Genomic DNA, 53,414 nt, shown 5'->3' on the forward strand with positions numbered 1-53,414 from the left:
CCGACGTGTACCGGCGGGTGAGGGCATCGAGCATGTCGCGCTCGGTGACCTTCGCCCCGGTCACGACTGCATCCAAGCGTCAGGGTTCGCCACAGGCTGTTCAGTCGCTCGAGCCGGCAGCGGTTCGTCGTCCCACCGACCGTGGCTCAGCCACGTTGAGGGGTGAGGGATGAACTGCTTCTCCGGAAGGTTCGGATCCGATGCGAACCGCTGTGCACCAGCGATGATGTCGGCGGGATCGGTCTTCTTCGACGCGGCAGCGAACGCCTTCCGCGCAGCCTCCTTGCCGACCTTCCTCGGGTAGGCCATGTAGAACTCCGCGAACGACCCAGCACCGGTCGAATCCGCCGGAATATCCAGATCGAACATGTCTGGTGATTCATGGTGATTCTTACTGGTGATTACCCCCGCACTGTGCGGTGTGAGATCCGTGCCATTTGCGGTGTGAGGTGCCAGTGGTTGCGGTGTGAGATTCTTAGGCCGCATATTGCGGTGTGAGGATCCGACCCGCAACCGGTAGCGGTCTGAGGTGCGGTATCCGTCGTCCCGGCGCCGGGCCTGTCGCTCGATGTATCCGTCCTCCTCGAGCGACTTCAGCGCCCGCTGCACGGTGTCGACCGATGCGCCTATCATCCGCGCGAGACGCTCCTGACCGGGGAAGCAGGAGAACTCCTCGTCCGCCATGTCAGCGAGCGCGATCAACGTGAACTTCCTCGTCGTCGGGAGGTCGAGCTCCCATGCCCAGTGCGTCGCTTTGTACGCCATCAGTCCTTCACCTCCTCTTCGTCGAAATCTCCGCGCTTGATGCGCGCTATCAGGCCGTCGTAGATCGCCCCGTGCACCGCGTTCTCTGTCTGTGCCCGCTGGCCCAGCCAGGTGAGCAGGGCGACCTTGTCGACGCTCATCAGGCCCACCGCTTCCGGTTGAGCTCGGCCGACCATCGGGCCCACTCGTCGCCGTAGACGAACTCCATGAACTCCGCCACCTTTGCGGCCGACACCTCGTACCGCTCGCCGTCCGGGGTCAGCCGCCACCACGACAGCTCGGGGGTGTAGAAGACGGGCACCTTGTCGGCGCCGTACCGTGCCGGCACCCATCGGCGCACCTTCCACCCCGAGAACAGCGCCTGCGTCTGCAGGTCAGCTTCCGCGCGGGCGTTGCAGCTCGAGCAGAGCATCAGTCCTTCGGTGACGAGCGGCGGGATCTTCGACCCGCCCTGCCCGACCGCGGCCCGGTGCTGGAACTCGAGCGGACCGCGCGCACCGCAGGCCACACAGCGGTCGTTGTCACGATCCAATGTGAGGAGCCGCACCGAGGCGGTCGGGGCAGTCATGCGCGCACCTCGGCCCCGAGGATGTCCCGGATGCGCAGGATTCGACCGGCAGCTGCCACACCGAAGTCCATTGGCTCGACGACGATCTCCTCGATGAGGGCCAGCTGCTCCTCGAGCTTTACCGCGAGCTCCCGAGCACGGTCACGCTCACCGAGTGCGACCTCGAGCGCTTCGGATTTCGCCGCGAGCTCGGTCGGGACCGTGACGCGATGTCCGAGCGAGCACTCGTAGATCTCACCGTTACGGTCGAGGCCGACGAGTCCCAGGAGCAGCCCGCAATCCTCGCAGCGTCGGGCGTTCATGCGCTCTCTCCCTGCGTCTTGGGAGCGAGTTCGTACCAGGTCTTCGAGATCAGATTCACGACGACAGGGTCGGCGTGAGCCGCCTTCGCTTCGACGCCGAGGGCACCGACGGCGGCCTGGTCGATCTTCGCCGCGTCGGCGAGTTCGGTGAGCCAGTCTCGACCGGACTCGTCCTTCAAAGCGGCCGGCGGCGGGGTGTCGATCGGAAGAACCTCGTGCGGTGCACGCTTCCCCCTCGCGACGGTCAGCTTCACACTGAGGGTGTCCCCGATGTGGGACATGTGCGAGATCTGGATCCCGCCGACCTCTTCGCCGCCGAACTTGATCTTCGGGTTGCGGAACAGGGTCAGCTTTCGGCCGGCGTAGGCGTCGGTCTCTGCGCCCCACGCGGTCACCAGCACGCGCCTCATCGACTTCGACGGCTTGTACGGGCGTCCGTTGCCGAACTCCTCCGTGAAGACGCTCACGGGCTGCTCAGGGGTTCCCTTTCGCACCTCGACGATCGTGACAGTGACAGGCCCCGCGATGAGGTCGTCGGCGTTGAGCTGGTCCGACTTCGGGACGATGCTCTCTGTGAGATTCATTCGATCATTCCTTCGTTGAACATCAGCCACGTGGGCGGCTGGATCGGATCGGGGTCGAGGTCGTAGCCGGGCCACACGCCGGACGCGGTGCACTCGGCGTAGGTCTCGAGGGCTTCCTTCACGCGGTCGCGGCCGATCTCGGCGTACTCAGCCGCGAGCGGATACACACCGACCAGGTGCGGGGGCGCGGTCTCGACGACGATGAACTTCATCCGCCCGGAGAAGTCACCAGTCGCGAGGCCCAGCGCGTGCAGGTACCACTCCTGCTGCACGTGGTAGCCGTAGTTGGCTGCGGTCCGGGAGAAGTCCTCCGGGTGCGCCGACTTCGACGTGGTCTTCAGGTCGACCGTCCATGGCTCGGACTGGGCCGCGTTGGGCAGGTAGTCGAAGCGGGCCCGCATCCGGACGCCCGTGGCCGGGTCGGTGACGAACACAGAAGCCTCCGCGTCGCCCTGCTGCTCGAGCATCGCCCGCGCCCTGGGATGATCGAGGATCGCCTCCGCCATCGCGTCGACCTTCGCCATGTCGTCGGGGCTGATCGGCGCCAGACCGACCGCACGCTGCTTCGCAGCCCACTCGACGGTTTCGGCTCTCGTCGACACGTTGCCCGACTTCGTCAGATGCTCAGCCGGGTAGGCGATCACACCGGTGCCGACTCCGAGGACTTTCGCGTGAGCGACGTGCCCGACATCGAAGGCCTTCTTCCCGGGCTGCGGGTGCTCGACGTAGTGGCGGTACACGGCCGGGGCGAGGAGCAGCTTCCGGGCGCCCGTGGATGACAGCTCGGGGCCACCGTGGTAGACCTCGTCGGGCATGTCGAGGACGATGCCGTCGCGGCCGCTCATGACCACACCTCGTCGACGACGTACTCGCGGGAGTCGCCGGCGCCGAACAGGCTTCGCTCCCCGAACTCGTGGTTCATGCGGTCGGCTTCCGCTTCCGCGGCCACCTCGCTGTCGAACGTCTCGTGCACCGTCGACGTCTGCAACCCGTCACGGTCCTCGACGAGCTCGACGACGTTGTATTCGACGGTCAGCCCCGACGCCTGAGGGTCGGGTGCAAGCGTCGGGGCCGCGCTCATACGTGCACCCGGCGACCGTTGTCGTCGCGCTCGATCACGTTGCGGAACGTGGGCTTGCCGTAGATGGGCTCGAGCGGCGTCCTGATCCCGTCAGCACCATGCCGCGGCTTCTTGTCGCCGACGATCGGTCGTGACGCCAGGAGACGCTCACGGAGCACCGGGAACACCTCACGGGCGCCCGGCTGAAGGTGCGCCGAGCGGAGGCGAGCCTCGTGCTGCTGTCGGGTTGTCAGCTTGCTCATTCGTCGTCACCCCCGTCGAAGTCGAGTTCGGTCTCGCCCGAACGCACCTGGTAGGCCGACACGAGCAGCTCGCGCGCCTCCTCGGCCGCATCACCCGTCAGGACCTCGACGTGCTGCAGACCGGCCGTCGCCGTCCAGTCGCCGCCATCGTTCTTCCCGATCGCGTGACGCTTCACAAGCGCCACCACGACCACGGGCTCCGGCTCGATCTCGGGGCGCGTCCACTCGCCCTCGAGGTCCTGCAGCGCATCCTTGTTCTCGTCGGGCTTCTTCGACGTGTACTTCACGGTCATCGGCTCTTCCTCTCGAATCCGCGGGTGATCTTCTTCGTCTCGTTGCGGAACCCGAGCAGGCTCACGACGAAGACGGCGACGAAGAGCACCACCCCGATGCCGGCGAGGACCACGAGTCCCCAGATCACGAACCAGATGATGTCGAGCACTTGCTGTTCCATCACTTCTCTCTCTTCTCTCTCGTCGGCCACGGCACCTTGCTCATGGCCTCGTTCTGCCCTGCATGCGTGGGCCCCTCGATCGGGAACCCCGCCCACCACGCACCCGCGGCCGCCATGGCCAGCGCGTCCGCCTGGTTGTCGTCCGAGACCCGCGCCTCGGGAAATCTCTCGCGCATCCGCGCCTTCACCTGCGGCTTCTTCGCCGCCCCCGAACCGGTCGCGAGCATCGCCCGGTGCGAGTTGTTCACGACCACGACCACGCAGCCGCGCCGCTTCATGAGGTCGTAGATCCGACCCCACAGCCACGCCCGCTCGATGACCTTCCCCGCGGTCGCTTCACCCCGAGGCACGAACATCTCCTCGATCAGCACCAGCGACTCCGGCGGCGTGAACACGGCCACCGGACCGGCGATCTCACGGACCCGGGACCAGTTGCCCTCCCACCCCTCACGGGACGGGGACGCGACAGCCTTCGTCTCGACCTCGCCGGTCACGCTGATGCGTGCCAGGCCGGTGCCGCTCAGCGACGGGTCGATGCCGACCACGTCACGGAAGCCGAACCCGGCACCCGGGGCGATCTCACGGAACGCATCCTCGATGCTCACGAACGGCCGCCGATCGGGATGAACCGAATGAACTTGCTCGACAGCCGGGGCGTGCTGCACTGCTTACAGACCGACGTCTGCCCGCCCGCCTGCTTCACTCCGAGGTGCTCGGCCAGCGTGTCCTTATGCACCTGGCAGACCATCGACACGACAACCGAGCAGCACATCATCTGGATCGCGAAGTTCGCAGGGCGCTTGCACGTGCCGTTCACGAGCGTGCAGACCGGGTGGAAGTCGAGCCCGGCGAGGACCGTCTCGCCTTCGAGGGCGCTCACCGTCGCACCCCCGTTTTTGCCTCGAGCACGAACAGTGCCACGCCGGATGCGGCCATCACGACCGCGAAGACGAGGAGCAGACCGTTGACGCCGAACGCGAAGGACAGGAAGACGATCACCACCGCCGACCCGATGAATATCCCGATGAGGGTGTCCCTCAAAGCCAGCGCCTTCATGACGCCACCGCGCGGAGACGGAGCTGCGGGTGGGCCGGGACCAGCGGCTGGCCGGTCCAGATCGTGGCGAGCGACTCGAAGTCGCAGTACACGACGCCGGCCTGGATCTGCGACACGATCGTGTGGGCGAGCCGGAACCCGTCCTGACCGGGCCCGCAGGGGATGACTCGGCGGGAACCGTACCGGCCGACGACGATCTGTCCGCCGTACCGGAACACCTTGAAACGGTGCATCGATCTCTCTTCTCTCTTCGATGGGGATGCCGCGCCCGCCCGGGTGGGTGTACCGGTGGGGGATGCGAACGCGGCAGTTCGTGGGGGGTCAGGCCGACTGCTTGACCGGGACCTGCTGGGCCTTCATGTAGTCGTCGACCTCGGCTTCCGAGTACCGGATCAGCCGGCCGATGCGTGAGTAGGGGAGGTTGACGCGCTTCCCGCGCCAGTCCTGGAGGGTGCCGACCGGGATGCCGGTGAGCTCGGAGCACTGCTGCTCGGTGAGCCACTTCGTCGCGGTCATGCCGCCTTCCCCTTCCGGGGGGCGTTCTCGGCGATGGCGCTGGCGGCGATGCGAGCCACGTGACCGATCCACGCGTCGCTCGGCTCGGTGACGCCGTTCTCTACACGAGAGAGGTACGACTCCGAGACGCCCGCACGATCCGCCAGCTCCCTTGCTGTGATCCCGGCCCGGTCCCGCAGGACCCTGATGACCTGTCCGGGTGATTCTGTGCTCTGCATAGGAAAGACATTAGGCACTCTTTCCGGTGTTAAGCAAGTTAAGTTCGGAAAGACATTCGAGATTCAGCCTCGGTATTGCCTATTCAGCGGAAATACCCATACGATAACTACCCGTGACCAATGACACTGACCGGAAATTCCCGGAACTCACATCTCAGGCGATCAAGGCCGCGACACAGCAAGAGCGTTTGTCGTACGGGCCACTGGTGAAGCAGCTGCGCACGCAGCAGGGGCTTCGCCAGATCGAACTCGCCGAGGCTGCCGGGACGACCGAGCGCACGGTCCGCAACATCGAGGGCGGCTCGACTGCGGGTCAGGCCGCGATGCTCATCAAGATCTTCCGGGCGCTGAACGTCGAGCTCGAGCACCGCGACTACGCGGCAGACGTGCAGAGCTACCTCGCCATGGTCGCGCCGCTGATCGAGCAGATCGAGCCGGCGAACAGACTCCGGGTCATGACCCGCGTGATCGGGCTTCTGAGCGACGCGGTCGCCGAGGGTGCCGTGCCCACTGTCGGGGGTGCCGCTGATACTGATGCCACGCCGCAGGAGATCACCGAGAAGGCACGCGAGGCATGGGCCCGCGGAGAGGGCCGCCGGGCTGCGAAGCGTCGAACGAAGAAGGACACCGAGGAGGAGTGATGTTGCAGCTGGTGGGGGAGGCTATGCGGCTGGGGGTCCGCATCCACGTCGCACATCTCGATCAGATCGAGGAGGGCCTGCTCGGGTTCTACGACCACGACGAGAACACGATCTACGTCGACATGAACCTGACTCGGGCCGAGCGGAACGAGGTCGTCGCGCACGAGCTCGGGCACGCCCAGTTCTGCCACACCTGCGACAGCGAGGTCGGGGAGCGGCAGGCGAACCGGTACGCGGCCGGCCTGCTCGTCGACCCGGCCGAGTACGCACGCGCCGAGGCGATGTCGACCGACGTCGCGTTCATCGCTGAGGAGCTCGACGTGACCCCGCAGATCGTCGTCGACTACCGGCGGTATTGCCTCGAGCGGATCGGTGTCACGACGTACGCGTCGCCTCACATGGGCTCCGGGCAGTGGTCGGCGCGGTACGCGAATGCCTAGGCCGCCGATGCCCCTCGAGACGTGGGGGAAGATTCGCCGCACGGTCGTCGGCGGGAAGCCGACGGCGGTCACCTACTACCGGAACTCGACCGGGAAGCGGCTCGTGATGCAGCGCTCTGGGAAGTCGCACGCGCAGGCCGAGCGGGCCCTCCTCGAAGCGCTCCGAGCGGCCCTGTCCGAGGATCCGTCGGAGGCGCTGCTGTCGCCTACGTCGACGGTCGCCGAGCTCGCGCACGTGTGGCTCGAGGAGCGGAAGCTGAAGGGCACCACGGCGGGCACGATCAACACCTACCGGAACTCGATCCGCGCCCACATCGAGCCGGGCCTCGGCAGTCTCCGCATCCGGGAGGCGACGACCCCGCGGCTCGATAAGTTCATCCGCGGCCTCATGCGCTCGAACGCGACCGCGCGCACCGCCCGCACCGTGCTCATGCAGATGTTCGCCCTCGCCGTCCGCCACGGCGCCGTCCAGACGAACCCGGCCGCCGGCGTCATCGCGGTCACGGCGACGAAGAAGCTCGTGAAGGTCGTCGGCGCGGACGAGCTGCGCCTCATGCGCGACCTGTTCCGCGAGTACGACAAGCACCACGTCTCCGAGCTCTACGAGATCGCCCAGGTCCTCACCGCGACCGGCGCCCGCATCGGCGAGGAGCTCGCCCTCGACTGGGACACCGACACCGACCTCGACAAGGGGCGCGTGTTCGTGAACAGCACCCTCATCACCGACGGGGGCCTCGTCCGCCAGGACCACCCGAAGAGCTTCGCCGGCCACCGCGGCCTCACCTTGCCGCGCACGGTCCACACGATGCTGCTCGAGCGACGCGTGCACGCCGAGTACGAGATGGTCTTCCCCTCGTCGACGGGAACGTACCGGTGGCCGGCGAACGTGCGCCGGCAGTGGCGGGATGCGCTGAAGGGCACACCGCTCGCCGGGAAGACGCCGCGCGACTACCGGAAGGCCGTCGCGACGCACCTCGACCGGAAGCTCGGTGTGAAGGCTGCAGCAGCCCAGCTGGGGCACGGCACGGAGGACATCACGATCGAGTACTACATCGAGAAGCAGGAGACGATCTCGGACTTCTCGGAAGTCATCGAGACCCTGTTTGAAAGTAGCGAGTAAATAGCGGATCCGGCCGTTCGGCTGACTCTCCGGTTAACGCAAAAACGGCCCAGATCCGCAGACCTGGGCCGTTCGAGTGGTGCACCCCCTGGGACTTGAACCCAGAACCCACTGATTAAGAGTCAGTTGCTCTGCCGATTGAGCTAGAGGTGCGCGGCTCTTGGCGAGCCAGTCGTCAACATTAGCATGCCTTTTCAGGGTGCGCGAACCGGGTCGACGACGTCCCCCGGATCGCCGTTCTTGGTCAGGCGGACGGTCGCCACGACTGTGATCACGGCACCCAGCGCGGTGAAGCAGAAGGCGATCAGGGCGCCCCATTCGACCAGGCTCGCGGCGGGCCCGTGCTCGTCGACATCGCCGGTCTCGCTGATCTGCACGAGGGCGATCGCGCCGCCCACGAGGAGGTCGAGCACGAACAGGGCGGCGCCGATCAGGTAGGCGAGTCGGAGCAGCAGCACGAGGCGGGCCGTTCTAGCGTTCACGGCTCAACGATACGGGTACGCATGCCGCTGGGGGAGCCACTACGTATCGCTTCCTCGGCCACTACGTAACCCGGGGTCGGAGCCCGGATTCGGGTCGAAAAAGTGAGTAGAACCTACTCAAGGCCCGGCATCCGGTGAGAGCGGATGCGGCGCCGGACCGCAGTCGCCGACGACCCACCCGCCTGTCGGCGCCGAGAGAAAGCACCCGCAGCGCATGACAACCCGCAGAAACGCACCCGTCCTCCCCGGCGGTCAACGGCTCCACGGCCGCGACCGGCAGTTCAAGCAAGCGCTGGCCTGCCTCGCCCGACGCGAGGCGCGAGCGCTCGTCGTCGTCACAGGCCGCCCCGGCGTGGGCCGGACGGCCTTCGCGGAGGCCCTGGCAGCCGCCCTGGAGCCCGAACGGCGGGTCCACCTCATCCGTGGACGCGCCGATCTCACCGGCGTGCCGTTGGGCGCGCTGGCGCCCGCCCTCGCCGTCCTGCCGGTCCAGGATGCCGCCGGTTCCGCGATCGTCGAGTTCCACCGGTCGGTGAACGACCCCGACGTGGTCCTCCTCGTCGACGACGCCCACCTCCTCGACTCGGCGAGCCTCTGCGTGCTCGAGCAGGTCATCGACGGGGGCGTGGCCTCCGTGGTCCTCACCCGCACGACCGGCTCGGAGAGCACCGGCCCGCTCGGGTCGTCCGGCCGGGCGCCCAGCGCGCTGATCGAACTCACGGCCCTGTCGGCATCGGATGCGCACACCCTCGTGAAAGACCGGCTCGGCCCCAGCGTCGGCCCGGTTGCCGCCGAGGAGATGGTCCGTCTCTCGGCGGGCAGCACCCGCACCCTCTCCGAACTCGTCGACGCCGCCGTCGGCGCGTCGGACCTCTGCGACGACTCGGCCTCCTGGCGCGAGCGCTGGCCGTACCTGTCGAACGGCGTGATCGCTTCCCTCCCGGCCGATCCGCTCGACACCGATCCGCTCGTCGTCGACCTGCTCGCGGTGCTCGCGGTCGCGGGCGACCTGCCGGTCGAGCAGGGGGGCACCTCGGGCGTCTCCGAGCGCGGCACGCAGCGCGCCGAGGCCCTGGGGTTCGTGACCACGCGGCAGCACGACGGGCGCATCTGGGTGTCCCTCGCGCATCCGCTCTACGCCGCCGTGGTGCTCTCGACGGTCTCGGGCCTCTGGCGCGCGAGCTTCTGCGCCGCGGGTGCCGACATGCTCGACGGCTACCCGGCCCACCGGGTTCGCCGGGCCCTGCTGCAGCTGGCCGCGGGTCAGCCCGTGCCGCCCGCGCTCCTGGTCGACCTCGCCCGGCGTGAGCTGAGCGAGCAGCGCTACACGACGGCGATCCGCCTCGGCGAGCACGCCGTCGCCGGCGGAGGCGCCGACCCGACTCTCCGCTCGGCGGGGGAGTACGTGCAAGCGCAGGCGCTCTCGCAGGTGGGCCGGATCCGAGAGGCCTCGGAGCACTTCGACGCGGCCTGGCGCGCGGCGGCGGTGGCCGAGACCGGGGGCGACCTCGACGAGGGCTTCCTCGCCTCGCTCGCGCAGGCCGAGGGCAATCATCTCGCCTTCCGGATGCTGCGGCCCGACCTCGCGCTCGCCCGGGTCGAGCCGGTGCTCCGACGGCTCACCGATCCGGTGCACCGCTCCCTGGTCGAGTCCGACCTCGTCAAGTGGCGGCTGATGGCGGGCCAGGGCATCACGACCGACCTCGAGGCGCTCTCGGTGCTGGGCCCGGTCGAGACGCCCGGTGACCTCAACCTGCTCATCATGACCGCGACGCTGCACACGATGGGCGGCAACCTGTCGCTCGCCGGGGAGGCCGTCGAGCGCGGGCTCGCGGAGTGCGACCGGTTCCGCGACGTGCTGCCGAACGCCCGCGACCTCCTGCAGCTCTCCGAGGTGCTCGTGCTCTCGTTCACCGGCCGGTTCGCCGAGGCCCGCGCCGCGGCGCGCGCCAACCTCGCCCGGGCCGAGGAGGCCAACCCGAGCGCCCGCGGCGTCTGGCGCTTCGCCCTCGCGATGATCGAGCTGCACACCGGCTCGCCGGCACGCGCCTGGAAGCTGATCTCCGAGGGCCGACGCGACCTGGTCTGGCGCGACATCGCCGGGCTCCTGCCCACGGCGGATGCGCTCTCCGCGGCGATCGCGGCCCGCACCGGGCGCTTCGCGATCGCCCGCAGCTGGCTCGACCAGCTCACCCCCGCCGAGGTGCGCGATCCGAAGGTCGAGCTCTACGCCTCGCTCGCCCGCGCCTGGGTCTCGGCCTCCACCGGGCGGCCCGGGTTCGCGATCCGCAGTCTCGGGCCGGCGCTGCACAAGGCCGCCGACGGCGGGCAGCGGTATCTCGCGGCGCTCGTCGCCTACGAGGCCATCCGGATCGAGCCGGTCGTCGGCGCGACCGTCATGCTGCCGCACCTGATCGCGGCCCGAAGTGCGTTCCCGCTCTGCGAGTCCCACGCCCACGCGATCATCGCCCGCGGCGACGTGCTGCCGATCGCCAAGCAGCTGGCCGAGGCCGGGCTCCTCGGGCCGGCGATCGATGCGGCGCGCTGGGCGGCCGACACCGCCGGGACGGATCTCGCCCGCGCCTCGCTCGCGCACCGGCTCGCCGACTCGTGGACGGTGCGCACCGGGGTCGCGATGTCCCACCGGCGCCGCCAGTCGCATCCGCGGGTCACCCCGCTGACCGACCGGGAGTGGCAGCTCGCCTCGGGCGCCGCCTCGCACCGCACGAGCGCCGAGCTCGCCGCCGAGTTCGGCATCTCGGTTCGGACGGTCGACAACCACCTGGCCCGGATCTACAAGAAGCTCGGGATCGCGGGGCGGCGCGAGCTGAGTGCAGAGCTCAGCGAACTCCAGCTCGACGGGCCGTACGAGGGCTACCCGGCTCAGCAGAACCGGTAGCGGCGAGAACGAGTAGAAACTACTCATCACGCTGGTGGGGCGGGATGCCGGAGACTTACCGTGGCGCACAGCCGGGTCATCCGGTACGCGCTCTCGTGTTGCACAGCGCTTGGTTCACTTGTCAGTCCCAGGCCGCCCGAGGGCGTTCGGTGATCCACGACCAGAGGTGGCCTTCGGGTGGTCGCCTCTGGTCGTCCCGGCCAGCCGCCTGCGGTCGTCCCGGCCAGCCGCCACGGGTCGTCCCGGCCCGTCGCCTCTGGTCGTCCCGGCCAGTCGTGTGCGGCGATCTTCGAGCGCACTACTGTGAAGAACATGACGCAACGGGTCGACACTCTTCTCATCTTCGGCGCGAGCGGAGACCTCACCGCACGCCTCCTCCTACCGGGGCTCGCCCAGCTCCTCACCTCCCAGCCAGAGCGCCGCCTCGAGCTGATCGGGGCGGGTGGAACCGAGTGGACCGACGAGGAGTGGCGTTCGGTCGTCACCACCTCGTTCGCCGAGGTCAAGGCCGACGGAGCCGCGGTCGAGAAGCTCGTCGCGAGCACCCGTTACGTGAACGCCGACGTCACCGATCCCGCCGAGCTGCAGAAACTGCTCGGCATGGCGAAGGGCACGCCGGCGATCTACTTCGCCCTGCCGCCGGCCGTCGCCGCGAAGGTCGTCGTGGCCCTGCAGTCGGTCGACTACCCGTCCGGGCTCACGCTCGCCCTCGAGAAGCCGTTCGGCATGGATGTCGCCAGCGCCGAGGCCCTGAACGGCGAGCTCGCGAAACTCGTCCCCGAGAACCAGGTGCACCGCGTCGACCACTTCCTCGGCCGATCGACCGTCTTCAACTTCCTGGGTCTGCGCTTCGCCAACAGCATCTTCGAACCGCTCTGGAACGGCGAGCACATCTCGCGCGTCGACATCGTCTACGACGAGCAGCTCGGACTCGAGGGCCGGGCCGGCTACTACGACAAGGCCGGTGCGCTGGTCGACATGATCCAGAGCCACCTGCTGCAGGTCATGGCCGTGCTCGCCATGGAGCCGCCCGCGACCCTCGGGCAGAACGACCTGCGCGACGGCAAGGAGCTCGTGCTGCGCGCGACCCACCTCTGGGGCGACGACCCGAAGACCGCGAGCCGCCGCGCCCGCTACACGGCCGGCACGATCGACGGCCGCGAGCTGCCGAGCTACTCCGACGAGCAGGGTGTCGACCCCGAGCGCGAGACCGAGACGCTCGCCGAGGTCACCCTCGAGATCGCCAACTGGCGCTGGAAGGGCGTGCCGTTCACGCTGCGCTCGGGCAAGGCGCTCGGCACCCGGCGCCGCGAGAGCGTCGTGACCTTCACGCCCGCCCGGCAGGTGCCGGTGGGCCTGACCGGAGCGAACACGCCGTCCGTGCTCCGCATCTTCCTCGCGCCGGACGCGATGTCGCTCGAGATCGACATCAACGGCCCCGGCGACCCCTACGAGCTGGAGCGGGTGAGCCTGGACGCGACCTTCGGCGACGGCCAGCTGCTGGCGTACCGCGAGGTTCTCGCGGGCATCCTCGACGGCGACCCGACGCTCAGTGTGCGCGGCGACTCCGCGGTCGAGGGCTGGCGCATCCTGGCCCCCGTGATCGAGGCGTGGAAGGCCGGAGACGTGCCGCTGGACGAGTACCCCGCGGGCAGCGAGGGCCCCGAGGGCTGGGCTCCGATCGGCTGAGCCGGGCACGGGGGTATAACGCCAGGCCGGACTCAGCGTCAGCCGAGACCTAGTTCGCGACGGTCCAGTCGGCCTCGGCGGCCTTCTTCGCCGATGCCTCGGCCACCTCGCGGTGGTGGGCGACAAGCGAACGAAGCGCCTCGTCCTCGAGCGGATCGGAGGCCACGGCCGCCGGGCGGGGCGCGAAGGGCTTGCCGAGGGGCGAGGCGAAGCGCTCGACGGGTGCGAGCTCGGCGCGAGCGGCGACCGGGGCGAGCGAGGCCCGCTGCGGCAGCGGCGCGACCGAGGAGCGACCCATCGATGCGGAGGGGATCGAAGCGGGTGACACCGAGGCCACAGCCGGCGCCGCCTGCCCGAGGTTCTCGCGCACCGTGATGCCGTGCTCGGCGAGGTTCGCGACGATGTCGCGGGCCACCGAACGGGCGAGAGCCGTGTGGAAGATGTCGTCGGTGTCGGACACCTTGCGACGGGTGATCGCGAACGATCCGAGGGGCCCGAAGTTCTCCATCAGGGTCTGGTTGACGAGCTCGTAGAGACGTTCAGCGCTCACCGTGCTCTCCCGTTGAGCCTTCGCGCGTCGTCTCCAGCCGATCATCGCAACGTCCTTCCGGTCACCCTCGTGAGAACAGTGTGCGGGCTGGGCATTCCCGGGGCCCAATCGACACGCCGGAGCGCGCCCTCCAATGGGCTGATTAGGCTGGAAATTCGTCACCCGCGGCTCCATCCGCCTCCGCGACCTCCCGGAAAGGCACCTCATGCTCATCGAACGCAGCTGGATCGCCTTCGCGATCGCCGGCGTCTCGGCCCTCGTGATCGCCCTCGCCCTCACCGCGATCATCGCCCTCGTGTTCCGCCTGGCCGCCCGTCGGCAGGGCTGGGCGAAGTCCCTCATCCGCCGTGCGCGCATCCCGTTCCGGCTGTTCCTGCTCGTGGTGCTGCTCTGGATCGCGACCGATCTCACGATCCCGTTCGGCGAGGGTCAGCCGGTGATCGACCAGCTGTTCCTGATCGCGACGATCGCGCTCGGTGCGTGGCTGGTCTGCGCGCTCGCCCTGGTGCTGGAAGACGGGGCGCTCAACCGTTACACGATCGACCGGCCCGACAACCGGATCGCCCGGCGCGTGCGCACCCAGGTGCTGATCCTCCGCCGGCTCGCGATGGTGATCGTCATCGTGCTCGCGGTCGGCGCCATCCTGCTCACCTTCCCCGGCGCCCAGGCCGTGGGCACGAGCGTGCTCGCCTCGGCGGGCGTGGTGTCGATCGTCGCCGGTCTCGCGGCGCAGTCGACGCTCTCCAACGTCTTCGCGGGGATGCAGATCGCGTTCAGCGACGCCGTCCGCGTCGACGACGTGGTGATCGTCGAGGGGGAGTGGGGGCGGATCGAGGAGATCACCCTCACCTACGTGGTCGTGCACATCTGGGACGACCGGCGGATGGTGCTGCCGAGCACCTACTTCACCTCAAAGCCGTTCCAGAACTGGACGAGGCGCACCTCCGAGCTCCTCGGCTCGGTCGAGTTCGACCTCGACTGGCGGGTCACCCCCGCCGAGATGCGGGTCGAGCTCGACCGTATCCTCGCGCGGACCGACCTCTGGGACCGGAGGGTCTCGGTGCTGCAGGTGACGGATGCGACCGGCGGCTACGTGCGCATCCGCATCCTGGTCACGGCGATCGATGCGCCGACCCTGTTCGACCTGCGCTGCTACGTGCGCGAGGAGATGATCGCGTGGCTCTACCGCACGAGCCCGCAGTCGATCCCTCGCACGCGCGTCGACATGATCGAGCCGGAGGCGGACATCTCGCACCGTGCCACGGCCGGCGACCCGGACTCGGGCGGCCTCTTCCACGGCGACCGGGGCGCGGAGGGGCGGGCCAGCCTGTTCACCGGGCCCATCCAGGCCGGCGGCTACATCGACGACGAGCCCGAGGAGCGCCAGGGGGGCCGCTAGCGCGGAGCCTGCTCAGTCGTCGCCGAGCTCGCGCGCATCCTCGTCCTGCTGCAGCACGCTGCCGATGGCGAGGGCCACCGTGATGCCCCAGCTCACCCACATCAGGATGAGGCGCCAGTCGCGGGGGCCCCTCCGGGTGGTCTGGATCACGCCGAAGGCGCCGATGACCGAGCTGATGATGCTGGTGTTGAGGATGTACTTGCGCACGTCGTTCCCGTCTCTTCACGTCGTTGGGTCCAAAGCTACCCCGGGCCACGCGCAGGTGCCGCTGGTAGTTTGAGGAGTCATGCCCTCATCAGACAGTTCCTCCGCACCGCTCGCCGGCGAGTTCGACTTCGTGGTCGTCTCGAACCGGCTGCCCGTCGACCGGATCACGGACGAGAACGGGGAGCCCTCGTTCCGCACCTCGCCGGGGGGTCTGGTCACCGCGCTCGAGCCCGTCATGCGCGAGGCGGACGGCGCCTGGATCGGCTGGACGGGATCGGCCGACGACCACGCCGAGCCGTTCGAGCACGACGGCATCCACCTCCTCCCGGTCGCCCTGTCGGACACCGACATCGAGCTCTACTACGAGGGCTTCTCGAACGACACCCTCTGGCCGCTCTACCACGACGTGATCGCGCCCCCGGCGTACCACCGCGAATGGTGGGAGCGGTACGTGATCGTCAACCAGCGCTTCGCCGACCGCGCCGCCGAGGCCACGGCCGAGGGCGGCACCGTGTGGGTGCAGGACTACCAGCTGCAGCTCGTGCCGAAGATGCTGCGCGAGAAGCGGCCCGACCTCACGATCGGCTTCTTCAACCACATTCCGTTCCCGGCATACGGCATCTACTCGCAGCTGCCCTGGCGCACCCAGATCATCCAGGGCCTCCTCGGCGCCGACGTGATCGGCTTCCAGCGCACCGCCGACGCGGGCAACTTCTCGCGGGCCGTCCGCCGCCTCCTCGGCTACCAGGCCAAGGGCACCGTGATCGACGTGCCCGTCGAGGCGGAGTCGGATGTCGCGAGCGCGAAGCACCGCATCTCGAGCGTCGGCCGCGCCGGCGGTGACAAGCTCGTCCGAACCGTCGTGGCCAAGGCCTTCCCGATCTCGATCGACGCGGCCCGCTACGAGGAGCTCGCGCGGCGCCCCGACATCCAGGCCCGGGCGAAGGAGATCCGCGACGGTCTCGGCAACCCCAAGGTCGTGATGCTCGGCGTCGACCGGCTCGACTACACCAAGGGCATCGGTCACCGCCTCAAGGCCTTCGGCGAACTGCTCGCCGACAAGACCATCGAGGTCGAGGACGTGACGCTCGTGCAGGTCGCGAGCCCCAGCCGCGAGCGTGTGCAGACCTACCAGACGCTGCGCGACGAGATCGAGCTCACCGTGGGGCGCATCAACGGCGACTACTCCACGATCAGCCACACGGCGATCAGCTACCTGCACCACGGGTACCCGCGGGAGGAGATGGTGGCGCTCTACCTCGCCGCCGACATCATGCTCGTCACCGCCCTCCGCGACGGGATGAACCTGGTCGCGAAAGAGTACGTCGCCTCCCGCTTCGACAACGACGGCGTGCTCGTGCTGAGCGAGTTCGCCGGGGCGTCGGACGAGCTGCGCACGGCGTTGCGGGTGAACCCGCACGACATCGAGGGCCTCAAGGAGGCCATGCTGCAGGCTACGGCCATGACGAAGGCCGAGCGCTCGCGGCGGATGCGCGCGATGCGAAAGCGCGTGCAGGAGAACGACGTCGCACGCTGGTCGTCCTCCTTCCTCGCCGCGCTCGCCACCCCGTCGGACGACCTCGCCCTGCCGAAGGCGAACCTCAGGATGCAGACCCGGTCCGAGGCGCGGCAGGACGAGCGCACCGAGGCGCGCGAGATCGAGGAGACCCAGTGAGCGCGCTGCCCTCCGATCTCCGTGAGGCCGTGCAGCGGCTGGCCGAGACGCCCGAGCTCCTGGTCGCGCTCGACTTCGACGGCACCCTGGCGCCCGAGGTCGACCGGCCCGACGACGCCCGCGCCCTGCCCGAGGCCCAGGATGCGGTGCTGCGCCTGCTCGAGCTGCCCGCGACCCATGTGGCCTTCATCTCGGGCCGGGCGATGGACAGCCTGCGGCACGTGACGGGGCTGCCGGAGTCGGCCCTCCTCGTCGGCTCGCACGGCGTCGAGGTGCGCGTGGACGGCCGCACCGCGATCGACCTGGACGACGCCGAGCGGGCGCGCCGGGACGAGCTCGGTCGCACCCTCGAGGCGATCGCCGACGGCATCGACGGCGCCTGGGTCGAGGAGAAGCCGGCCGGCTTTGCGCTGCACACCCGCCTGGCCGACGACGCCGGAACCGAGGAGGCCACCTCCCGCGCTCTCACCGAGACCGACCCTGAGGGCAACGGGCTGACCGTGCGCAGCGGCAAGAACGTGCTGGAGTTCTCGGTGCGCAGCACCACGAAGGGCGAGGCCGTCGCCCGGCTGCGCGAGCAGACCGGCGCCACCGCCGTGCTCTTCGCCGGCGACGACGTCACCGACGAGGACGGGTTCGCGGCGCTGGGCGAGGGCGACCTGGGGCTGAAGAGCGGCAAGGGCGAGACCCGCGCTTCTCATCGGGTCGACGGGCCTGCGGACGTCGCGGCGGTGCTGGCGGCGCTCGACGCGGCGCGGCGGGCCGTAGGGAGTGCATGAGCACCCCTTCGTCGGTTCTAAACTCGTAACATGCCGGAAATAGACATGAAGCCGCGGAGCCGCACCGTCACCGATGGAATCGAAGCCCTCACCTCGCGCGGCATGCTCCGCGGCGTCGGCATGGGCGACGGCGACTGGGAGAAACCCCAGATCGGCATCGCGAGCTCGTGGAACGAGATCACCCCCTGCAACCTCTCGCTCGAGCGCCTCGCCCGCGCGTCGAAGGAGGGCGTGCACGCCGGGGGAGGGTACCCGCTGCAGTTCGGCACGATCTCGGTGTCGGACGGTATCTCGATGGGCCACGAGGGCATGCACTTCTCCCTGGTGTCGCGCGAGGTCATCGCCGACTCGGTCGAGACCGTCATGATGGCCGAGCGCCTCGACGGCTCCGTGCTGCTGGCCGGCTGCGACAAGTCGCTGCCCGGGATGCTGATGGCCGCGGCCCGCCTCGACCTCGCCTCGGTCTTCCTCTACGCCGGCTCCATCGCCCCGGGCTGGGTCAAGCTCTCCGACGGTACGGAGAAGGACATCACGATCATCGACTCCTTCGAGGCCGTCGGCGCCGTGCGTGCCGGCCGCATGTCGATGGAGGACGCGCACCGCATCGAGTGCGCCTTCGCCCCCGGCGAGGGATCGTGCGGCGGCATGTACACGGCCAACACCATGGCCAGCGCCGCCGAGGCGATGGGCATGAGCCTCCCGGGCTCGGCCTCGCCCGCCGCGGCCGACCGCCGCCGCGACTACTTCGCGCACCGCTCCGGCGAGGCCGTGGTCAACATGCTGCGCCTGGGCCTCACCGCCCGCGACATCATCACCAAGAAGTCGCTCGAGAACGCGATCGCCGTCGGCATGGCCTTCGGCGGCTCGACCAACCTCGTGCTGCACCTGCTCGCGATCGCCGCCGAGGCCGAGGTCGAGCTCACCCTCGCCGACTTCAACAAGGTCGGTGACAAGGTGCCGCACATCGGCGACCTGAAGCCCTTCGGCCGCTTCGTCATGAACGACGTCGACCGCCACGGCGGCGTGCCGGCCGTCATGAAGGCGCTGCTGGACGAGGGCCTCCTGCACGGCGACGCGATGACCGTCACCGGCAAGACCGTCGAGGAGAACCTCGCCGAGATGGACATCGCGCCGCTGGACGGCGAGGTGCTCCGCCCGCTCTCCAACCCCATCCACAAGTCCGGCGGCCTCACCGTGCTCACCGGGTCGATGGCGCCCGAGGGTGCGGTCGTCAAGTCGGCCGGCTTCGACGCCGACGTCTTCGAGGGCCCGGCCCGCGTCTTCGAGCGCGAGCGCGAGGCGATGGACGCCCTGACCGAGGGGCGGATCAACGCCGGCGACGTCGTCGTCATCCGCTACGAGGGCCCGAAGGGCGGCCCCGGGATGCGCGAGATGCTCGCGATCACGGCCGCCATCAAGGGCGCTGGCCTCGGCAAGGATGTACTACTATTGACCGACGGCAGATTCTCAGGCGGCACAACCGGCCTGTGCATCGGCCACATAGCACCCGAAGCGGTGGACGCAGGTCCCATCGCCTTCGTGCGCGATGGTGATCTAATACGGGTCGATATCGCAGCTCGCTCGCTCGACCTACTGGTGGAGCCCGAAGAGCTTGCAGCTCGCCGAGACGGCTGGGCTCCGCTTCCTCCGCGCTATACCCGTGGCGTTCTCGCGAAGTACTCCAAGCTCGTGCACTCCGCTGCGGAGGGCGCGATCACCGGGTAGCTCCGCGCATCCATCAACCGTGCTTTTCTGACTGAGGAATCACCATGACCACGGACGCTTTCCCCGTGCCGACCAAGAAGACTCCGACATCAACGACCATCGCGGCCGCTCCGGCGGCCGACGAGCCTCTCATGCTCACCGGATCGGGCGCGGTCCTCCGCACCCTCAAGCTCCTCGGCGTCAAGGACGTCTTCGGGCTGCCGGGCGGCGCGATCATCCCGTTCTACGACGAGCTGATGGTGCAGGACGACATCCGCCACATCCTCGTCCGTCACGAGCAGGGCGCCGGCCACGCGGCCGAGGGCTACGCGGCCGCCACCGGCAAGGTCGGCGTCGCGATCGCGACCAGCGGCCCCGGCGCGACAAACCTCGTCACCGCGATCGCGGACGCCTACATGGACTCGGTGCCGCTCCTGGCGATCACCGGCCAGGTGTTCTCGCACCTGATGGGCACCGACGCGTTCCAGGAGGCCGACATCGTCGGCATCACGATGCCGATCACGAAGCACTCCTTCCTCGTCAAGCGCGCCGAAGACGTGCCGGCGACGCTCGCCGCCGCCTACCAGATCGCCTCCACCGGCCGCCCCGGCCCGGTGCTGGTCGACATCACGAAGGATGCGCAGCAGAACCTCGCCGAGTTCGTCTGGCCCCCGAAGATCGACCTGCCCGGCTACCGCCCGATCACGAAGGCGCACGGCAAGCAGATCCAGGCCGCCGCGCAGCTGATGGCCGAGGCCAAGAAGCCGGTCTTCTACGTCGGTGGCGGAGTCATCCGCGCCGAGGCGACCGCCGAGCTCCTCGCCCTGGCCGAGGCCACGGGCATCCCGGTCGTCACGACCCTGATGGCCCGAGGAGCCTTCCCCGACTCGCACACGCAGAACCTCGGCATGCCGGGCATGCACGGCACCGTCCCCGCGGTGCTCGCGCTGCAGGAGAGCGACCTGCTGATCTCCCTCGGCGCCCGGTTCGACGACCGCGTCACCGGCAAGGCGGCCGACTTCGCGCCGCACGCCAAGGTCGTGCACGTCGACGTCGATCCGGCCGAGATCTCGAAGATCCGGATCGCGGACGTGCCGATCGTGGGCGACGCGAAAGACGTGATCGCCGACCTGATCACCGCCTACGGCGACGTGGCCGGCGGCAAGCCACTCGACCTCGCCGACTGGTGGACCTACCTCGACGGGCTCCGCGAGGAGTTCCCGCTCGGCTACACCGAGCCGAGCGACGGCCTCCTGGCCCCGCAGTACGTGATCCAGCGGATCGGCGAGCTCACCGGCCCCGAGGGCGTCTTCGCCGCGGGCGTCGGCCAGCACCAGATGTGGGCGGCGCAGTTCATCAAGTACGAGCGCCCCAACTCCTGGCTCAACTCCGGCGGCGCCGGCACGATGGGCTACGCGGTCCCCGCGGCCATGGGCGCGAAGGTCGCCCAGCCCGACCGGGTCGTCTGGGCGATCGACGGCGACGGCTGCTTCCAGATGACGAATCAGGAACTGGCCACCTGCACGATCAACGACATCCCGATCAAGGTCGCGATCATCAACAACTCCTCGCTCGGCATGGTGCGCCAGTGGCAGACGCTGTTCTACGACGGCCGCCACTCCTTCACCGACCTGAACACCGGTCACGAGACGCGGATGGTGCCCGACTTCGTGAAGATGGCCGACGCGTACGGCGCGCTGGGCATCCGTGTCACGAAGGCCGAGGAGGTCGACGCGGCCATCAAGCTGGCCCTCGAGACCAACGACCGCCCGGTCGTGATCGACTTCATCGTCTCGGCCGACGCGATGGTGTGGCCGATGGTCGCGCAGGGCACGTCCAACAGCGAGATCCAGTACGCCAAGAAGCTCGCACCCGAGTGGGAAGAGGAGTAGACCATGAGCACCCACGTTCTGAGCCTGCTCGTCGAGGACAAGCCCGGTCTGCTGACCAGGGTCGCCGGCCTCTTCGCCCGCCGCGGCTTCAACATCGAGTCCCTCGCCGTCGGCAAGTCCGAGATCGAGGGCCTGTCCCGCATCACCGTCGTCGTCGACGTCGAGGAATTGCCGCTCGAGCAAGTGACCAAGCAGCTCAACAAGCTGATCAACGTCATCAAGATCGTCGAGCTCGACCCGGTGCAGGCCGTGCAGCGCGAGCACCTGCTGATCAAGGTGCGGGTCGACAACGTCACCCGCTCGCAGGTGCTCGAGGCCGTCACCCTCTTCCGCGCCCGCGTGGTCGACGTCTCGAGCGACGCGCTGGTGATCGAGGTCACCGGCGACTCGGGCAAGACCCAGGCCTTCCTGCGCGTGCTCGAGCCCTACGGCATCAAGGAGCTCGCCCAGTCGGGCCTGCTCGCGATCGGCCGCGGCGGCAAGAGCATCACCGAACGCGTCTTCAAGAACTGACCGCATCCCGCACGTCCCCGACGCACGCTGCCGAACGCTCGTGCCAAAGAAGGAGAAAAATCAAGTGACCGAGATCTTCTATGACCAGGACGCCGATCTGTCCCTGATCCAGTCCAAGAAGGTGGCCGTCATCGGCTACGGCTCGCAGGGCCACGCCCACGCGCTCAACCTCCGCGACTCCGGTGTCGAGGTCGTCGTCGCGCTCAAGGAGGGGTCGAAGTCGATCCCCAAGGCCGAGGAAGCGGGCTTCACCGTGCTCTCGGTCGCCGAGGCGACCTCCTGGGCGGACGTCATCGTCATCCTCGCCCCCGACCAGCACCAGCGCGGCATCTACGCCGCGGACATCCAGCCGAACCTGGCCGAGGGCAAGGCCCTCCTGTTCGGCCACGGCTTCAACATCCGCTTCGGCTACATCGAGGCGCCCGAGGGCGTCGACGTGATCATGGTCGCCCCCAAGGGCCCGGGTCACACCGTGCGCCGCGAGTACGAGGCCGGCCGTGGCGTGCCCGTGATCGTCGCCGTCGAGAAGGACGCGACCGGTTCGGCCTGGGACCTGGCGTGGAGCTACGCCAAGGGCATCGGCGGCCTCCGTGCCGGCGGCATCAAGACCACCTTCACCGAGGAGACCGAGACCGACCTGTTCGGCGAGCAGGCCGTTCTGTGCGGCGGTGTCTCGCAGCTCGTGCAGTACGGCTTCGAGACCCTGACCGAGGCCGGCTACCAGCCGCAGATCGCCTACTTCGAGGTGCTCCACGAGCTCAAGCTGATCGTCGACCTGATGTGGGAGGGCGGCATCGCCAAGCAGCGTTGGTCGGTCTCCGACACGGCCGAGTACGGCGACTACGTCTCGGGCCCGCGCGTGATCGACCCGCACGTGAAGGAGAACATGCAGGCCGTTCTCGCCGACATCCAGTCCGGCGCGTTCGCGAAGCGCTTCATCGACGACCAGGACGCCGGGGCTCCCGAGTTCCTCGCCCTGCGCGAGAAGGGTGCCGCGCACCCGATCGAGGCCACCGGCAAGGAGCTGCGCGCGCTGTTCGCGTGGAAGCAGCAGGACGCGGATTACACCGACGGCAGCGCTGCGCGCTGACATCGGTGTAGTCCGCACGCGGACGCTGTGCTGGTCAGTTCGGATGCGCGAGCGCATCCAAACGCCGACGGCAGCGCCGCGCGCTGACCTCGGTCGCGGCGCTCAGGCGCTGCGATGACGAAGGGCCCCGGGACGAGAGTCCTGGGGCCCTTCGGCGTTGTCGAGGTTGCGGCGGATGCCGGGGTCAGGCAGTGCGGATGAAGTTGGTCAGGATGCCGGCGTTGGTCAGCGCCGTGCCGATCGCGGTGTCGAGCTCGAGGAAGGTGGCGCTCGAGCGGCTGATTCCGATCGCGCCGCCCATCATCCCCGTTCCCGACTCGCGGTAGAAGCGCGCCACGAGCGAGCCGTCCTCGGCGGTGAAGAACTGCATCCGGTAGATCAGGCGCTGCCTCGACCCGGCGAGACCGCCGAAGAGCACGGTCATGGCCTGGCTGCCGCGGGAGACCTCCCAGTTGCCGGCAGCATCGGGGGTCACCCCGAAACCCTGACCGTCGAGGGCTGAGGTGATGACCGCTTTGGCGGCCGTGGGATCTCCGGAGACGAAGTAGTCGACGCTGGGCATGGGCCGAGCCTACTGGGGTCGGCGCGGCGGGCAGCACGCGCAGTAGGGTGAAAACATGAGCGACCGCCGCGACGACGACGAGGCCCTGGGCTGGGCCGGGGACGACGACCCCACCCTCAGCCCGGAGGGGCTGCCGGCCCGCGAGGCGGACGCGGAGCAGCCGACGCGGCTGACGGATGGCCTTGCGGCGCCCGCCGCATCCACCGCATCCACCGTTCCCGCCCGCCCCACGGTGCTCGACGAGGCCGAGGATGCGGAGGACCGCGCCGCCGAACGCGAGCTCGCCGACGCCGAGACCGCGGGCGCCCAGCTCAGCTCCGCCGCCCTGATCGGCCTCGGCGTGCTCGGTGGCATCTACCTGCTCTACACGATCGGCTGGATCGTGAGCTTCTCGCGCTACCAGACCCCGATCACCGTCGACTTCTCGGTCGTCACCTACCGCATCGCGCAGAGCCTCGCCGTCGCGGCCTCGCCGCTGTGGTTCGTCAGCACGCTGCTCCTGACCCAGCGACGGGATGCGCGCTACCGCTTCCTCTGGCTCGTGATCGGCGTGCTCGTGCTGGTGCCCTGGCCCTTCCTGATGGGATTCTGACGTGACGGACGCAGCGGGCGCGGGACGCGCATCCACTCTTCAGCAGGAGAAGCCCGCCAAGCGCGGCTTCTCGACCTTCGGCCGCTCGGGCTGGGCGATCGCGGTGCTCTTCGCCTTCCTGTACGCGTACCACCTGTGGGGCGGGCTCGCGAACCTCGTCGGGGTCGTCTCGACCTTCTCGAGCTTCGGCGTCGAGATGGGCGGCAGCGTCTGGACGCTGGTGATCGCCTACGCCGCCGTGCCGATCGTCGTCTACGCCGCGGCGCTGCTCGTGGGCCGCACGCTCCGCAACGGGGAGCGCGCCGTCGTATTCGTGGTGGGCTTCGCGGTCGTCTCGGTCATCTCGCTGGGCATCCTCGCGATCGCCTGAGCGACTGCCTCGCCCGTCAGAGGAACGCGACGACGAGCACCAGCGCGGCCAGCACGACCTGCCCGACGAGCCTCGGCCAGAACGGGATCGCCAGCGCCCCGAACTTCTCGCGGCGCCCGGCCGCATAGGCGTTCGCCGGGAAGACGCAGGCCAGGAACAGCACGAGCGCGATGCCGGCGGCGATCCGCGTCGGCGGGAACAGCAGCCCCAGCCCGCCCGCGATCTCGCAGACCCCGGTGAGGTAGACCAGCGTCAGCGGGGTGACCCGGCCGTCCGGCCGGAGCCACGGCGGGATCATCGCCGCCATGGTGCGCGCCGACCGGGGGACGAAGTGATTCACGCCCATCCCGATGAACACGACGGCGATCAGGATGCGGAGGATCGTGACGACGACATCGAGCGTCACAGAGCCGGTTGCGGAGTCCATGCCCTCATTCTCGCTGCACTACAGTTGAGAAGTTCCCCCGCCGAAGAACCGAAGGACCCGTCTCGTGTCGAAGCCGGTCGTGCTGATCGCCGAAGAACTCTCTCCCGCCACCGTCGACGCCCTCGGGCCCGACTTCGACGTGCGCTCCGTCGACGGGACCGACAGGCCCGCCCTGCTGGCCGCGCTCGCCGATGCGAACGCCATCCTCGTGCGCTCCGCGACCAAGGTCGACGCCGAGGCCATCGCCGCGGCCCCGAAGCTGCAGGTCGTCGCCCGCGCCGGAGTCGGCCTCGACAACGTCGACATCAAGGCGGCCACCACCGCCGGCGTCATGGTGGTCAACGCGCCCACCTCGAACATCGTCTCGGCGGCCGAGCTCACCGTCGGCCACATCCTGAGCCTGGCCCGCCACATCCCCGCCGCCCACGCCGCGCTCGCGCAGGGGCAGTGGAAGCGGTCGGCCTACACAGGTGTCGAGCTGTTCGAGAAGACCGTCGGCATCATCGGCCTCGGCCGCATCGGCGCGCTGATCACCGCGCGCCTGCAGGCCTTCGGCGTGAACGTGATCGCCTACGACCCCTACGTCACCGGCGCCCGCGCCCAGCAGCTCGGCGTCACCCTGGTGACCCTCGACGAGCTGCTCGAGCAGAGCGACTTCATCACGATCCACATGCCGAAGACGCCCGAGACCACGGGCATGATCTCGGACGAGCAGCTGGCCAAGATGAAGCCGACCGCGTTCATCGTGAACGTCGCCCGTGGCGGCCTGATCGACGAGGATGCGCTCTACCGCGCCCTGACGAACAACGTGATCGCCGGAGCCGGGCTCGACGTCTTCGTCTCCGAGCCGCCGAAGGACTCGCCGCTGCTCGCGCTGCCGAACGTGGTCGTCACCCCGCACCTCGGCGCCTCGACCGACGAGGCTCAGGAGAAGGCGGGCGTCTCGGTCGCGAAGTCGGTGCGCCTCGCGCTCTCCGGCGAACTGGTCCCGGATGCGGTCAACGTCGCCGGCGGGGTCATCGACCCGTACGTGCGCCCCGGCATCCCGCTGATCGAGAAGCTCGGCCAGGTCTTCTCCGGTCTCGCCGAGAGCCCCCTGACGAGCATCGACGTCGTCGTCAAGGGCGAGCTCGCCGACTACGACGTGAGCGTGCTGAAGCTCGCCGCGCTCAAGGGCGTCTTCACCAACGTCGTGAGCGAGAGCGTCTCGTACGTGAACGCGCCCCTGCTCGCCGAGCAGCGCGGAGTGACCGTGCGGCTGATCACCGACCCCGTGTCGGAGGAGTACCGCAACGTCATCACCCTGAGCGGTGCGCTCAGCGACGGCTCGCAGGTCTCGGTCTCAGGAACGCTGACCGGCACCAAGCAGATCGAGAAGATCGTGGAGATCAACGGCTACGACGTCGAGGTGCCGATCGCCGAGCACCTGATCGTCATGCTCTACACCGACCGCCCCGGCATCGTCGCGGTCTACGGCAAGGAGTTCGGCGACGCCTCGGTCAACATCGCGGGCATGCAGATCGCACGCCACGAGGCCGGTGGCAAGGCGCTCAGTGTGCTGATCGTCGACTCGCCCGTGCCCGACGGGCTGCTCGAGAAGGTGCGAACCACGATCGAGGCCGACCTCATGCGCGAGATCGACGTCACTGATTAGATGCCGCGCCGCCGCCTCTGCGGCGCGGGCGAGATGTTCGCGTGCCGTCGCGGATCGCGGCCTTCGGTCGTGATCCGCGGCGACGCGCTCACCCTGGGTCGTCGAGAACGGCCTGTTGCGGTCGTGATTCGCGGCGACGCGCTCACTCTGGGGCGTTGAGTACGGCCTGTTGCGGTCGTGGTTCGCGGCGGCGCGCTCACCCTGGGGCGTTGAGTACGGCCTGTTGCGGTCGTGTGCCGGTCTGGACAGTAATCTGGGGGACATGGCTCGCACGATCAAGATCGCACTCATTCCCGGGGACGGGATCGGACCCGAGGTCGTCGCCGAGGCGGTGAAGGTGCTCGACGCCGTCACTCCCTCCGACGTCGTGTTCGAGAAGACGACGTTCTCGCTCGGGGCGGGGCGGTATCTCGAGACCGGTGAGGTGCTCACCGATGAGGATCTGGCGGCGATCGCGGGCAACGATGTCATCCTGCTCGGCGCCGTCGGGGGAGTGCCCGGCGACCCCCGGCTGAAGGACGCGAACATCGAGCGCGGCCTGCTGCTGAAGCTGCGGTTCTCGCTCGACCACTACGTGAACCTCCGCCCGACCACGATCTACCCGGGAGTCCCGTCGCCGCTGGCCGAGCACGGGGACGTCGACTTCGTCGTGGTCCGCGAGGGCACCGAAGGGCCGTACGTCGGCAACGGCGGGGCGATCCGCGTCGGCACACCGCACGAGGTCGCCAACGAGGTCTCGGTGAACACCGCCTACGGCGTCGAGCGCGTCGTCCGCGACGCCTTCGCCCGGGCGGCGGCCCGCCGCGGCAAGCTCACCCTGGTGCACAAGACCAACGTGCTGACCTTCGCCGGCGGGCTCTGGAAGCGGATCGTCGACGAGGTGGGGGCCACCTTCCCACAAGTGGCCGTCGACTACCTCCATGTCGACGCCGCGACCATCTTCCTGGTCACCGACCCTGCTAGATTCGATGTCATCGTCACGGACAACCTCTTCGGCGACATCCTCACCGACCTCGCCGGCGCGATCAGCGGCGGAATCGGATTGGCGGCCTCGGGCAACATCAACCCCGACGGCACGTATCCCTCGATGTTCGAACCGGTCCACGGATCCGCTCCCGACATCGCAGGTCAGAACAAGGCCGATCCCACGGCGGCGATCCTCTCGGTCGCCCTGCTCCTGGACCACCTGGGGCTCGACGAGGCGGCCGGTTCCGTTCGCGACGCCGTCGTCACCGACATCTCCTCGCGCGCCGGCACCCGCCGCACCACGACCGAGATCGGCGACGCGATCGCCCAGGCCGTCACCCGCGCGACGGCCGCCGCACCCACTTCAGCACTCTGACGGAAGACAGATCATGACCATCGCAGACAGCACCACCTTCCCCCTCCAGTTCGAGCTCACGCCGACCCAGGATGCGCGTGCCGAGGCCGAACGCGAGGTCATCCTCGCCGACCCCGGGTTCGGCAAGCACTTCACCGACCACATGGTGCGGATCGACTGGAGCGTCGACGAGGGCTGGCACGACGCGACCGTGATCCCGTACGGACCGCTGATGCTCGACCCCTCGGCCGCGGTGCTGCACTACGCCCAGGAGATCTTCGAGGGCCTCAAGGCCTACCGGCACGCCGACGGCGGCATCTACACCTTCCGCCCGGAGAAGAACGCCGAGCGCCTGCAGCGGTCGGCCCGCCGGCTCGCCCTGCCCGAGCTCAGCACGGAGGACTTCGTGGAGTCGATCCGCCAGATCGTCACGATCGACGCCGGCTGGGTGCCGAGCGCGCCCGAGACGAGCCTGTACCTGCGGCCCTTCATGATCGCCAACGAGTCCTTCCTCGGCGTGCGGCCGGCGCAGAAGGTCAGCTACTACGTGATCGCGAGCCCCGCGGGCGCCTACTTCCCGGGCGGAGTCGCGCCGGTGTCGATCTGGCTCTCGACCGAGTACTCCCGGGCCGGTCGCGGCGGCACCGGGGCGGCCAAGTGCGGCGGCAACTACGCCGCCTCGCTGCTGCCCCAGCAGGAGGCCTACGAGAACGGATGCGCGCAGGTGCTCTTCCTCGACGGCGAGACCGGCGAGCACATCGACGAGCTCGGCGGGATGAACGTGTTCTTCGTGCACCAGGGTGGCACGATCGTCACGCCCCGGCTCACCGGCACGATCCTCGAGGGGATCACGCGCGACAGCATCATCCAGCTCGCGAAGGACCGCGGGCTCCGAGTGGAGGAGCGCGACGTCACGGTGCAGGAGTGGCGCGAGGGCATCGAGTCCGGCGAGATCACCGAGGTCTTCGCCTGCGGCACCGCCGCCGTGATCACCCCGATCTCGTCGCTCAAGTCGCCCGACTTCACGATCGGCGACGAGAACGCGCCGGCGGGGGAGCTGACCATGTCGATCCGCCAGGAGCTGACGGACATCCAGTACGGCCGTATCCCGGACCGCCATGGTTGGCTGACGAAGCTGGTCTAGCTGCGCCGCCGCCTCTGCGGCGCAGGCGACATGTTCGCGTGCCGTCGCGGATCGCGGCCTTCGGTCGTGATCCGCGGCGACGCGCTCACCCTGGGTCGGCTGGGAGGGGCCTGTTGCGTTCGGTTCCGGGGTGGATGCTGCGGCCAACCGGTGCGCCGTAGGGTGGGGGTATGAAGATTGCACGGTTCAGTCATCGGGGGGCCATCAATTTCGGGATCGTGGATGACGACGCACTCGTCGTTCTGAACGGCGACCCGATGTTCGCGGGGTTCGACACGACGGGCGAGCGCGTGCCGCTCACCGAGGCGACGCTGCTGGCCCCGGTCATCCCGCGGTCGAAGGTCGTCTGCGTCGGCAAGAACTACGCCGACCACGCCGCCGAGATGGGCGGGGAGGCGCCGGCAGAGCCGCTGCTGTTCCTGAAGCCCAACACCTCCGTGATCGGCCCCGGCGACCGGATCGTGCGCCCGCCGCAGTCGAACCGCGTCGACTTCGAGGGCGAGCTCGCCGTGGTGATCGGCTCGGTCGCCAAGAACGTCGCCGCGGCCGACGCCGCCAGCGTGATCTTCGGCTACACGATCGGCAACGACGTCACGGCCCGCGACCTGCAGAAGACCGACGGCCAGTGGGCGCGGGCCAAGGGCTTCGACACCTTCTGCCCGCTGGGACCGGTGATCGAGACCGAGTTCGACCTCGGCGCCGGCACGGTCGAGACCCGGCTGAACGGCGTGCTCAAGCAAAGCGCTCCGCTGACCGACATGATCCACTCGGTGGCCGAGATCATCGCCTACGCCTCGGCCGTGTTCACGCTGCTGCCGGGCGACGTCATCCTCACCGGCACACCGGCGGGGATCGAGCCGATGGAGTCCGGCGACACCGTCGAGATCGAGATCGCCGGAATCGGTGTGCTCAGCAACCCGTTCGTCTGAGGCTGAGCCGCTGACCGCGACCCGCTGACCCGCGACCCGCTGAACCGCTGAAGGGCGCGGCGGTTCGCTACCGGCCCCGCTGCGCCAGCTCGCCGAGCAGCGAGTCCGGCTGGATCGGCAGCGACCGCACCCGGATCCCGGTCGCGTCGTGCACCGCGTTCCCGACGGCGGCCGCGGCACCCACGATCCCGATCTCGCCGATGCCCTTGCCGCCCATCGGGGCCAGGGCGTCGTCGTGCTCCGGCAGCCACACCACCTCGATCGCCGGCACGTCGGCCGAGACCGCCACGTGGTACCCGGCTAAGTCGTGGTTGGCGTAGTCGCCGAACCGCGCATCCAGTTCGCCGTTCTCGTGCAGCGCCATCGAGATGCCCATCGTCATGGCACCGAGGAACTGCGATCGGGCGGTGCGCGGGTTCAGGATGCGGCCGGCCGCGAAGACCCCCGTCATCCGCGTCACCGCGATCTCGCCCGAGTCGAGGTCGACCCGCACCTCGGCGAACTGCGCGCCGAAGGCGAAGCGCGCCCGTTCGGCCATGGCCCCGACCTCCTCGGTCGTGTCGACGGTCACCGACAGGCCCTCGGGCGGCAGCGGAGCGCCCTGATCGAGCTGGGCACGCAACCGGGTGCAGGCCTTCGTGACGGCCCAGCCCCACGACGCCGTGCCCGACGACCCGCCCGCGACCGAGGCCTTCGGCAGGTCGCTGTCGGCGATGCGGATGACGACCGTCTCGGCCGGTACGCCGAGCGCGTCGGCGGCGATCTGCAGCAGCACCGTGCGTGCCCCGGTGCCGATGTCGGTCGCGTTGACGCCGACCTCGTAGCGGCCCTCCGGGAGCGCGGTGACGGTGGCGCCGCTGACCTGGGTCATCGCCGGGTAGATGGATGACGCGACCCCGGCTCCGGTGAGGAACCGCCCGCGGCCCTGCGCCCCGTCCGTCGGCCGGCCTCCGCGCCGCCGCTCCGGCCACCCGAAGAGCTCGGCTCCCCGCCGCAGGCACTCCACGAGGTGCCTCGAGCTGAACTCCAGCCCGCTCTCCGGGTCGACCGAGGGCTCGTTCAGGATGCGCAGCTCGACCGGGTCGATGCCGGTCGCCTCGGCGAGCTCGTCCATCGCCGACTCGAGGGCGTACATGCCAGGGCACTCGCCGGGCGCGCGCATCCAGCGCGGCGTCGGCACGTCGAGGGCCGCGACCCGGTGCGTGGTCAGCCGGTTCGGGGCCGCGTAGACGTGCCGGGTGACCTCGGCGGTCTGCTCGGCGAACTCCTGCACGGTCGAGGTCTGCGAGTAGGCCTGGTGCGAGATCGCGGTGAGCCGGCCGTCGGTTCCGGCCCCGAGCCGGAAGCGCGAGATGGTCGGCGTGCGGTATCCGGCCAGCGCGAACATCATCTGCCGTGTGTAGACCACTTTGACCGGGGTGCCGGGCAGCATCAAGGCGGCCATCGTCGCGAGCACCACGCACGGCCGAGGGGAGCCCTTCGAGCCGAAGCCGCCGCCGACGTGCTCGGCGCGCACCCGGATGCTCTCGGGATCGCGGTCGAAGAGGGTCGCCAAGGACGCCTTCACGGCGCTGGTGCCCTGCGACGAGTCGATCACCTCGAGCCGGTCGCCCACCAGCCGGGCCACGGTGGCGTGCGGCTCCATCGGGTTGTTGAACAGGGCCGGGGTGGCGTACTCGACGTCGACCGTGTGCGCGGCGGTCGCGAGCGCGGCGTCGACGTAGCCCTGCTCGCTGTCGGTGGCGAAGCCGGCGTTGACCTTCTCGGGGGCGTAGAGCGCCGGCTGGGTGGTGCTCAGCAGGGAGTCCGGAGCCTCGTCGGCGTAACGGACGACCAGGGCTGCCGCGGCCTCGCGCGCCTCCTCGGCCGTCTCGGCCACGACGAGGGCGACGACCTGCCGGCGGTAGGCGACCCGGTCGCTCTGCAGCACCAGCAGCTCGCCGTCGCCCGCATCCGCGAGCCGGAGCGCGTTGGCCGAGGTGATGACGAGCCGAACGCCCGGGAACGCCTCGGCGGCCTCGACATCGATCGAGCGGATGCGGCCGCGCCCCACGGTGGCTTGTACGGGCCAGCCGTAGAGCGTGCCGCTCGGGGTGTGCTCGGCGGCGTACCGCGCGGCGCCGGTGACCTTCGCGTGGCCCTCGAGGCGGGGCAGCGGTTCGCCGAGGGCGCCCGGTGTGCCGGCCAGCTCCTGGATGCTCATGCGTCGTCTCCCGTCGTCGGCCCCGTCGGCGCCGTCGTATCCGTCGACTCGGGCGGCTCCGTCTCGTCTCGCAGCTCGGTCAGCTCAGTCAGCACGCCGACGATCAACCGCTCGGCCAGGCCCACCTTGAAGGCGTTCTGCTCGGTCGGGGTCGCCTGGGCCAGTTCGGCCGCGGCCGCCCGCTCGAACTGCTCGCGCATGGCAGCGCCGCCGATGAGCAGTTCCTCCGCCCGGCGCGCCCGCCAGGGCTTGTGGGCGACGCCGCCGAGAGCGATCCGCACGTCGCGCACCCGCCCGTCCTCGACGTCGATCGCGGCCGCGACGGTCGCCAGCCCGAAGGCGTAGGAGCGACGGTCGCGCGCCTTGCGATAGGTCGAGACGGCCCCGTAGGGCAGGCCCGGGATGCGCACTCCGGTGATCACGGCGCCGGCCGGCAGCGTCGTGTCGCGCTCGGGATGCTCGCCGGGCAGCCGGTAGAACTCCTCGATCGGCAGGGATCCCGGGCCGTCTGACGTTTCGAAGCGGATCTCGGCGTCGAGCGCCGCGAGGGCGACCGCGAAGTCGCCGGGGTGGGTGGCGATGCAGGCGTCGGAGACCCCGAGGATGCCGAGCTCGCGCGAGAGGCCGGCGTGAGCCGGGCATCCAGTGCCGGGTTCGCGCTTGTTGCAGGGCTTCGTGGTGTCCATGAAGTAGGTGCAGCGGGTGCGCTGCAGGAGGTTGCCGCCGGTGCTCGCCATGTTGCGGAGCTGCCCGGACGCAGCCGAGAGCAGGGCCCGCGCGACCACGGGGTAGCGGGTGCGCACGAGGAGGTCGGCGGCGAGCTCGCTGTTGCGGACCCCGGCCCCGATCAGCAGACCGCCGTCGGGCTGCGCCTCGATGCCGCCGAAGTCGACGCGGTTGACGTCGACGACGAGTTCGGGGCGTTCGACGCCGAGCTTCATCAGGTCGACGAGGTTCGTGCCTCCCGAGAGCAGTCGGGCCTCGGGATGCGCGGCGAGGGCGGCGACGGCCTCGCGGGCGTCGGCGGGGCGGAGGTAGTCGAAGGTCTTCATCGGGCCGCGTCCAGGATGGCGGGGACGATGTGGGCGTAGGCGCCGCAGCGGCAGAGGTTGCCGCTCATCCGCTCGCGCACCTCCTCGTCGTCGAGGATCACGCCCTCGGCGGCGATGTCGGCCGTCGCGTGGCTGGGCCAGCCTTCGCGGGCCTCGTCGAGCATCCCGACCGCGGAGCAGATCTGGCCGGGGGTGCAGTAGCCGCACTGGAAGGCGTCGCGGCGGAGGAAGGCGCGCTGCACGGGATGGAGGCGGGACCCGTCCTCGCCGGCATCGTGCTCGTCGGTGCCGGCCCAGTCGGTGCCGGCCCAGTCGGTGTCGGCCTCGCCGGACAGGCCGCCGTCGCGGTCGCGGCCGGTGTCGGTGTCGGTGCCCCTGTCGCCGCCGGCGTCGCGTTCGCCCGAGCTGTCGCTCGCGAGCCCTTCGATCGTCACGACCTCCGACCCCGCGGCCTGCACGGCGAGGATCAGGCAGCTGTTCATCCGCCGCCCGTCGACGAGCACCGTGCAGGCGCCGCACTGCCCGTGGTCGCAGCCCTTCTTGCTGCCGATCAGGTCGAGGTGCTCGCGGAGCGCGTCGAGCAGCGTCGTGCGGGTGTCGAGCTCGAGGTCGTGCAGAGCGCCGTTGATGCTGAGGATGACCGCCTCGGTGCGCGGGCGGTCTGCGATGTCCGTCATGCGCACACGCTATGCCCGACCACGGAGCCCCGCCAGGGTCGCGGGGGAGTTCTCCCCATCGACCCCCGCGACGCCGACACCCTACGGTGGGATGACACGGCGGGGCGACACGGAGGGGGTGCCGGATGGCGGTCTACGGAGCCGACGTCGAGGAGCTGAGGCGGCTCGCGAAGACCTTCAGCGATGCTGCGGGCCGGCTCGCCGGAGCGGGGTCGACGGTCTCGGCCCAGGTCGCCGCGAGCCCGTGGAGCGGCCCGGACGCGCAGCAGTTCCGCGTCGTGTGGAGCGCCCAGCACACCAAGCAGCTGATGAGCGCGGTGCAACTGCTCGGCCAGGGCGCGTCGTCGCTGGCGAAGAACGCCGACGAGCAGGAACGGACGAGCACCGACGACGGCGGAAGCGGCACCGGCGGTACCGGCACCGGAACGGGCGGTACCGGCGGTACCGGCGGTACCGGCGGCTCGGGCAGTGAAGGCGGCACGCCCGGCCTCCCCGCCGACGGCGCCTCGGCCGACAGCGTGCGCGACTGGTGGGACTCGCTGAGCGAGGCCGAGCAGCAGCAGTACATCCAGGAGCACCCGGGCGACATCGGGAGCCTCGACGGCATCCCGGCGGCCGTGCGCGACGAGGCCAACCGTCTCTACCTCACCGAAGAGCTCGCCCGCCTCGAGAGCCTGCCCGTCCCCACCGACGCGGCCGCCGCCGAACGGCTCGCCAACGCGATCGCGGTGCTGAAGAACACCCAGGACGTGCTGGAGGCCCCGGGGCAGGATGCCCACCTGCTCCTGCTCGACACGACCTCCGGCGACCCGGTGCGCGTCGCCGTCGCGCTCGGCGACGTCGACACCGCCGACCACGTGGGCGTCTACACGCAGGGGATGAACTCCCGCGCCGACACCGCCGACGGGCTCTCCGGCCCGGTGGCCGAGATGGCGGCCCTCCGCCGCGAGACAGAGCAGCAACTCGCGCAGAGCGGCCGGGGCGAGGAGACCACCGCGATGGTGGTCTGGATGGGGTACCACGCCCCGCAGAACCTCGAGGTCGCGGACCCCGCTTACGGCGCCGAGGGCGGCCAGGACCTGGCGAGCTTCGGCGAGGGCATCCGCGCGAACAACGCCGACGGGCACCTGACGGCGCTCGGCCACTCCTACGGCTCGTACACGACCGGCATGGCCCTGCAGCAGACGGATGCTTTCGACGACTTCGTGGCGTTCGGTTCGCCGGGCATCGGCACGGGCGACATCGGCGACATCCGCACCTCCAGCGGCGAGGTCTACGTGCTCGAGGCGGCGTACGACCCGGTGGCCGACCTCGGCTACTTCGGCCCCGACACGAACCACCTCGACGGCGTCACGAACCTGAGCTCGAGCCCGCAGGACGGGATGACCGGCTCGCTCATGCACTCGGCCTACCTCGCCGACAAGTCGACCAGCCAGTACAACATCGCCACCGTCGTCGCCGGGATGCCGGACGAGTCGATCGTCTCGCCGAACGGCAACACCGGCGGGGGAGACGTCGTGCGCGAGACGGTCGGCGACGCCGTGCGCACGGTCGACCGCGCCGTCGACACCGTGGTCGACACGGCGGTCGAGACCGCCACCGAGGCCGGCCGCTACCTCCGTTACGGCTGGGATCTCGCGACCGGCTGGCTGCCGTGACGCGACTCCCGCTCCGCGCCGTCCTCGGCGCCGCCGCCCTGCTCGTCACCGCCGCAGCCCTGACCGGCTGCGGGAAAGGACCGAACGTGAACGACTCCGCCCCCGACCGGGGAACCACCGATTCGCAGTCAGGATCGCAGCCCGGCTCGCAGCCGGCCGAATCCGGCGCCCGCCCGCCGCTGCCCGAGGTCGTCGCCGGCTACGACGAGATGCTCGAGGAGATGAAGGCCGAGATCGCAGCCTCCGTGCCCGGCGGCGGCTGGACCGCGCTGAAACCGGCCCAGACCCTGCAGGGCGACCGGCTCGAAGCGGGGGAGGACGCCCTGATCGCGTTCTCGACGCTCTGGGGCTACGACGAGCCGTTCCCCGCCGAGAAGGATGCGCGGCGCGCTCTGGTCGAGCGCCTCGGCGCCATCGGCGAGACCCACGGCTTCTCGCCCGTCACGGTCTTCGTCGAGCAGGACGACGAGGTACAGGCGGTCGCTGACGACGGGTACGGCGCGGAGTACCGGTTCGGCAGCCGGTCGGAGTCGACGGTGTCGTACTCGACCGGGTCGCACCCGGCGGGCTGAGCGCGCTGCGTACCGATCACGCGGCGGGCTGACCCGCTGCGTACCGATCGGCCCGCTCACGGACCGAGCCGGCTGAAGCCGGTCAGCTCTTCGGCGTGACCTCGGCCGCGAACTCCAGGGCGTCGAGGGCCCCGGCGATCGACGCGATCTGCTCGGCGCTCAGCTCGTCGAAGAGGGTGAGCACCCGCTCGGCACGCTCGGTGCGCGCCCGCAGGATCGCGTCGGCGCCGGCCGGGGTCGACGAGACGAAGAACGAGCGGCCGTCGTCGGGGTCGGCCGAGCGCACGACGAGGGCCTTCGACTCGAGGTCGGCGAGCAGCCGGGTGATCGTGGGCGCGGCGACGCGCTCGGCACGGGCCAGGTCGCCGGGGCGGATCGGGCCGCCGCGCACGATCGTCGACAGCGCGGAGACCTGACCGGGCGTGAGTTCGCTCGTGGCCCGGATGCTGCGATTGAGGCGGCCCAGCGACAGTGCCAGGCGTGCCGCGATCTCGGCGCGGTCGGTGCGGGGATCTGAGGTCATCGGGAGGAGGCTTTCGGTACCGGGGGTGACGGACACGGTCGAGTCTCGCACAGAAGCCAACTTCTTGTAGGGAATGAACGATCTACGGCAGGATCGTCGGGTGACCTCCGGCGACCCGACGCGCGCGTGGCGCGGCTTCGAGCGGGGCGAGCGTGCCTACCGCCGGATCGTCGTCGCCCTCTTCGCCGCGGGCTTCGCGACCTTCGCGCAGATCTTCGACGCCCAGGCCGTGCTCCCGGCACTGCGGAGCGAGCTGGGGATCCCGGCGGCCACCGCGGCGCTCACCGTCTCGGCCACCACCGTCGGGCTCGCCGTCTCGGTGCTGCCCTGGTCATCCCTCGCCGACCGCATCGGGCGCACGACCGCGATGAAGCTCTCGCTGCTCTCGGCGACCGCGCTCTCGCTCGTCGTGCCCCTGATGCCGAGCTTCGAAGCGGTGCTGGTCGCCCGGGGACTGGTCGGGCTCGCTCTCGGGGCGGTGCCCGCGGTCGCGGTCGCGTACCTCGCCGAGGAGCTGCACGGCGCATGGGTGGGCGTGGCCGCCGGCACCTACGTCGCCGGCAACACGATCGGCGGCATCGCCGGGCGGCTCGTCGCCGGCCCCCTCTCCGAGGTGGTCGGCTGGCGCACGGGGCTGCTCGCGGTGTCGGTGCTGGGCGCCGCGGCCGCCGCCGTGTTCTGGGCGCTTGTGCCCGAGCCGCGCGGATTCGTGCGGGAGCGGGCGTCGGCGCATCCACTCTCCACCCGCATCCTGTTCTCGCTCCGCGACCCGGTGCTGGTGGCCCTCTACGGTCTCGGCTTCCTGCTGATGGGGGCTTTCTCGGTGGTCTACAACTACCTCGGCTTCCACCTCACCGGGGCGCCCTTCGGGGTGCCGCAGACGCTCGTGAGCCTGCTCTTCCTGGCCTATCTCTCCGGCACCGCGGCCAGCAGGGTCTCGGCTGGGCTGGGCGGGCGGATCGGCTACCTCCGGGTCATCCTCGGCGGCATCGCGGTGATGGTGCTCGGCCTGTTGCTGATGTTCAGCGACTCGCTCGTGGTGGTCGTGATCGGACTGGTGGTGTTCACGATCGGGTGCTTCAGCGCGCATCCGGTGGCCAGTGGGCTGAGCGGGCGGTGGGCGCAGGTCGGCCGGGCGCAGTCGACCGCGCTCTACCAGCTGTCGTGGCTGGGCGGCACGGCGTTCTTCGGCTGGGCCGTCGGCGTGGTCTACGACCGGCTCGGCTGGATCGCGACGCTCGTCACGGTGATCGGGATGTGCGCGGTGGCGGCCGTGATCGCCGCCACAGGGCTCGGGATGCTCCGCACCCGTAGACCGGTCCCGCCCACCTGACCAGAATGGAGGCATGACCGTGCGCGAATTCGAGATCCTGATCGAGGCCCCCGTCGAGCGGGTCTGGCAGTCGCTGACCTCTCCGGAGTACACGCGCGAGTGGTGGTTCGCGAACACGGTCGAGTCGACCTGGGAGGTCGGCGCCCCGATCCGGTACCTGGGGGAGGACGGGCTGCCCGACATCGTCGGCGAGGTGCTCGTGCACGAGCCGCCCCGGCATCTCGCGACGACCTTCCAGCCGGTCTGGTCGAAGGAGGTCGAGCACGAGGACGGCACCCGCGTCGACTGGCGGCTGGACCGCGTCGACGACGTGGCCGACGCCGAGAGCACGCTCGTGCGGCTCATCCACACCGGGGTGGTCGCGGGCAGCGTGCTCGACCGCGAGACCGACCCGGGGTGGGAGTACCTGCTGGAGAGCCTGAAGAAGGCCGTCGAGCGCTGACCCGGCGGGCCGGCCCCGCGGGCTGATCCTGTGGGCCGATCCCACGGGCGGTTCGCTGCGGGTCTGGTCTTTTCGCGCCCTAATGTGTACGCTGTTCACATTGGGACCGCGGCCGAGGGGGAATACGGCGGCCGGTTCCGCGTTCACTCTCTCCGTACCCGTGCACTTCCGGAATCCCCGGCCGCCGATCGACGACAGGACTTCCCCATGACCGACGCCATCACCGAGCGACGCAACAAGCTCGTCATCAACCTGCTCCTCGTCTCGGCCTTCGTCGTCATCCTGAACGAGACGATCATGGGTGTGGCCATCCCGCACCTGGTCACCGACCTCGGCATCACCGAGGTGGCCGCCCAGTGGCTCTCGACCGCGTTCATGCTCACCATGGCGGTCGTGATCCCGGTCACCGGCTTCCTGCTGCAGCGGTTCAACACCCGCCCGATCTTCATCGCGGCGATGTCGCTCTTCAGCCTCGGCACCCTGATCGCGGCCTCCGCGCCCGGGTTCGAGATGCTGCTGATCGGCCGCGTCGTGCAGGCCAGCGGCACTGCGATCATGATGCCGCTGCTCATGACGACGGTGATGACCCTCGTACCGCCGGCGGTGCGCGGACGCACGATGGGGAACATCTCGATCGTGATCTCGGTCGCCCCCGCGATCGGGCCGACCATCTCCGGCGTCATCCTGAGCACGCTGTCGTGGCGGTGGATGTTCATCCTCGTCCTGCCGATCGCGCTCGGCGCGCTGCTGCTCGGCATCATGCGGGTCAAGAACGTGACCACGCCGCGGAACGTGCCGATCGACGTCGCCTCGATCATCCTCTCGGCCTTCGGGTTCGGCGGCCTGGTCTTCGGCCTCTCGAACCTCGGTGCCGCGGCCACCGTGATGACCGCGGGTGTGCCGCTGTTCGTCGGGATCGTCGCGCTGGCCCTCTTCGTGCTGCGTCAGGTGCGGCTGCAGCGCCGCGACCGTGCGCTGCTGGATCTGCGGACTTTCAAGTCGAGCACCTTCACGGTGACGATCCTGCTGATGGCGGTGAGCATGCTCTCGCTGTTCGGCACGATCATCGTGCTGCCGTTCTATCTGCAGGACGTGCTGCAGCTCGACTCGCTCTCGACGGGCCTGCTGCTCCTGCCGGGCGGGATCATGATGGGCGTGCTCGCGCCGTTCGTCGGCCGGTTCTACGACAAGCACGGCCCCCGGGTGCTGCTGGTGCCCGGATCGATCATCGTCAGTGCCGTGCTCTGGGGGCTGACCATGGTCACCGAGACCACGTCGGTCTGGTGGGTGCTGACCGCGCACGTCGCCCTGAGCGTGGGCCTCGCCCTGCTCTTCACCCCGCTGTTCACGGCGGGCCTGGGCTCGCTGAAGCCGAAGCTCTACTCGCACGGATCGGCTGTCGTCGGCACGGTGCAGCAGCTGGCCGGCGCCTCGGGCACCGCGCTGTTCATCGCCGTGATGGCCGGGGTGTCGGCCACCCAGCAGCAAGCAGGGGTCGCCGAGGTGACCGCCACGGCGGCCGGCGTGCAGGCCGCGTTCCTCTGCGGTGCCGTGATCTCGCTCGCCGGGATCGTGGCCGCGTTCTTCGTCAAGCGCCCCAAGGAGGGCTCGGTCGACGAGGACGGCCTGCTCGCGGCGGGCGAGGGCGGCGCGATCGAGGGCATCCCGGTCCACTAGGCAGCCCGGTCCACCAGGCCTCCCGGTCCACCAGGGCGGCAGCGGCCCGCCCCACCGGGCGGGCTCAGCCGGCGTTCGCGGCGTCGATCTGGGCCATGTGCAGTTCGGCCCAGTCCCGCAGGGCGGCGATCGGTTCGGTGAGCGAGTAGCCCAGGTCGGTCAGCCGGTAGTGCACGCGGGGCGGGGTGGTCGCCTCGACCCGTCGGGCGACGAGCGTGTCGCGCTCGAGGCTGCGGAGCGTCTGCGCGAGCATCTTCTGCGAGATGCCGGGCATCCGCCGCTTGAGCTCGGCGAATCTGACCTCGCCCGGGTACTCGTCGCCGAGCACCTTGACGGCCATCGAGACCCACTTGCCGCCGATCCGGTCGAGAAGCTGCCGGGTCGGGCAGTCGCGGCTGAAGAGATCGCCGCGGTGCGCGTCGGCGCCGGTGGTCACCGAAAGGTGACCAGGTGTGTCGAAAGTGCCGTCTTCCGCCGTCATCGCGCGCTCCCTATCGTTGGGCTGGTCACCAATGGTAACCACCGAGGAGCACCGTGAACGCACCGATCCCGAACGCACCGGCCCTGTCGCTGAGCGCGGTCACGACGAACGGCACGACGCTCAACGTCGCGAGCGGCGGCGAGGGTCCGGCCGTGCTGCTGATGCACGGCTTCCCCCACACCTGGCGCGTGTGGAGCCCGATCCTCGACGGTCTCGCCGCAGGCCACCGGGTGATCGCGCCCGACCTCCGCGGCCTGGGAGACAGCGCTCGCGCCTCGGACGGCTACGACGCCGGCAACCTGGCGAGGGACATGCGCGGTGTCCTCGAGGCCTTCGGTGAGACGTCGGCGGTCGTGGTCGGGCTCGACGCAGGGGGGCCGCCGGCTTTCCTTCTCGGGTTGGAGCATCCGGAGCTCGTAGACGGTCTCGTGCTGATCGAGTCGACCATCGGGCGTCTTCCCGGGGCGGACGAGTTCTTCCGCGCCGGACCACCGTGGTGGTTCGGGTTCCACGCCGTGCCGGGCCTCGCGGAATCGGTGCTCGCGGGGCAGGAGGAGGCGTACGTCGACTTCTTCCTCCGCATCGGCACCGCGGACGGCAAGGGAATCGACGCCGGCATCCGAGATGCCTTCGTCGAGGCCTACCGGAGGCCCGACTCGCTCCGCTGCGCCTTCGAGTACTACCGGGCGATGCCCACGAGCGCCCGGCAGATCGACGAGGCGGTGCGTCGGAATCGGCTCACCGTTCCCACGCTCACGGTCGGCGGAGGGGTGGTGGGTGACGCCACCACCCGGCAACTCGGCCCGATCGCAGACGATCTCACGAGCCGGCTCATCAGCACCAGCGGGCACATCGTGCCCCTCGATGCGCCGGAGGAGCTGGCCGGACTTCTGAAGCGCTTCCTCGACGGGCTCGGCGAGACCGACGGGCCCGACGGGCTCGAAAGGCTCGGTGGAGAGCCGGGTCAGGCGGCTCGGGCGATGAGCCCGCGGGCGTAGTTCGCGCGGTTCTGCAGCTCGTAGAGCTGGGCGGCCGGGTTGTAGCCGACGGGCTCGGCAGACTGGTAGGTGAACGAGCCGTTGACCACCGTGATCTGCATGAAGCCCGAGACCCGGTTGTCGCGGGCCAGCAGGAACAACAGGCTGAACAGGAACACCACGAAGAAGCCCACGATCGCCAGCACGATCGCCCAGGTCGGGGTGACGCGGTCGACGCGGGTCTGGTCGGTGATGTAGATCTGGGTGCCGGCCAGCGGCACGGTTCCCTGGGGCGTCATCAGCCAGTGCTCGGTCATCACGATGTCGCCGAAGCGCACGAGCGGCTGTTCGGTCGACGGACTGCCCGTTCCGGACTGTTCGAGTGACATGACGGTGTTTCCCCCCGGAGTGATGCGCGATGCTGGGGACCCAGCACCCCATCGACCCTACCGGGAGCTCAGGTGACAGGCGAGAGCAGCACCGCGAGACCGGCGACCGTGACGCCGCTGAGGTTCAGCACGATGCCGACCCGGATGCTGAACACCTTCTGCGCGTAGGCCTGGTCGAGTTCGAAGCCCAGCACGGGGCAGCCGGCCCAGACCAGCAGGGCGAGCCCGAAGCCCGCGACCACGGCACCGAACCAGAACGCGACCGCGATCGGGAACGGCAGTTCGAAGGGGCGCCAGCCCGACGCGATGAGGGGCCCGAGGGCGAGCGCGGGGGCGATCATGGCCGCCGCCGTCCAGATGGTGCCGGACCGCATGATCCGCTGCACCTCGACGGCGCGGGTGATCACCTGATCGGCGGTGGTGGTCGCGAAGTCAGTCACGATTCCCAGTTCTACTCTTCGCGGTGCGCCGCGGCAATGCCGATCGTTGATTCAGGTCAACGAGTTTTCGGGGAGCCGGTTCTCACTGGTACGAGATGAAGTCCGGCACCGGGTTCACCTGGGTCATCGTCTCCTGCGGCGTGAGCATCGGGGCGTCCTCGTCGTAGAAGTTCTTCCACCCCCACGCGATGCCGGCGGGGGCGTTCTCGTGCAGCGCGTTCCAGGTCGACTGCTTGTCAGGCTGGGCGCCCTGGCCGTCGACGTGGATGAGGTACTCCAGCTCGGGACGGGACAGATCCAGCGACGCCCGGTCGCCCACCATCGAGGTGCGGAACTGGTGCAGCACGAACATCTTCGGCGGCAGCGCCTTCTCGGCCACCAGGTCGGCGAGCCAGTCGGCCACGGACTCCACCTCGGCCCGGCTGACCGTGCCGATCTGCTCGAGCGGCACCTGGTCGGGCGCGAGCCGCCACTCGGGGTCGAGGGCGAGCCCGACCCCCGGGTACTCGAGCAGCTTCTGGTAGAGCTTCGCCTGGGTGAGGAAGTCGGTTCGGCCCGGCTGCAGGTCGAGCACCACGGCGACGCCCGCCGCGGCGGCGGCCTGCACGTAGGGCTCGAGCGCCGAGACGTCGCGCTCGTTCGAGTAGTCGCCGTCGTCGCCCGCATCTCCGGCGGCCACGGTCGCGATGATCTCGAGGGTCGGGACGACGAGCCGGTCGGAGTAGGGCTGGTACGAGGATGCGAGCTGCTGGGCACGCGCGATGGTCGCGTCGACGCCCTGCTCGCCGAGCACGCCGAGGACCGGGGCATCCGGCGTGCCGTAGATCGCGACGTAGCGGTGCTCGCCGAAGAGGCCGAGGCCGCCGCCGGGCACCTCGGCGCCCGATCGGGCGACGCGGACGGCCCAGTCGGCGGCGGACGCGGCGGCGGTCTCAGGGCTGCCGGTGGCGCCGTCGGCGCCTCGGGCGAAGTCCTCGCCGAGGAAGAGCACGTGCGGAGCGTCGCTCGCCCGCAGGGCGTCGACGAGCTCGGGGGAGTCGAGCAGGCGCTCGGGCGGATCGGTGATCGCGGTGACCGCGACTCCGGCCGCGCGGGCCGTGGCCGCCGGGGCTGCCGCCGCTCCCGTCTCGGCCGCGCCCTCGGCCAGGGCGACGGTGTCGGTCAGGGGCTCGGCGGGTTCGGGCCGCGCCGAGTCGGGTAGCGACGGCTCGTCGGCGAGCGGCACGACCTGGATGTCCGGGTCGGCGGGATCGAAGGAGCCGGAGCCGGCGATGACGACCGTGCGCACCTCGAGCCGGGCCAGCTCGTCGGCCAGCGCGGAGGAGGATTCCGGCGACGACGATTCCGCCGACGGGGTAGCGGTCGGCGAGGCGTCGCCCGCCGGGCTCAGGAGCAGGGGCACGTGCAGGCGCTCGCTCGCCTCGGCTCCCTCGGCGATCGCGGCGTCGTAACCCGCCGGGGCGACGACCACGAGCGGCGATCGTTCGAAGAGGGCCGAGCTCGCCGCGATCGCGGCGGCCACGGGATCGGGGGAGGCGAGCACCGTGGTCGCGTCGGCCGGGGCGGTGGTGACCACGCTGCCGGCCCCGGCATCCGCCGAGGGGCTCGGAGACGCCCCGCCCATCGCGACGCAGGAGCTGAGGAGGAGGCTGCCGGCGAGGGCGGCGGTCACGGACAGGGCCAGGGTCGATCGCGTTCTCGTCATCACGTCGAGGCTACGCGAGCCCCCTGACATCGCAACCGGCACTGACAGCCGGCGCTGGCATCGCGTCCGACGGCGCAGGAGCCTAGCCTGGACGGGAAGGACACCCACGAGGAAAGGATCCCCATGCAGCTCGACCTCAGCGGAAAGACGGCGCTGGTCACCGGATCGACCTCCGGCATCGGTCTCGCCATCGCCCACGGACTCGCCAAGGCGGGCGCGACGGTGGTGGTGAACGGCCGCTCGGCCGACCGCGTGGCCGACGCGGTCTCGGGGCTGCGGGACGCGCATCCGTCGGTCTCGGTCATGGGCATCGACGCGGACGTCACGACCCAGCCCGGGGTCGACCGGCTGCTCGCCGAGATCCCCGCGGTCGACGTGCTCGTGAACAACCTCGGCATCTTCGGCGCGGTCCCGGCGCTCGAGATCACCGACGACGAGTGGCGCCGCTACTTCGACACCAACGTGCTCGCCGCGGCCCGGCTCATCCGCAGCTACCTGCCCGGGATGATCGAGGCCGGCTGGGGACGCGTGATCGACATCGCGAGCGACTCGGCCGTCGTGATCCCGGCCGAGATGATCCACTACGGGGTCTCGAAGACCGCCCTGCTCGCGGTCTCGCGGGGCTTCGCCAAGGCGGCCGCGGGAACGGGCGTGACCGTGAACTCGGTCATCGCCGGGCCCACCCACACCGGCGGGGTCGAGGACTTCGTCTACGAGCTGGTCGACACGTCCCTCCCCTGGGAGGAGGCGCAGCGCGAGTTCATGCGGCTGCACCGCCCGCAGTCGCTCCTGCAGCGCCTGATCGAGCCGGAGGAGATCGCCAACATGGTGGTCTACCTCGCCTCGCCGCTGGCCTCGGCGACCACGGGCGGCGCGCTGCGGGTCGACGGCGGGTACGTCGACTCGATCCTGCCCTGACGCCGGGCGCGCCCTGAGGCCGGGCCTGCCCTGACCCGGCGTGCCGGAGGGCTCCGGCCCGATGCCAGACTGAGGGCATGACGGATGCCGGCCCCCGCGCCCCCGGTCGCGGTCCGGTCGTGATCGCGACCGTGTCGCTTCTCGCGGCCACCCTGTTCTGGGCCGGCAACTACGTCGTCGGCGCGGCCGCGGTGGCGGCGCTCGACCCGATCAGCCTCGTCTTCCTGCGCTGGGCCTTCGCCGCCCTGCCGCTCGTCGCGGTCGCCCAGCTGGTCGAGCGCCCGCGCTGGCGCGAGGTGCTCCGGGCCTGGCCGTGGCTGCTCGCCCTCACCGCCACGGGGCTCCTCGGGTACACCCTGCTGCTCTACACGGCGCTGCAGTTCACCGATCCGTTCAACGCGTCGCTGATCAACGCCTTCAACCCGGCGCTGATCAGCATCGCGGCCGTGCTGTTCCTGCACGAGCGGCTTCGCGTCTCGGCGGTCGTGGGAATCGTGCTGGCGCTGGTCGGGGTGCTCATCATCCTCAGCCGCGGCAGCCTGGAGACGCTGCTGGGCGGCGGCTTCGGGATCGGCGACGTCTTCATGGTGGGCGCGATCCTGGCCTGGACCGCCTACACCGTGCTCGGCCGGCGCGCGCCGCGGCTGCCCGCGATCACCTCCACCGCCGTGCAGGCCGTGATCGCGACCGTCGTGCTGGCCCCGGTCGTGCTCCTCACCGGCGGACCGGCGCTGCCCTCCGCGCCCGAAACCTGGTGGGCGCTGGCGTTCATCGTGGTCTTCCCCTCGGTGCTGTCGTACCTGCTCTGGAACCGGGCGCTCGCCGTCATCCCCCCGGCCCGGGCCGGCGTCTTCCTCAACCTGATCACCGTCTTCACCGCGGTGCTGACCCTGCTGGCCGGCCAGCCGTTCACCGCGGCGCAGGTGATCGGCGGCGTGATCGTGCTCGGCGGGGTCGCGCTCGCGAACGCGCAGGCGTTCCGCACCCGGCGCCCGGTCGGGCCGCCGGGCGGTTAGGGTCGAGCCATGGGGGAACGGGACGAGCCGCTTACGGATGCTGCGGACAGGGGTGTGGAGCGCCGGGAGTCCGCCTGGGAGCTGCCGCTGACCTGGTTGCGCGAGGAGAAGTTCTGGCGCGACATCCTGACCCGCGTGGTGGCGGGCGTGCTCACCGCGGCGATCATCTACCTCGGCGCGCTGCTGCTCGGCTATCTGCACACGCCCGAGCTCGGGGCCACCGTGCTGCTCGCGCTCGGCATCGCCGGCGCCCTGCTGCTGCTCGCGATCGCGGGTGCCGTGCTGCGTTCGGTGCTGCGGCGGCCGGCCGGGAGCCCGCTGCCGGTCGGACGGATCGTCGTGATCGTCATCCTGGGAATCGCCGCCGTCGCCCTGATCGTGGGGGTCGTCTCGGACGTCGTCGGTCGCTGACGAGCGTCGGGAACGCGGAACGCCCGCCCCGCTCCGTGAGGAGTCGGGACGGGCGTCCTGCTGCGATGGCTGACCGAGCCGGCCGGCTCAGCCCAGTGGCCCGTACAGCGCGGGCGTGGTGCGCGCGTGCGTGGCCTGCTCGAAGGCGTAGCCGAGCCCGATGATCGTGCTCTCGGCGTAGTCACGGCCGAGGAACTCCAGGTTCACCCCGCCCCCGGTGACCGTGTTGTCGGCCGCGATCGCCTGGCCCATCGGCACCGTGATCGCGGGCATCCCGGTGTTCGGGCTCAGCCGCATGTTGGTGCTGTAGGTGCCGTAGGGCGTGCCGGACGGGTAGATGAGGGCATCCAGGTTCTGGGTGTCCATCAGCTGCGTCACGTAGGCCTTGCCGGTGGCGATCTGCGTGGTGTGCGAACCGGCAGGGCCCGCCCACGCCTGGTAGGCATCCTCGGTCACCGCGTTGCGCTGGTTGTAGATCGAGGTGCGCGAGGTGACGAAGTTGCCCGAGGCGATGATGTCGCCGAGCGTGCGCGGCACGACGTTCGCCGAGAGGTGGTTCTGGATGTACGTGTTCAGGTCGTGCTTGAACTCGTTCGTCGAGCCGCTGCCCTCGTTGAGGATCTTGTTGAACGGGTCGGTCGAGGCGGTCGAAACCGTGATCGGCACCACCGTCGCGCCCTGCGCCTCGAGCGTCGCGACCGACTGGTTGAACAGGCGGAGCGTGGTGGCGTTCGTGCTGACCATCGAGGTGACGTAGCCGATCCGCTTGCCCGCGAGGGCCGTCGGGTCGAGGGCCGCCGTGTAGGAGTCCGGCACCTTGCCGATCTGCGCCGAGGTCGCCGGGTCGGCCGGGTCGACCCCGGTGACCGCGTCGAGGGCCACCGCGGCGTCGGTCACGCTGCGCGCGATCGGGCCGCCGGTGTCCTGCGACAGCGCGAGCGGGATGATCCCGTCACGGCTGGTGAGGCCCACGGTGGGCCGGATGCCGACGAGCTGGTTGTACGTCGAGGGCACCCGGATCGAGCCGCCCGTGTCGGTGCCGAAGCCGATCCCGGCGAGGTTCGCCGAGATCGCCGCACCCGTTCCACCGCTCGAACCGCCCGCGGTCTTCGTGGTGTTGTACGGGCTCGCGACCAGCGAGGTCAGCTGCTTGCCGGTGGCGTCCACCCCCTGGAACGAGGTGTACTCCGAGACGAAGCCGTAGGCGAACTCGTCCAGGCTCGCCTTGGCGAGGATGACGGCGCCCGCGTCGCGAAGCCCCGTGACCATGGCCGCATCCGTCGTCGGCTGGTTGGCGTTCCAGCAGGCGCAGCCACCGGTGGTCGGCATGTCGGTGGTGTCGTAGTTGTCCTTCAGCGCGATCGGCACACCGAGCAGCAGGCTGGTCATGCCCGAGCTCGCACGGGTCGCATCGGCCGCCGCGGCGACCTGGAGGGCGGCGGCGTTCGTCGTGATGATCGAGTTCAGCGCCCGGCCGCCCTGGCCGGCGTCGACGACCGTCTTGTCGTACGCGGCGATGCGGTCGAGGTAGTCCTGGGTCAGCTCGACCGAGGTGATCACCCCGGCGTTCATCGCGGCCTGCATGTCGATGGCCGAGGCCTCGACGAGCTGGAACGGGCCGTCGTCGTAGACCATGCGGCTTGAGACGGCGGCCAGGTCGCTGACCGTGATCGTGCCGTCCGCATCCACGTCGGCGGGGGCGACCGCGCTCCAGTCGGCGCTCGCCGCGGTGGCACCGAGGTGCGCCGAGACGACGTCGAGGTCGGCGGTCGTCACCTGGCGGTCGCCGGTGACGTCGAGCTCGGTGTAGAACGGCGCCAGCAGGGGAGCCGCCGAGCCGGGGGCGGCGGCGGTGGCTGCGGTAGAGGCAGCGGCGGGTGCGGCGCCCAGCTCGGCCGCGCCGGCCGGGACCGCGACGAGCGTGCCGAGGGCGAGGGTGGAGATGAGGCACGTGGCGGCGGCTGCCGCGGTGCGGACGCGTCGTGGGTTCACGGATCGGTTCCTCGGGCTGGAAGGGCGGGAAGGGCTGGAGGGGCGGGAAGGATGGCCGGGGGCCGGCGGCAGGATGCTCATCGCGCGCTCGCAGCCCGGCGCCGGAGCACCACGACCAGGCCGACGGCGAGGGCCGCCACGGCGAACACGATGAGACCGCCGACGCCGAAGCCGGTCAGCGCGAGCGAGCCGCTGTCCGACGAGGCGACCGCGGCAGGGGTCGCGGTGGCGGTCGGGGCGTCACTGGGCGTGGGGCTCGGCGTCGCGGTGGGCGACGTGGTCGGGGGAGTCGTCGGCGGCACGGTCGGCGCCGCGGCGATGTCGATCGCGGCGGCCGGGGTCGCGGGGATGACGGTGCCGGCGCCCGATCCGTCGACCAGCGTCACGTGGGCGGTGACGGTCGCGTCGCCGGCGGCGAGTGTCGTCAGCTTCACGGATGCGGCCAGGTCGCCCGAGAGCGCGGGCGAGGTGCCGAGTCGCGTCTGCAGCAGGGTCACCTTTCCGTCTCCGGTGACGGCCGAGAGGTAGCCGCCGGCCGGACCGGTCTCGGTGTCGGCCTGGTAGGCGAGGAGGGCCGGGTCGAAGTCGAGCTCGATCTGGTAGGCGAAGACGTCGGCGGTGCCGGCGAGGCCGATGGTGACGTCGACGGGGGCGCCGACGGTGACCGCGGGGGTCACATCCAGGTCGACGGGCACGGGTGCCGGTGCGGCGACGGCCGCCTGGGCGCCGAGGAAGGAGAGGCCGAGGGCGAGTCCGCCGGCCAGAGCGGCCGCTCGGATCCGCCGGCGGCGGGTCGGGTTTTCATGCATCAGGACGTCGTCCCACTTTCGCTGGTCGGGAACGGGGCTCCGGCAGGTGCGCCGGCGCTCGGAACGCAGGAGAACGCGGCGCGACGGAGCACCCCGCCGGAGCCGGGTGGAGAACGTCGGTGAAGGGAGCTCACCGCGGAGCGAACCAGGAGCGAACCGCTCGTGGATGGTGCAGGAGACCCCACGCTAACGACGTCCGGGCACTGCGTGGTTTCGCGGATATTTCGGCTGTGTTAACGACACGCCGCATTGCCATTGACAACGTTGACACATCAGTGTTTGCTTGGCCGCTGTCTGCTCAATGTCGATCGGAGAATAAGTGAAGAAAGTCCGCAGCCGGCGTATCCGGCCCCTCAGGGAGATCCTCGCGGCGGCCACCGTCGCGTCGGTCACCGCCGCTCTCGCCGTCACCGGCGGAGCGGGCGTCGCCGTCGCGGCGGGCAACCCGCTCACGGACGATCCGGCTCGGTACGTCGACCCGTTCGTCGGCAGTTCGAACGCCGGCAACACCTACCCCGGGGCGGTCGCGCCGTTCGGCATGCTCGGGTGGAGCCCCGACCAGAGCTCCGTCTCCAACGACGGGACGCTCCGCAGCGCCTCACCGAGCGGGTACGAGCACGACCGCGACTTCATCCGCGGTTTCGGGCTGACCCACGTCTCGGGCGCCGGCTGCGCCGGGCTCTCCGGCGACATCCCGTTCATGCCGGTCAGCGGGGCGATCCAGACCTCGCCCTCGGCCGCCGACGCGGCGGGCACCCCGTACCAGAGCACCTTCTCGCACGACAACGAGGAGGCCTCGCCCGGGTCGTACCACGTGGCCCTCGACTCCGGCGTCGACGTCGATCTCGCGGCGACCACCCGCACCGGCTCCGGCCGCTTCACCTACCCCGCGGGGGCTCCGGCCTCGATGCTCGTCCGCACCTCGGACTCGCTCGTCGGCTCGAGCGACGCCGACGTGCACGTCGACGCCGCCACCCGCACCATCTCCGGCTCGGTCACGAGCGGCAACTTCTGCGGCGGCTTCGTCGGCGACGGCATCCTGCAGCGCAGCTACTACACGGTCTACTTCACCGTGCAGTTCGACAAGGACTTCCAGTCGGTCGGCACCTGGCAGGACGGCGAGCTGCGCCCGCAGACCACCGACGCCGAGGGCGGCACCACCTACCCCGGCGGCTACCCGCCGGCGGGCAAGGGGTCCGGCGCGTACGTCAGCTTCGACACCTCGGCCGGCAGCGCCGTGAACGCGCGGGTCGGCATCTCCTACGTGAGCCTCGACAACGCCGAGCAGAACCTGGCGGCCGAGAACCCGGCCGGCACCACGCTCGAGCAGGTGAAGGCGGCCACGAAGGCCGACTGGAACACCGAGCTCAACCGCATCCAGACCGGGGGTGGCACGGATGCGGAACGCACGACGTTCTACACCGCGCTCTACCACGCGCTGCTGCACCCGAACGTGACGAGCGACGTCAACGGCCAGTACACCGGCTTCGACCTCGCGACCCACACGGTGCCGGCCGGTCAGGACGCGCAGTACGCGACCTTCTCGGGCTGGGACGTCTACCGCTCCCAGGTGCAGCTGGTCACGCTGCTGGACGCCAAGCGCGGCAGCGACATCGCCGCGTCGCTGCTCAACCAGGCGAACCAGAACGGGGGCGAGTGGGACCGCTGGACGCACAACTCCGGCGGCACGCACGTGATGGTCGGCGACCCCTCGGCCGTGGCCCTCGCGGGGATCGTGGCCTTCGGCGGCGACGACTTCGACGTCGCGAGCGCCTACCAGTCGCTCAAGACGGCGGCCACCGTGCCGACGGCGAACGACCTGTCGCGCGACGGCTGGAACATCGCGGTCATCGGCCAGCGCCCGTCGCTGGACCAGTTCCTCGAGCACGGCTACTACCCCGAGGGCTGCAACGCCTGGGGCTGCCCGAACGAGACGCTCGAGATGGCGGCGGCCGACTACGGTCTCGCCAGCCTCGCGCAGCACCTCGGCAACAGCGCCGACTACGACCAGTTCGTGACGCGCTCGCAGTCGTGGCAGAACCAGTTCAACCTGGCCTCGACGCCCGGGGGCGGCTACATCCAGGGCCGCAACGCCGACGGATCGTGGACGACCGGGTTCGACCCGGCATCCAGCAACGGCTTCGTGGAGGGCACCAGCGCCCAGTACACCTGGATGGTGCAGCACGACCCGGCGGGCCTGTTCCAGGCCATGGGCGGGGCGGATGCGGCGAGCGACCGGCTCGACGGCTTCTTCCACGAGATCGGTGACGAGAACGGCAACGGCGTCCCCGGTGAGTGGACGCTGGCCGGCGGATCGTGGGACACCAACCTGCACTCCAACGTCGACAACGAGCCCTCGATCGGCGCCCCCTGGCTGTACAACTACGCCGGGAAGCCCTGGAAGACGCAGGAGACGGTGCGCGCCACGATCCAGCAGCTCTGGCTCGACACGAAGGACGGCGAGCCCAACGGGCCCGACGGCATCCCGGGCAACGACGACCTCGGCGAGATGTCGTCGTGGCTGGTCTTCTCGGCCATGGGCCTGTACCCGGAGAACCCGTCGCGCTCGGAGCTCACGGTGGCGGCCCCGCTGTTCACCGACGTCGTGATCCACCGCGCGAGCGGCGAGACCATGACGATCTCGGCTCCCGAGGCGAGCATCGGCAACCAGTACATCCAGTCGATGTCGGTGAACGGGAAGGCGCAGACCGCGACCTACCTCGACGCCGACGCCATCTCGGGTGACACCACGGTGGCCTACCAGCTCGGCAGCACGCCGAACCAGCAGTGGGGGACGGGGGCGGCGGATGCTCCGCCCTCGGTCCGCGACGGCGAGCAGCCGGTGCTGGCGAGCGTCGCGCCCTCGGCCGACACGGTGCGAGGCGGCACGACCGATCCGGTGACCCTTCGCGCGCAGCGCTTCGGCGACTCGGCGGCGACTGCGAGCTACTCGATCGAGCCGACCCCGGGTCTGACCCCGGATGCGGCGACGGGCACGTTCTCGTTCGACGCGGACGGCACCGCGGTGCTCCCGGTCGTGTTCCGGGCGTCGGCCGACCTGGCCGCCGGGACCCAGCTAGTGCGCGTGCACTTCACGGCCGACGGGAAGGCGCTGCCGGACGGCACGCTGAACGTCGCCGTGCGTGAGCAGGGCACCCCCGTGATCGACACGAGCTTCGAGGACGGGCAGGCCCGCCCGACCCCGAACACCGTGATCGACAGCCAGGGCTGGAGCGAGTACTGCTGCGGCATCGGCGGGCCCGAGACCAAGCCGCACCAGGAGAAGGCGCACACCGGTGGCTGGTCGATCGTGTACTCCGGCCGTGCCTCCGAGGCCGACGCGAGTGCGACCACGCAGCTGCTGGACGTCGACGCCATCCGGGCGCAGGCGGGGTCCACCCTCAGCTACGCGGTCTACCCGCAGGCGGAGGCGACGGCGATCGCCGGGCTGGTGCAGGATGCCAGCCAGTACGTGGCGGTCGACCTGCTGTTCACCGACGGCACGCGACTGAGCGACAGCGGGGTGGTGACCTCGAACGGCAAGACGCTCGACCCCATCCAGCAGGCGCAGGCGCTGACGACGGATGCCTGGAACGACGTCTCGGTCGTGCTCCCCGACGCGGTCGACGGCAAGATCATCGACCAGGTCGTGCTGCACTTCTCGACCGGCGGGGCGTATGACACGAAGGGCGACAACGGGTACCTCCGCGGCTGGGTCGACGACCTGCGGCTCACGCAGCAGTTCGAGCCGCTCACGGTGACCCCGGCCACGGGTGTCACGGCCACGGCCGGAGTCGCGTTCGACGCCGTGCTGGCTGGCTTCACGGGTGGGGCGGGCGCCGAGGCGGCCGACTTCTCGGCGGCAGTGCAGTGGGGCGACGGGACGGCGGCCAGCGACGCGGTCGTGGGTGCGGCGGGTGCTGGTGTTGGTGCTGCCGGTGGTGCTGGTGCTGGCGCCGGTGCTCGGGCTGCGGCCGGGTACTCGGTCAGCGCTGGGCACACCTACGCCCAGGCCGGGCAGTACGACGCGGTCGTCACGGTGACGGATGCGGACGGCGTGCAGCAGAGCGCGACCGTCTCCATCCAGGTCGCGGCGGCACCGGACGGTGGCACGCCGGGCGACGGGTCGACCGGCCCGGGCACCGGAACCGGCCCCGGCACGGGAACGGGCCCGGGAACGGGCACCGGCCCCGGAGCGGGTGACGGCACGGGAACGGGCACTGGCTCAGGTTCGGGCAATTCAGGCTCCGGCTCGACCGGCGCGAACAGCTCGA

Annotated in this window: 60 protein-coding genes and 1 tRNA gene (2 of these 61 cut by a window edge); 28 read left to right on the forward strand and 33 right to left on the reverse strand. The window is 70.3% G+C overall.

Annotated features, from left to right (window positions below; genetic code table 11):
* From HSO01S_RS19090 to HSO01S_RS19740, 17 genes are all read right to left on the reverse strand, one after another.
* Positions 1-64 carry the 5' end (the start) of a hypothetical protein gene (locus HSO01S_RS19090; RefSeq protein ID WP_066041949.1) on the reverse strand. It extends 464 nt beyond the left edge of the window, so 64 of the gene's 528 nt are visible here — the first part of the coding sequence; its start codon is at positions 62-64; the stop codon falls past the left edge of the window.
* Positions 61-765 (reverse strand): helix-turn-helix domain-containing protein, encoded by a 705-nt coding sequence (locus HSO01S_RS12700; RefSeq protein WP_066041952.1) that lies wholly within the window; start codon positions 763-765, stop codon positions 61-63. Before HSO01S_RS12700 ends, HSO01S_RS19090 begins: the two co-directional genes overlap by 4 nt.
* On the reverse strand, positions 765-905 hold the full coding sequence (locus tag HSO01S_RS18780; protein ID WP_157079055.1) for a hypothetical protein: 141 nt from the start codon (positions 903-905) through the stop codon (positions 765-767). Before HSO01S_RS18780 ends, HSO01S_RS12700 begins: the two co-directional genes overlap by 1 nt.
* Entirely contained in the window at positions 905-1,333 is a 429-nt protein-coding gene (locus tag HSO01S_RS12705) for a hypothetical protein (RefSeq protein ID WP_157079056.1), read from the reverse strand. Before HSO01S_RS12705 ends, HSO01S_RS18780 begins: the two co-directional genes overlap by 1 nt.
* The gene (locus tag HSO01S_RS12710) at positions 1,330-1,635 is read right to left on the reverse strand and encodes a hypothetical protein (RefSeq protein ID WP_066041956.1); all 306 of its coding nucleotides are present in this window, start codon (positions 1,633-1,635) and stop codon (positions 1,330-1,332) included. Before HSO01S_RS12710 ends, HSO01S_RS12705 begins: the two co-directional genes overlap by 4 nt.
* Positions 1,632-2,219, reverse strand: a complete 588-nt coding sequence (locus tag HSO01S_RS12715; protein ID WP_066041958.1) for a hypothetical protein — start codon at positions 2,217-2,219, stop codon at positions 1,632-1,634. The genes HSO01S_RS12710 and HSO01S_RS12715 overlap by 4 nt, the downstream gene beginning before the upstream one ends.
* Entirely contained in the window at positions 2,216-3,064 is an 849-nt protein-coding gene (locus HSO01S_RS12720) for a PD-(D/E)XK nuclease-like domain-containing protein (RefSeq protein ID WP_066041960.1), read from the reverse strand. Before HSO01S_RS12720 ends, HSO01S_RS12715 begins: the two co-directional genes overlap by 4 nt.
* Complete coding sequence (locus HSO01S_RS12725) at positions 3,061-3,300, reverse strand: hypothetical protein (protein ID WP_066041962.1); 240 nt, start codon at positions 3,298-3,300, stop codon at positions 3,061-3,063. The genes HSO01S_RS12720 and HSO01S_RS12725 overlap by 4 nt, the downstream gene beginning before the upstream one ends.
* Positions 3,297-3,542 (reverse strand): hypothetical protein, encoded by a 246-nt coding sequence (locus tag HSO01S_RS12730; protein ID WP_066041964.1) that lies wholly within the window; start codon positions 3,540-3,542, stop codon positions 3,297-3,299. Before HSO01S_RS12730 ends, HSO01S_RS12725 begins: the two co-directional genes overlap by 4 nt.
* On the reverse strand, positions 3,539-3,835 hold the full coding sequence (locus HSO01S_RS12735; protein WP_066041966.1) for a hypothetical protein: 297 nt from the start codon (positions 3,833-3,835) through the stop codon (positions 3,539-3,541). The genes HSO01S_RS12730 and HSO01S_RS12735 overlap by 4 nt, the downstream gene beginning before the upstream one ends.
* Entirely contained in the window at positions 3,832-3,996 is a 165-nt protein-coding gene (locus HSO01S_RS18785) for a hypothetical protein (protein ID WP_157079057.1), read from the reverse strand. The genes HSO01S_RS12735 and HSO01S_RS18785 overlap by 4 nt, the downstream gene beginning before the upstream one ends.
* Positions 3,996-4,601, reverse strand: a complete 606-nt coding sequence (locus tag HSO01S_RS12740) for a hypothetical protein (RefSeq protein WP_066041968.1) — start codon at positions 4,599-4,601, stop codon at positions 3,996-3,998. Before HSO01S_RS12740 ends, HSO01S_RS18785 begins: the two co-directional genes overlap by 1 nt.
* A complete protein-coding gene (locus tag HSO01S_RS12745; RefSeq protein ID WP_066041971.1) occupies positions 4,598-4,876 on the reverse strand; it encodes a hypothetical protein in 279 nt (92 codons plus the stop codon). Before HSO01S_RS12745 ends, HSO01S_RS12740 begins: the two co-directional genes overlap by 4 nt.
* Positions 4,873-5,037 (reverse strand): hypothetical protein, encoded by a 165-nt coding sequence (locus HSO01S_RS18790; RefSeq protein WP_157079058.1) that lies wholly within the window; start codon positions 5,035-5,037, stop codon positions 4,873-4,875. The genes HSO01S_RS12745 and HSO01S_RS18790 overlap by 4 nt, the downstream gene beginning before the upstream one ends.
* 11 nt (positions 5,038-5,048) lie before the next feature.
* On the reverse strand, positions 5,049-5,285 hold the full coding sequence (locus HSO01S_RS12750; protein ID WP_066041974.1) for a hypothetical protein: 237 nt from the start codon (positions 5,283-5,285) through the stop codon (positions 5,049-5,051).
* Positions 5,286-5,373: 88 nt separating this feature from the next.
* The gene (locus HSO01S_RS12755; RefSeq protein WP_066041975.1) at positions 5,374-5,568 is read right to left on the reverse strand and encodes a helix-turn-helix domain-containing protein; all 195 of its coding nucleotides are present in this window, start codon (positions 5,566-5,568) and stop codon (positions 5,374-5,376) included.
* Positions 5,565-5,786 carry a helix-turn-helix domain-containing protein gene (locus tag HSO01S_RS19740; RefSeq protein WP_066041977.1) on the reverse strand — a complete coding sequence of 74 codons (222 nt, stop codon included), beginning with the start codon at positions 5,784-5,786 and terminating at the stop codon, positions 5,565-5,567. Before HSO01S_RS19740 ends, HSO01S_RS12755 begins: the two co-directional genes overlap by 4 nt.
* A gap of 206 nt (positions 5,787-5,992) precedes the next feature.
* Here HSO01S_RS19740 and HSO01S_RS12765 point away from each other — a divergent pair, with 206 nt between their 5' ends.
* The 3 genes from HSO01S_RS12765 to HSO01S_RS12775 are packed head-to-tail and all read left to right on the forward strand — an operon-like array spanning position 5,993 to position 7,987.
* On the forward strand, positions 5,993-6,427 hold the full coding sequence (locus tag HSO01S_RS12765) for a helix-turn-helix domain-containing protein (protein ID WP_066041980.1): 435 nt from the start codon (positions 5,993-5,995) through the stop codon (positions 6,425-6,427).
* A gap of 23 nt (positions 6,428-6,450) precedes the next feature.
* Complete coding sequence (locus HSO01S_RS12770) at positions 6,451-6,867, forward strand: ImmA/IrrE family metallo-endopeptidase (RefSeq protein WP_066041982.1); 417 nt, start codon at positions 6,451-6,453, stop codon at positions 6,865-6,867.
* A 7-nt stretch (positions 6,868-6,874) separates the two neighbouring features.
* Positions 6,875-7,987, forward strand: a complete 1,113-nt coding sequence (locus HSO01S_RS12775; RefSeq protein WP_066041984.1) for a tyrosine-type recombinase/integrase — start codon at positions 6,875-6,877, stop codon at positions 7,985-7,987.
* 77 nt (positions 7,988-8,064) lie between these two features.
* On the opposite strand, the gene HSO01S_RS12780 is transcribed toward HSO01S_RS12775, so the two are convergent.
* Together HSO01S_RS12780 and HSO01S_RS12785 are read right to left on the reverse strand one after the other, a co-directional pair.
* A tRNA-Lys gene (locus HSO01S_RS12780) sits at positions 8,065-8,140 on the reverse strand.
* 41 nt (positions 8,141-8,181) lie between these two features.
* Complete coding sequence (locus tag HSO01S_RS12785) at positions 8,182-8,469, reverse strand: hypothetical protein (RefSeq protein ID WP_157079059.1); 288 nt, start codon at positions 8,467-8,469, stop codon at positions 8,182-8,184.
* A 214-nt stretch (positions 8,470-8,683) separates the two neighbouring features.
* Here HSO01S_RS12785 and HSO01S_RS12790 point away from each other — a divergent pair, with 214 nt between their 5' ends.
* Together HSO01S_RS12790 and HSO01S_RS12795 are read left to right on the forward strand one after the other, a co-directional pair.
* A complete protein-coding gene (locus tag HSO01S_RS12790; protein WP_066041988.1) occupies positions 8,684-11,368 on the forward strand; it encodes a helix-turn-helix transcriptional regulator in 2,685 nt (894 codons plus the stop codon).
* A 312-nt stretch (positions 11,369-11,680) separates the two neighbouring features.
* Complete coding sequence (locus HSO01S_RS12795) at positions 11,681-13,057, forward strand: glucose-6-phosphate dehydrogenase (protein ID WP_066042218.1); 1,377 nt, start codon at positions 11,681-11,683, stop codon at positions 13,055-13,057.
* Between the two features lie 49 nt (positions 13,058-13,106).
* Here the strand turns inward: HSO01S_RS12795 and HSO01S_RS12800 are convergent, their stop codons facing one another.
* Positions 13,107-13,607, reverse strand: a complete 501-nt coding sequence (locus HSO01S_RS12800; protein ID WP_066041990.1) for a hypothetical protein — start codon at positions 13,605-13,607, stop codon at positions 13,107-13,109.
* Positions 13,608-13,812: 205 nt separating this feature from the next.
* Here HSO01S_RS12800 and HSO01S_RS12805 point away from each other — a divergent pair, with 205 nt between their 5' ends.
* Positions 13,813-15,006 carry a mechanosensitive ion channel family protein gene (locus HSO01S_RS12805; RefSeq protein WP_066041991.1) on the forward strand — a complete coding sequence of 398 codons (1,194 nt, stop codon included), beginning with the start codon at positions 13,813-13,815 and terminating at the stop codon, positions 15,004-15,006.
* 12 nt (positions 15,007-15,018) lie between these two features.
* Here the strand turns inward: HSO01S_RS12805 and HSO01S_RS12810 are convergent, their stop codons facing one another.
* Positions 15,019-15,213, reverse strand: coding sequence for a hypothetical protein (locus tag HSO01S_RS12810; RefSeq protein ID WP_066041993.1), 195 nt, complete (start codon positions 15,211-15,213; stop codon positions 15,019-15,021).
* A gap of 79 nt (positions 15,214-15,292) precedes the next feature.
* On the opposite strand from HSO01S_RS12810, the gene HSO01S_RS12815 reads away from it, so the two are divergent.
* The 6 genes from HSO01S_RS12815 to ilvC all read left to right on the forward strand — a co-directional run bounded on the left by HSO01S_RS12815 (position 15,293) and on the right by ilvC (position 22,866).
* A complete protein-coding gene (locus tag HSO01S_RS12815) occupies positions 15,293-16,888 on the forward strand; it encodes an alpha,alpha-trehalose-phosphate synthase (UDP-forming) (RefSeq protein WP_084361637.1) in 1,596 nt (531 codons plus the stop codon).
* A complete protein-coding gene (gene otsB / locus HSO01S_RS12820; RefSeq protein WP_066041995.1) occupies positions 16,885-17,667 on the forward strand; it encodes a trehalose-phosphatase in 783 nt (260 codons plus the stop codon). The genes HSO01S_RS12815 and otsB overlap by 4 nt, the downstream gene beginning before the upstream one ends.
* 30 nt (positions 17,668-17,697) lie before the next feature.
* Positions 17,698-19,392 (forward strand): dihydroxy-acid dehydratase, encoded by a 1,695-nt coding sequence (ilvD, locus tag HSO01S_RS12825; protein WP_066041997.1) that lies wholly within the window; start codon positions 17,698-17,700, stop codon positions 19,390-19,392.
* Between the two features lie 44 nt (positions 19,393-19,436).
* The gene (locus HSO01S_RS12830) at positions 19,437-21,263 is read left to right on the forward strand and encodes an acetolactate synthase large subunit (protein ID WP_084361638.1); all 1,827 of its coding nucleotides are present in this window, start codon (positions 19,437-19,439) and stop codon (positions 21,261-21,263) included.
* Positions 21,264-21,266: 3 nt separating this feature from the next.
* Positions 21,267-21,776 carry an acetolactate synthase small subunit gene (gene ilvN / locus HSO01S_RS12835; RefSeq protein ID WP_066041999.1) on the forward strand — a complete coding sequence of 170 codons (510 nt, stop codon included), beginning with the start codon at positions 21,267-21,269 and terminating at the stop codon, positions 21,774-21,776.
* 64 nt (positions 21,777-21,840) lie between these two features.
* Complete coding sequence (gene ilvC / locus HSO01S_RS12840; protein ID WP_066042001.1) at positions 21,841-22,866, forward strand: ketol-acid reductoisomerase; 1,026 nt, start codon at positions 21,841-21,843, stop codon at positions 22,864-22,866.
* 184 nt (positions 22,867-23,050) lie between these two features.
* Here ilvC and HSO01S_RS12845 read toward each other — a convergent pair whose 3' ends face one another.
* Positions 23,051-23,428 (reverse strand): hypothetical protein, encoded by a 378-nt coding sequence (locus tag HSO01S_RS12845; protein ID WP_066042003.1) that lies wholly within the window; start codon positions 23,426-23,428, stop codon positions 23,051-23,053.
* Between the two features lie 55 nt (positions 23,429-23,483).
* On the opposite strand from HSO01S_RS12845, the gene HSO01S_RS12850 reads away from it, so the two are divergent.
* Positions 23,484-24,020 (forward strand): hypothetical protein, encoded by a 537-nt coding sequence (locus tag HSO01S_RS12850; RefSeq protein ID WP_066042004.1) that lies wholly within the window; start codon positions 23,484-23,486, stop codon positions 24,018-24,020.
* Between the two features lies 1 nt (position 24,021).
* Positions 24,022-24,390 (forward strand): hypothetical protein, encoded by a 369-nt coding sequence (locus tag HSO01S_RS12855; RefSeq protein ID WP_066042005.1) that lies wholly within the window; start codon positions 24,022-24,024, stop codon positions 24,388-24,390.
* 16 nt (positions 24,391-24,406) lie between these two features.
* Here the strand turns inward: HSO01S_RS12855 and HSO01S_RS12860 are convergent, their stop codons facing one another.
* Positions 24,407-24,817, reverse strand: coding sequence for a DoxX family protein (locus HSO01S_RS12860; protein WP_066042007.1), 411 nt, complete (start codon positions 24,815-24,817; stop codon positions 24,407-24,409).
* Positions 24,818-24,881: 64 nt separating this feature from the next.
* Here HSO01S_RS12860 and serA point away from each other — a divergent pair, with 64 nt between their 5' ends.
* The 4 genes from serA (at position 24,882) to HSO01S_RS12880 (ending at position 29,865) form a co-directional block, all read left to right on the forward strand.
* Positions 24,882-26,471, forward strand: coding sequence for a phosphoglycerate dehydrogenase (gene serA / locus HSO01S_RS12865; RefSeq protein ID WP_066042009.1), 1,590 nt, complete (start codon positions 24,882-24,884; stop codon positions 26,469-26,471).
* A 262-nt stretch (positions 26,472-26,733) separates the two neighbouring features.
* A complete protein-coding gene (locus HSO01S_RS12870) occupies positions 26,734-27,813 on the forward strand; it encodes a 3-isopropylmalate dehydrogenase (protein WP_066042012.1) in 1,080 nt (359 codons plus the stop codon).
* Positions 27,814-27,826: 13 nt separating this feature from the next.
* Positions 27,827-28,936 (forward strand): branched-chain amino acid aminotransferase, encoded by a 1,110-nt coding sequence (locus HSO01S_RS12875; RefSeq protein WP_084361639.1) that lies wholly within the window; start codon positions 27,827-27,829, stop codon positions 28,934-28,936.
* Positions 28,937-29,106: 170 nt separating this feature from the next.
* A complete protein-coding gene (locus HSO01S_RS12880) occupies positions 29,107-29,865 on the forward strand; it encodes a fumarylacetoacetate hydrolase family protein (protein ID WP_066042014.1) in 759 nt (252 codons plus the stop codon).
* A 67-nt stretch (positions 29,866-29,932) separates the two neighbouring features.
* On the opposite strand, the gene HSO01S_RS12885 is transcribed toward HSO01S_RS12880, so the two are convergent.
* The 3 genes from HSO01S_RS12885 to HSO01S_RS12895 are packed head-to-tail and all read right to left on the reverse strand — an operon-like array spanning position 29,933 to position 33,797.
* On the reverse strand, positions 29,933-32,068 hold the full coding sequence (locus tag HSO01S_RS12885) for a xanthine dehydrogenase family protein molybdopterin-binding subunit (protein WP_066042016.1): 2,136 nt from the start codon (positions 32,066-32,068) through the stop codon (positions 29,933-29,935).
* The gene (locus HSO01S_RS12890) at positions 32,065-33,120 is read right to left on the reverse strand and encodes an FAD binding domain-containing protein (RefSeq protein WP_084361640.1); all 1,056 of its coding nucleotides are present in this window, start codon (positions 33,118-33,120) and stop codon (positions 32,065-32,067) included. The genes HSO01S_RS12885 and HSO01S_RS12890 overlap by 4 nt, the downstream gene beginning before the upstream one ends.
* Positions 33,117-33,797: a 2Fe-2S iron-sulfur cluster-binding protein gene (locus HSO01S_RS12895; protein ID WP_066042018.1), complete on the reverse strand. Its 681-nt coding sequence runs from the start codon at positions 33,795-33,797 to the stop codon at positions 33,117-33,119. The genes HSO01S_RS12890 and HSO01S_RS12895 overlap by 4 nt, the downstream gene beginning before the upstream one ends.
* 125 nt (positions 33,798-33,922) lie before the next feature.
* Here HSO01S_RS12895 and HSO01S_RS12900 point away from each other — a divergent pair, with 125 nt between their 5' ends.
* On the forward strand, positions 33,923-35,455 hold the full coding sequence (locus HSO01S_RS12900; RefSeq protein WP_066042020.1) for an alpha/beta hydrolase: 1,533 nt from the start codon (positions 33,923-33,925) through the stop codon (positions 35,453-35,455).
* Positions 35,452-36,027 (forward strand): LppA family lipoprotein, encoded by a 576-nt coding sequence (locus tag HSO01S_RS12905; protein ID WP_066042022.1) that lies wholly within the window; start codon positions 35,452-35,454, stop codon positions 36,025-36,027. The genes HSO01S_RS12900 and HSO01S_RS12905 overlap by 4 nt, the downstream gene beginning before the upstream one ends.
* A gap of 82 nt (positions 36,028-36,109) precedes the next feature.
* Here the strand turns inward: HSO01S_RS12905 and HSO01S_RS12910 are convergent, their stop codons facing one another.
* Entirely contained in the window at positions 36,110-36,550 is a 441-nt protein-coding gene (locus tag HSO01S_RS12910) for a MarR family winged helix-turn-helix transcriptional regulator (RefSeq protein WP_066042223.1), read from the reverse strand.
* 100 nt (positions 36,551-36,650) lie between these two features.
* Between HSO01S_RS12910 and HSO01S_RS12915 the strand changes: the two genes are divergently transcribed.
* From HSO01S_RS12915 to HSO01S_RS12925, 3 genes are all read left to right on the forward strand, one after another.
* A complete protein-coding gene (locus tag HSO01S_RS12915; protein WP_245636000.1) occupies positions 36,651-37,883 on the forward strand; it encodes an MFS transporter in 1,233 nt (410 codons plus the stop codon).
* 13 nt (positions 37,884-37,896) lie between these two features.
* Positions 37,897-38,325: an SRPBCC domain-containing protein gene (locus tag HSO01S_RS12920; protein ID WP_066042026.1), complete on the forward strand. Its 429-nt coding sequence runs from the start codon at positions 37,897-37,899 to the stop codon at positions 38,323-38,325.
* Positions 38,326-38,532: 207 nt separating this feature from the next.
* Entirely contained in the window at positions 38,533-40,002 is a 1,470-nt protein-coding gene (locus HSO01S_RS12925; protein WP_084361643.1) for an MDR family MFS transporter, read from the forward strand.
* A gap of 64 nt (positions 40,003-40,066) precedes the next feature.
* Here the strand turns inward: HSO01S_RS12925 and HSO01S_RS12930 are convergent, their stop codons facing one another.
* Positions 40,067-40,483, reverse strand: coding sequence for a winged helix-turn-helix transcriptional regulator (locus tag HSO01S_RS12930; RefSeq protein ID WP_084361644.1), 417 nt, complete (start codon positions 40,481-40,483; stop codon positions 40,067-40,069).
* Positions 40,484-40,536: 53 nt separating this feature from the next.
* On the opposite strand from HSO01S_RS12930, the gene HSO01S_RS12935 reads away from it, so the two are divergent.
* Positions 40,537-41,481: an alpha/beta fold hydrolase gene (locus tag HSO01S_RS12935; protein ID WP_218003807.1), complete on the forward strand. Its 945-nt coding sequence runs from the start codon at positions 40,537-40,539 to the stop codon at positions 41,479-41,481.
* On the opposite strand, the gene HSO01S_RS12940 is transcribed toward HSO01S_RS12935, so the two are convergent.
* The 3 genes from HSO01S_RS12940 to HSO01S_RS12950 form a co-directional block, all read right to left on the reverse strand.
* Positions 41,448-41,849 carry a hypothetical protein gene (locus HSO01S_RS12940; protein ID WP_066042028.1) on the reverse strand — a complete coding sequence of 134 codons (402 nt, stop codon included), beginning with the start codon at positions 41,847-41,849 and terminating at the stop codon, positions 41,448-41,450. The two genes, HSO01S_RS12935 and HSO01S_RS12940, sit on opposite strands and share 34 nt — an antisense overlap.
* A gap of 68 nt (positions 41,850-41,917) precedes the next feature.
* On the reverse strand, positions 41,918-42,289 hold the full coding sequence (locus HSO01S_RS12945) for a hypothetical protein (protein WP_066042030.1): 372 nt from the start codon (positions 42,287-42,289) through the stop codon (positions 41,918-41,920).
* Positions 42,290-42,371: 82 nt separating this feature from the next.
* A complete protein-coding gene (locus tag HSO01S_RS12950; RefSeq protein WP_157079061.1) occupies positions 42,372-43,994 on the reverse strand; it encodes a hypothetical protein in 1,623 nt (540 codons plus the stop codon).
* Between the two features lie 123 nt (positions 43,995-44,117).
* On the opposite strand from HSO01S_RS12950, the gene HSO01S_RS12955 reads away from it, so the two are divergent.
* The 3 genes from HSO01S_RS12955 (at position 44,118) to HSO01S_RS12965 (ending at position 46,339) form a co-directional block, all read left to right on the forward strand.
* Positions 44,118-44,912: an SDR family NAD(P)-dependent oxidoreductase gene (locus tag HSO01S_RS12955; protein ID WP_066042034.1), complete on the forward strand. Its 795-nt coding sequence runs from the start codon at positions 44,118-44,120 to the stop codon at positions 44,910-44,912.
* 77 nt (positions 44,913-44,989) lie between these two features.
* Positions 44,990-45,928: a DMT family transporter gene (locus tag HSO01S_RS12960; RefSeq protein WP_084361647.1), complete on the forward strand. Its 939-nt coding sequence runs from the start codon at positions 44,990-44,992 to the stop codon at positions 45,926-45,928.
* A 9-nt stretch (positions 45,929-45,937) separates the two neighbouring features.
* Entirely contained in the window at positions 45,938-46,339 is a 402-nt protein-coding gene (locus HSO01S_RS12965; RefSeq protein WP_157079062.1) for a hypothetical protein, read from the forward strand.
* A gap of 87 nt (positions 46,340-46,426) precedes the next feature.
* Here the strand turns inward: HSO01S_RS12965 and HSO01S_RS12970 are convergent, their stop codons facing one another.
* Both HSO01S_RS12970 and HSO01S_RS12975 read right to left on the reverse strand, forming a co-directional pair.
* The gene (locus tag HSO01S_RS12970; RefSeq protein ID WP_066042038.1) at positions 46,427-48,331 is read right to left on the reverse strand and encodes an amidase family protein; all 1,905 of its coding nucleotides are present in this window, start codon (positions 48,329-48,331) and stop codon (positions 46,427-46,429) included.
* 77 nt (positions 48,332-48,408) lie between these two features.
* Positions 48,409-49,140 (reverse strand): cohesin domain-containing protein, encoded by a 732-nt coding sequence (locus tag HSO01S_RS12975; RefSeq protein WP_066042040.1) that lies wholly within the window; start codon positions 49,138-49,140, stop codon positions 48,409-48,411.
* Between the two features lie 319 nt (positions 49,141-49,459).
* Between HSO01S_RS12975 and HSO01S_RS12980 the strand changes: the two genes are divergently transcribed.
* Positions 49,460-53,414: the 5' portion of a GH92 family glycosyl hydrolase gene (locus tag HSO01S_RS12980; RefSeq protein WP_066042043.1), read on the forward strand. It continues 128 nt past the right edge of the window; the window shows 3,955 of its 4,083 coding nt (coding positions 1-3,955); its start codon is at positions 49,460-49,462; its stop codon lies off the right edge, out of view.

This window comes from Herbiconiux solani NBRC 106740 (genome assembly GCF_001571005.1).
In the GTDB taxonomy this organism is placed as follows: domain Bacteria; phylum Actinomycetota; class Actinomycetes; order Actinomycetales; family Microbacteriaceae; genus Herbiconiux; species Herbiconiux solani.

Excerpts from the sequence above, each read along its gene's own strand:
- HSO01S_RS12700 (WP_066041952.1), bottom strand. The coding sequence starts at position 765 with ATGGCGTACAAAGCGACGCACTGGGCATGGGAGCTCGACCTCCCGACG.
- HSO01S_RS18780 (WP_157079055.1), bottom strand. The coding sequence starts at position 905 with ATGAGCGTCGACAAGGTCGCCCTGCTCACCTGGCTGGGCCAGCGGGCA.
- HSO01S_RS12705 (WP_157079056.1), bottom strand. The coding sequence starts at position 1,333 with ATGACTGCCCCGACCGCCTCGGTGCGGCTCCTCACATTGGATCGTGAC.
- HSO01S_RS12710 (WP_066041956.1), bottom strand. The coding sequence starts at position 1,635 with ATGAACGCCCGACGCTGCGAGGATTGCGGGCTGCTCCTGGGACTCGTC.
- HSO01S_RS12715 (WP_066041958.1), bottom strand. The coding sequence starts at position 2,219 with ATGAATCTCACAGAGAGCATCGTCCCGAAGTCGGACCAGCTCAACGCC.
- HSO01S_RS12720 (WP_066041960.1), bottom strand. The coding sequence starts at position 3,064 with ATGAGCGGCCGCGACGGCATCGTCCTCGACATGCCCGACGAGGTCTAC.
- HSO01S_RS12725 (WP_066041962.1), bottom strand. The coding sequence starts at position 3,300 with ATGAGCGCGGCCCCGACGCTTGCACCCGACCCTCAGGCGTCGGGGCTG.
- HSO01S_RS12730 (WP_066041964.1), bottom strand. The coding sequence starts at position 3,542 with ATGAGCAAGCTGACAACCCGACAGCAGCACGAGGCTCGCCTCCGCTCG.
- HSO01S_RS12735 (WP_066041966.1), bottom strand. The coding sequence starts at position 3,835 with ATGACCGTGAAGTACACGTCGAAGAAGCCCGACGAGAACAAGGATGCG.
- HSO01S_RS18785 (WP_157079057.1), bottom strand. The coding sequence starts at position 3,996 with ATGGAACAGCAAGTGCTCGACATCATCTGGTTCGTGATCTGGGGACTC.
- HSO01S_RS12750 (WP_066041974.1), bottom strand. The coding sequence starts at position 5,285 with ATGCACCGTTTCAAGGTGTTCCGGTACGGCGGACAGATCGTCGTCGGC.
- HSO01S_RS12755 (WP_066041975.1), bottom strand. The coding sequence starts at position 5,568 with ATGACCGCGACGAAGTGGCTCACCGAGCAGCAGTGCTCCGAGCTCACC.
- HSO01S_RS19740 (WP_066041977.1), bottom strand. The coding sequence starts at position 5,786 with ATGCAGAGCACAGAATCACCCGGACAGGTCATCAGGGTCCTGCGGGAC.
- HSO01S_RS12770 (WP_066041982.1), top strand. The coding sequence starts at position 6,451 with ATGCGGCTGGGGGTCCGCATCCACGTCGCACATCTCGATCAGATCGAG.
- HSO01S_RS12775 (WP_066041984.1), top strand. The coding sequence starts at position 6,875 with ATGCCCCTCGAGACGTGGGGGAAGATTCGCCGCACGGTCGTCGGCGGG.
- HSO01S_RS12790 (WP_066041988.1), top strand. The coding sequence starts at position 8,684 with ATGACAACCCGCAGAAACGCACCCGTCCTCCCCGGCGGTCAACGGCTC.
- HSO01S_RS12795 (WP_066042218.1), top strand. The coding sequence starts at position 11,681 with ATGACGCAACGGGTCGACACTCTTCTCATCTTCGGCGCGAGCGGAGAC.
- HSO01S_RS12805 (WP_066041991.1), top strand. The coding sequence starts at position 13,813 with ATGCTCATCGAACGCAGCTGGATCGCCTTCGCGATCGCCGGCGTCTCG.
- HSO01S_RS12815 (WP_084361637.1), top strand. The coding sequence starts at position 15,293 with ATGCCCTCATCAGACAGTTCCTCCGCACCGCTCGCCGGCGAGTTCGAC.
- ilvD (WP_066041997.1), top strand. The coding sequence starts at position 17,698 with ATGCCGGAAATAGACATGAAGCCGCGGAGCCGCACCGTCACCGATGGA.
- HSO01S_RS12830 (WP_084361638.1), top strand. The coding sequence starts at position 19,437 with ATGACCACGGACGCTTTCCCCGTGCCGACCAAGAAGACTCCGACATCA.
- ilvN (WP_066041999.1), top strand. The coding sequence starts at position 21,267 with ATGAGCACCCACGTTCTGAGCCTGCTCGTCGAGGACAAGCCCGGTCTG.
- HSO01S_RS12845 (WP_066042003.1), bottom strand. The coding sequence starts at position 23,428 with ATGCCCAGCGTCGACTACTTCGTCTCCGGAGATCCCACGGCCGCCAAA.
- HSO01S_RS12850 (WP_066042004.1), top strand. The coding sequence starts at position 23,484 with ATGAGCGACCGCCGCGACGACGACGAGGCCCTGGGCTGGGCCGGGGAC.
- HSO01S_RS12860 (WP_066042007.1), bottom strand. The coding sequence starts at position 24,817 with ATGGACTCCGCAACCGGCTCTGTGACGCTCGATGTCGTCGTCACGATC.
- HSO01S_RS12870 (WP_066042012.1), top strand. The coding sequence starts at position 26,734 with ATGGCTCGCACGATCAAGATCGCACTCATTCCCGGGGACGGGATCGGA.
- HSO01S_RS12875 (WP_084361639.1), top strand. The coding sequence starts at position 27,827 with ATGACCATCGCAGACAGCACCACCTTCCCCCTCCAGTTCGAGCTCACG.
- HSO01S_RS12880 (WP_066042014.1), top strand. The coding sequence starts at position 29,107 with ATGAAGATTGCACGGTTCAGTCATCGGGGGGCCATCAATTTCGGGATC.
- HSO01S_RS12885 (WP_066042016.1), bottom strand. The coding sequence starts at position 32,068 with ATGAGCATCCAGGAGCTGGCCGGCACACCGGGCGCCCTCGGCGAACCG.
- HSO01S_RS12890 (WP_084361640.1), bottom strand. The coding sequence starts at position 33,120 with ATGAAGACCTTCGACTACCTCCGCCCCGCCGACGCCCGCGAGGCCGTC.
- HSO01S_RS12895 (WP_066042018.1), bottom strand. The coding sequence starts at position 33,797 with ATGACGGACATCGCAGACCGCCCGCGCACCGAGGCGGTCATCCTCAGC.
- HSO01S_RS12900 (WP_066042020.1), top strand. The coding sequence starts at position 33,923 with ATGGCGGTCTACGGAGCCGACGTCGAGGAGCTGAGGCGGCTCGCGAAG.
- HSO01S_RS12910 (WP_066042223.1), bottom strand. The coding sequence starts at position 36,550 with ATGACCTCAGATCCCCGCACCGACCGCGCCGAGATCGCGGCACGCCTG.
- HSO01S_RS12920 (WP_066042026.1), top strand. The coding sequence starts at position 37,897 with ATGACCGTGCGCGAATTCGAGATCCTGATCGAGGCCCCCGTCGAGCGG.
- HSO01S_RS12925 (WP_084361643.1), top strand. The coding sequence starts at position 38,533 with ATGACCGACGCCATCACCGAGCGACGCAACAAGCTCGTCATCAACCTG.
- HSO01S_RS12930 (WP_084361644.1), bottom strand. The coding sequence starts at position 40,483 with ATGACGGCGGAAGACGGCACTTTCGACACACCTGGTCACCTTTCGGTG.
- HSO01S_RS12940 (WP_066042028.1), bottom strand. The coding sequence starts at position 41,849 with ATGTCACTCGAACAGTCCGGAACGGGCAGTCCGTCGACCGAACAGCCG.
- HSO01S_RS12950 (WP_157079061.1), bottom strand. The coding sequence starts at position 43,994 with ATGACGAGAACGCGATCGACCCTGGCCCTGTCCGTGACCGCCGCCCTC.
- HSO01S_RS12955 (WP_066042034.1), top strand. The coding sequence starts at position 44,118 with ATGCAGCTCGACCTCAGCGGAAAGACGGCGCTGGTCACCGGATCGACC.
- HSO01S_RS12960 (WP_084361647.1), top strand. The coding sequence starts at position 44,990 with ATGACGGATGCCGGCCCCCGCGCCCCCGGTCGCGGTCCGGTCGTGATC.
- HSO01S_RS12965 (WP_157079062.1), top strand. The coding sequence starts at position 45,938 with ATGGGGGAACGGGACGAGCCGCTTACGGATGCTGCGGACAGGGGTGTG.
- HSO01S_RS12975 (WP_066042040.1), bottom strand. The coding sequence starts at position 49,140 with ATGCATGAAAACCCGACCCGCCGCCGGCGGATCCGAGCGGCCGCTCTG.